Below are 54,732 nucleotides of genomic sequence, written 5' to 3' on the forward strand. Positions count from 1 at the left end.
CTGCGCGATCTCGTAGCGAATCCCCTTGGCGATCGACGCCTGCGCGCCCAGCGCATCGGGCACGCCCGACACGATGGTGTGCTTGGCGCGATCGCCGAACGCATTCATCAACCGCACCGCCCGCGCCTCCTTCCCGCCGAGATCGAACGAGGAGTGGAGATGCAGGATGTTGACGGGTGCGGCCATGCCGACGCGATGCCGATTTCTCGCCGGGGTTTCAAGGGAGCAGGCGCGCCGGATCGCTGTCAGCTTCCGCCCCCTTGCGGACACTAGAAGCATAATTTCATGCCGTGCTATGATGCCGACAACGGAGGGGGGCGGACGGTGAAAACACTGGATGACTTGATCGAATGGGCGAACGAGGAGCGCAAAGAATCTCTACGACAGGTCGATCTCTTCAGTAACGGCGGAGTGAAGGCACAGCTTGTCATGCCGGATGGCACTACGCAGGATATTACTGCCGGGGTGCTTTCGCATCAGAAAGCGAACGTAGATGCTTTCACCAGTCTTGTGTCCGCCTTGGAGAGGTAAGGTCCGCTTCCCACCAAAATACGCCACGAACCGCATCAGGCGGGCGGGTCGAACGCAGTCTTCGCGATGTGCGTGATCCGGCACGCCAGATCCGCCTCGCCGCTCGCGACCACGTAGAAGTCGCCCGCGTCCGCAATGCCCGTCGTGAAGACGACATTGTCGACGTACATCTGGTCCTTCAGCGGTTCGGTCAGCGCGGGGTTCGCCTCGAGCAGCGGCGCGTGCTGGGTCGCGATCGTGATCGACGGGTCGTCCTTGTCTAGGATCGACCAATAGGTGCGGTAGATGCCGACCACGCCCGACGGCTCGACGCCGTGCCACAGGCTCAGCCAGCCGCGATCGGTCAGGATCGGTGGCGTCCCCCCGCCCATCCGCGCGGTCGAGATCGTGGCGGCGTGCGGGCGGATGCCGGGCTTGTCATGCGGCTTCCAGTGGAGCGCGTCGGGCGAGCGCGACAGGTTGATCGACGGCCCGGCGCGCCATTCGCTGCCCGGCGGATAGGCGAAATACAGGTCGCCGAGTGGCCGCGTCTGCGCCCAATATTGCCCGCCGATCAGCCCTTCGAAGATCAGCATGTCCTTGTTCTGGTGATCGAGCACGATCCCCTCAAGCTGCCAGTCGAGCGCATCGGCGGACGAATAGAGCGTGGTCGAATGCCGTTCCGGGCTGACCGAACAGGTGGTCATCAGATAGCGGTCGCCGACCTTCGAGATGCGGGCATCCTCGACGCCGTAGCATTGATAGGGCGTGCGCGGCGCGATCGCCTTGTCGTAATGGACCGCGACGACCGAACGGCCCTCGGCGTCGAGCTCGACCGGCAGGAGCCAGGACAGCGAGGTCAGCGCCATCACCTTCCATCCGCCGCCGGGGATCAGGAATTTGCGCGGATCCTTGGTGTCGACCATCTGCAACGGCCACGCATCGCGCAGATAGGCGCCGTCCTGCCAGCGGATCGCATGGACGTTGCCGCCCTTGACCGGCTCGCGCAACGCCTCGGCCACGCGCACCATCAGCAGCAGATTGCCGTTCGCCAGCCGCGTCATCCCCGGATTGAACGCGCCGAGCACATAGGTCTCGGCCCCGACCTTGCCCGCCAGCGGCGAGCGCGACAGGTCGATGTCGGCGGGAGTGAAGACGAGCTGATCGAACATGCTATTCTCCTTGAAGTCTTGTCTTGCGGAAGTCCCGCTTCCAACGCCCGCCCCCTCCCCCGTTCGCCCTGAGCGAAGTCGAAGGGCATGCCCCGGGCGGAGGTGCTTCGACTTCGTTCAGCACGAACGGGACGGGTGAGCGGTGTCGCTATTCCCCCTCCAACGCGCGGGGCACGATGACGAGCTGCTGGATCACACTTCGTGTCGGCTGCGTCAGCAGGAACTCGACGCCCGCGGCGATGTCCTCGCCGCGCAGCATCTGCTCCGCTGCGATCATCTGCCGCTGCTTCTCATCGGGCACGTCGGGATATTGCATGTTCGAGCCGACCTTGCCCGGCTCGATCAGCGACACCCGGATCCCCTTGGGGCCCAGTTCGCGGCGCAGCGCCTCGGCGAAACCGGCGATACCCGATTTGATGCCCGCATAGACGGTCGAGCTTGGCCCGAGGATATGCGCGCTGAGCGAACCGATCAGGACCAGGTCGCCGATCGGCGTCATCCGGTGCGCGGCGTGATGCGCGCTGAGCAGATAGGCGGTGAAATTGACCGCGATCGCGTAGCGCAGCGCGTCCTCGTCCATCTGCGTCAGCCCGCCCGCGGCGATCGAGGCGTTGATGACGGTGATGTCGAACCCGCCCAGATACGCCTCGCCCGCATCGAAAAAGGCACGGACCTTGTCGGGATCGGCAAGCTCGGTGACCATCCCGTCGCCTTCGCCGACCTCGCGGATGCAGGCGAGCGCGTCCTCGAGATGACCCGCATCGTGACCGCAGATATAGACTTTGGCGCCCCCCGCCGCGAGCAGCACCGCGATCGCCCGGCCGATCCCTGTCGTCCCCCCCGTGATGATCGCGCGTCGACCCTCGAGGGAGCGATGGTTCGCATGAAGGTCGGCGGGTGCGGTCATAAGCTGTTCCGGTGATCGAGCAGGCGGGACAAGGCGTCGCTGCGACGCCCCGTCCCCGTCCCCTAGGCGCGGACAGCATCCCCCTCAAGCACCTGCGCCAGCAGGTCGTCGATCGGCGCCTGGACGATCGGCTCGCTCAGCGTCGGGGCATGACCGACCCCGGGCACGGTGACGAGCGTCGCGCGGTCGAGCGACGCGACCATCCGATCCGCGATCGCGGCCGACAACAGGTCGGATCGACCACCCCGCACGATCAGCGTCGGGATCTCGCGCAGGCCCGCCAGCGCCTGCCACATGTCCGGCCCGGCCTCGCTGCCCGGCACGCGGAACGGTTCGGCGATCTTCAGGTCGTAATCGAGCACGATCCGGCCCGAGCTGTTCAGCCGGTAGATGCGCTTGGCCATCGCCAGCCAGTCCTCGATCTTCCAGTCGGGATAGACGTCGGCATTGCTCTCCGACACGCAGCGCGCGGCGTGCATCCAGGTCGGAAAGACGCTCGCCTTGCCGACATAGCCGCGGATTCGCGACAGGCCCTGTGCGTCGATCTCGGGTCCGACATCGTTGAGCAAAGCGGCTGCGATTCGCCCGCGCGCCGGCCCCGCCATCAGCATCGTGACGATCCCGCCGAGCGACGTCCCGAACGCGACAAACCGGTCGATGCCGTGTTCGGCAAGCAACGCCTCGACATCCTGGACATAGGTCAGCGGGACATAGGACATCGGATCCTTGGCATAGGCGCTCTCGCCGCGTCCGCGGAGATCGATCGCGATCAGCCGCCAGCGTCCCGCCAGCCGCGCCGCCAGCGCATCGAAATCGCGCGCGTTGCGCGTCAGCCCGGGCAGGCACAGGATCGGCGGGCGACCATCGCCGCCGCCCGGATAGTCGCGTGCGTGCAGCCGCAGCCCGTCCCTGGACCACCAATAGAGGTTTTCGTAAGCGGCCATGGTTGCGTCCTTCGGGTAGCGGCCACCATATCGCCGCATGCCCATCGACCCGCAAGCCTTCCCCGCCTATCGCCCCGAAACCACGTTGCTCGACCTCGGCGACCCGTTCTTCGATCCGGTCGCGGCGGCCGATTTTCCCCGCACCCAGCTCCGCTTCCGCAACGATCGCGCCGCCGCGCAGGTCGGCCTGGCGACGCTCGACGACGACGAATGGACTCGCCATTTCGGCCGGTTCGCGCCGTTGCCGGACACGCTGCCCGGGCCGCTCGCCTTGCGCTATCACGGTCATCAGTTCCGCAACTATAATCCCGATCTGGGTGACGGGCGCGGCTTCACCTTTGCCCAGATGCGCGACGATCGCGGCCGCCTGATGGATCTCGGCACCAAGGGGTCGGGGCAGACGCCGTGGAGCCGCGCGGGTGATGGCCGGCTCACGCTGAAAGGCGGCGTTCGCGAGATCCTCGCGACCGAGATGCTCGAGGCGCTGAACGTCCCGACCTCGCGCACGCTCTCGCTGATCGAAACCGGCGAGGACCTGCAGCGCGGCGACGAGCCGAGCCCGACCCGCTCCGCGGTCATAGTCCGGCTCAGCCACAGCCATGTCCGGATCGGCACGTTCCAGCGCCTCGCCTATCATCGCGACGACGACGCCCTGCGCCGGCTGGTCGGCTATACCTTGCGCAACCTGTTCGACGAGGACGGGAACGGGGAAGGCGGCGGTCCGGTCCGCCTCCTCGCGCTCGTCGTCGCGCGGACCGCGCGGCTCGCGGCGCGCTACATGGCGGCGGGCTTCGTCCACGGCGTGCTCAATTCGGACAATATCAACGTCACCGGCGAAAGCTTCGACTATGGCCCGTGGCGGTTCGCGCCGACCTGGGACCCGGGCTTTACCGCCGCCTATTTTGATCATCAGGGGCTGTACGCCTTTGGTCGCCAGCCCGAGGCGATCCACTGGGACGTGATGCAGCTCGCGGTATCGCTGCGCACGATCGCCGAGAGCGATCCGCTGATCGCCGCGCTCGACGGTTTCGGCCCCGCCTATCAGACCGAAGTGGGCGCGGCGATCCTGTGGCGGCTGGGCGTCCGCCCGCGCGATCCGGACAGTGACCGCGCGCTCGTCCAGGCGACCGAACGCGCGCTGCGGACCAGCGGGACGGGTATCGACCGGTTCTTCTTCGATGCGTTCGGCGGCGAGCTGCCCGCAAGCTACGGTCCCGAATGGGACGAGGTCCGCGCCGCGCTCGGCGGCTATGCCGCGCGCAAGGATCGCACTCATCCCTATTGGTCGGGCACGCCGTGCAGCCTGCTGATCGACGAGGTGGAATCGATCTGGGCGCCGATCGCCGACGCCGACGACTGGAGCCGTCTTACCGCGAAGGTCGCCGCGATCCGGGCGATGGGAGACGCTCTTGCCTGATCGCCGGTGCCGCGGCCGACGGTGCGGCGGGTGGTGGAAACTCTTCTAAAATTGGGGCAAGAGCCCGATATGGCCGATGAGATCCTCTCCTACGAACCCGCAACCGGTACGCTGTTGTGGCGTCACCCGATCGGGGATGTCGATACCGAAGTGGCGACCGCGCGGTCGGGCTGGGCCGGCTGGGCCTCCAAGCCGCTCGCGTTCCGGATCGAGACGATGCGCCGGTTTGCCAATGTCGTCCGCCAGCGCAACGACGCGTTCACCGACCTAATCGCGCGCGAGACGGGCAAGCCGATCTGGGAAGCGCGCGGCGAGGTCGAGACGGTGATCGCCAAGGTCGACATCTCGGTCAGCGCCTATGCCGAACGGACCGCGCAGCGCCGGATGGAGGCGCCGATGAACAGCCGCGTCGCGCTGCGCCACAAGCCGCACGGCGTGCTCGCGGTGCTCGGCCCCTATAACTTCCCGGCACACCTCCCCAATGGCCACATCGTCCCCGCGCTGATCGCCGGCAACGCGGTCGTCTTCAAACCGTCCGAGAAGACCCCCGCATCGGGCGCGTTCCTCGTCGAATGCTACCGTGCCGCCGGAGTACCCGAGGATTGCATCCGGCTGCTCGTCGGCGGCCCCGCGGAGGGCAAGGCGCTCGCCGCGCATCCCGATATCGACGGCCTGCTCTTCACCGGTTCGGCCCAGACCGGCCTCGCGCTCAACCGCGCCTTTGCCGAGAAGCCCGAGAAGATTCTCGCGCTCGAAATGGGCGGCAACAACCCGATCATGGTCTGGGACACGCCCGACCTGCACACCGCGGCGGTGCTCGTCGTCCAGTCCGCCTTCACCACCGCCGGCCAGCGCTGCACCGCCGCGCGCCGGCTGATCGTCCAGGAACGGCTCGCCCAGCCGCTGCTCGACACGATCGAGCGGATGATCGCGCGGATCATCGTCGACGAGCCACATGCGAACCCGGCGCCGTTCATGGGCCCGGTGATCGACAATCAGGCGGCGGACCAGCTGACCGAGAGCTTTCTCGAGCTGCTGATGCGCGGCGGCCGGCCGATCCGGCATCTCGAACGCCCGGTCGATACGCTGCCCTTCCTGCGCCCGGCGATGATCGACGTCACCGACATGGCGGACCGCCCCGATCTCGAGCTGTTCGGCCCGATCCTGCAGGTCTTCCGCACCGATGATTTCGACGCCGCGATCGCCGAGGCGAACAACACCCGCTATGGCCTGTCCGCCGCGCTGATCAGCCAGACGCCCGCGCTCTACGACCGGTTCTGGGCCAATATCCGCGCCGGGATCGTCAACTGGAACAAGCCCACCAACGGCGCCTCGTCGGGCGCGCCGTTCGGTGGCGTCGGCTGGTCGGGCAACCACCGCCCCAGCGCCTATTACGCCGCCGACTATTGCGCCTATCCGGTCGTCAGCAGCGAATCCGAAAGCGCGCGGGCCAGCATCGGCATCGGCCTGCGCGACGGCTGAGGCGGGCAGCGGGCCTAAAGCCGCACTGAAATCCTCCCCCGCCAGGGGGAGGATCATGGGGCTTACTTCGCCCCGCCCAGCCAGTCGTCGATCTTCTTCTCCAGCACCGGCATCGGCAGTGCCCCCGTATCGAGCACCTGCGCATGGAAGGCGCGCGGATCGAACGCGGCGCCCTGCGCCGCCTGCGCCTTGGCCTTCATCCTGAGGATCGTCAGCTGGCCGATCTTGTATGCCAGCGCCTGGCCGGGAATCGAGATGTAGCGCTCGACCTCGGCGGTCGCGTCGGTCCGCCCCATCGGCGAATTGGCGAGCATATAGGCGATCGCCTGGTCGCGGCTCCACCCCTTGGCGTGGATGCCGGTATCGACGACCAGCCGCATCGCGCGCAGCATCTCGTCGTTGAGGCCGCCCATCCGCTGATAGGGATCGCTCTCGACGCCCAGTTCCTTCCACAAGGTCTCGGCATAGAGCGCCCAGCCCTCGACATAGGCAGTATTGCCGCCGAACCGGATGAACGCGGGCAGCGCGACATTCTCCTGCGCCAGGCTGATCTGGTAATGATGCCCCGGCACCGCCTCGTGCAGGTAGAGCGTCTCCATCCCCCACAGGTACCGCGTCGGCAGGTCATAGGTGTTGTAGTAGAAGATCCCCGGCCGCGTGCCGTCGGGGGTCCCCTGCTGATACGACCCCGCCGCATCCGTCTTCGCGCGGAAATCGGGCACTGCACGGATCTCGAGCGGACTTTTGGGTACCAGCGAGAATTGCGTCGCGATCCGCGCGTTGACCCGCTTGCCGATCGCCTCATAGCCCTCGCGCACCGCCGCCGCCGACTTGGGCTGGAAGCGGGGATCGGTGCGCAGATGATCGAAGAAGGCGGCGAGCGTGCCCTTGAACCCGACCGCGGTCTTCTGCGCCTCCATCGCCTGCGTGATCCGCGCGACCTCGGACAGGCCGAGCTGATGCACCGCCTCGGGCTCGAGCGGCAGCGTCGTGCTGTCCTCGATCCGCTGTGCATAGAGCGCGGCCCCGCCCGGCAGCGCCGACAGCCCGACCGTGTCGCGCGCCTTGGCGAGATATTCGTTGGCGAGGAAATCGCGCATCCGGACATGCGCAGGATTGATCACCTCGCGCACCTGCTTGGCATAGGCCGCGGTCAGGCGCGTGCGGTCAGCCGCCGGGATCGACGCGGGGAACATCGTCACCGGCGCGTAGAAGGTCGACTTCTCCACGCCCTCGGCGATCAGATTGTCGAACTGGCCGATCATGTTTCGCACGACCAGCTTGGGCTGGGTCACGCCCTTCGCCATCCCCTCGCGGAACCGCGCGATCGCCCGGTCATAGACCGCGGCATAGCCCGCATTGCGCCGCAGGTTATTCTCGTAATCCGCGACCGTCTTGAACGGCGCGCCGCCCTTGCCCGACGCGAAATCGGGATAGAAGGTCTGGAACCCGCCGAAATGGCTGAGCGGCAGCAGCCGGTCGATCGCGACCAGGTTCGGCGCGAACCCGCGCAGCGCGACCTCGCGGCCGTTGCGGAACACGTCATAGGCGATCTGGTCGACCCGCGTCAGCTTCGCCCGGTCGATCGCGGCGATCGCAGACAGGTCCTGCTCGACGTTGCGCTTGTCCTGCGCGGTGCGCGCATCGGTCAGATATTCGCCGAAGCGATCGGCATAGCGCATGTCGCCGCGGAAGATGGCCTGCAGCGGATCGTTCTTCAGATCGCGCTCGTCGCTGGCATAGAAAAGCTGCTTCAGCTTCGCATCCTCGGGGCCGTCGCCGGCGATCGGCGCGGGCGGCGGCAGCGCCTGGCTCGACACCGGCACCGCGCCGATGAAGGTGGTCGCCAGCAACATGGCGGCAAGGCAGGTCAGGCGCATTATCGAAGTTCCCCATCGCGTCCGGGTTACCCGGTTCGTCGCGCCTTCCTATCGCGCGGATTCCGCCGCCACCAGCCCGTGACCGGGGCCTGCGAACGTTTCCGGCGTTGGCACCCGCGCCGCACGGGAAAGCAGGACTAGCCCCGGGGCAAATAATGCTGGGCTCGCCAATCGCCCGCCCAGAGCCCATCTTCCTGACATGGTAAGCTTGCTAGACCCCGGTGCCCGCGGGCGCGTCATCCTCGTCGGGGCGGGGCCCGGCGATCCCGGTCTGCTGACCGTGCGTGCGGTTGCCGCGCTCGAGATCGCCGACGTCGTCGTCCATGACGGGCTGATTGATCCGCGCGTGCTCGACATTGCGCCGCCTGCCGCCCAGCGCATCTCGGTCGCCAAACAGCGCGCGCGCCACACGCTGCCGCAAGAGGCGATCAACGCGCTGATCATCGCGCATGTGAAGACCGGCGCGATCGTCGTCCGGCTGAAGGGCGGCGATCCGTTCGTGTTCGGTCGCGGCGGCGAGGAGGTCGAGGCGGTACGTGCGGCGGGCCTGCCGGTCGAGGTGATCCCCGGCGTCTCCGCAGCACTGGGTTGCGCGGCCGAGGCGATGCTCCCGCTCACTCACCGCGATCATTCGAGCGCGGTCAGCTTCGTCGCGGGCCAGTGCAAGGGTCTGACCGAACAGGACTGGTCGGGGCTCGCCGGCCAGGGCCGTACGCTCGTCATCTACATGGGGATCGCGACCGCGACCGATATCGCCGACAAGCTGATGGCCGATGGCGTCGCGCCCGACATGCCGGTTGCGGTGCTTGAGCGCGGCACGCTATCGGGCAGCCGTGCGATGCGGACCCTGCTCGCCGATCTCGGCCCGATGGTGCAGCGCGAGGCGGTGAAGAGCCCCGCGATCATCGTCGTCGGCGAGGTCGTCGAACTGTCCGACGCGCAGGACAAGCTCGCCCGCTGGGCACGAATTGCAGAGGCCGCCGCATGAAGCTCCTGACCGGAAACGACCTTCCCACCGGCGACGTGATCTGGTGGACCGGCGACGGCTGGTCGCGTCACATCGAGGATGCGGCCGATGTCGGCGTCGCGGGTGAATCGATCCTCCAGGCGGAGGAGGGCGCACGCCGCGTCAACGTCCCCTATCTGATCGAGGCGACTGCGACCGCAGACGGCCCCCGCCCTGCGCACATCAAGGATCGCATTCGCGCCTTGGGTCCGACTATGCGGCCCGACCTGACGCTCAAGCCGGCCGATCCGGCTGCGGGGAGTTGGGTTATATGATTCACGCGATGGCGCGAAGGCGCGAAGAGAGCAGTGAGAAGGTGGTTCGCGCGGAGGCGCGGAGGCGCGGAGGTGTTGCGCTCGCCGCGCAGCGGCCTTCACAATCACTAGTCGCGACAGGTTCGATACCCGCTAGCGCGGGAGTTCCCTCTCCTTTCTCCTCCGCGTCTCCGCGCCTCCGCGTGAACCCGATCTTCTTCGCGCCATCGCGCCTTCGCGTGAGCCAAATTCTACCGGGAACCCCCCATGTATAAATACGACGAGTACGACCAGGCCATCGTCGACCAGCGCGTCGACGAGTTCCGCGACCAGGTCCGCCGCCGCCTCTCGGGCGAGCTGACCGAGGACCAGTTCAAGCCGCTGCGCCTGATGAACGGCCTGTATCTGCAGTTGCACGCGTACATGCTGCGCGTCGCGGTGCCGTACGGCACGCTCGACGGCCGGCAGATGCGCATGCTCGGCCACATCGCGCGCAAGTACGATCGCGGCTATGGGCATTTCACGACCCGGCAGAACATCCAGTTCAACTGGATCCAGCTCGACCAGACCCCGGACATCCTCCAGGAGCTGTCGACGGTCGAGATGCATGCCATCCAGACGTCGGGCAACTGCATCCGTAACATCAGTTCCGACCAGTTCGCCGGCGCCGCCGCGGACGAGGTCGCCGACCCGCGCCCCTGGGCCGAGCTGATCCGCCAGTGGAGCACGTTCCATCCCGAATTCACCTACCTCCCGCGCAAGTTCAAGATCTGCGTGATCGCGGCGGACGAGGATCGCGCGGCGATGCGGCTGCACGATATCGGCATCGGTCTGCACGTCCGCGACGGTGAACTCGGCGCGAAGATCTATGTCGGCGGCGGCATGGGCCGCACGCCGATGATCAGCCACGAGATCCGCGACTTCGTCCCCGCCGACGACCTGATGAGCTATCTCGAGGCGTGCCTGCGCGTCTACAATCGCTACGGTCGCCGCGACAACATCTACAAGGCGCGGATCAAGATCCTGCTGCACGAGATCGGCCCTGACGAATATCGTCGCCAGGTCGAGGAGGAATTCGCCGCGGTGAAGGGCCTCGGCCTCGATCCGCCGCGCGCGGAGCTCGAGCGGATCACGAGCCATTTCGGTGCGCCCGCGTTCGACGAGGCCGCGTCCACCGAGATCGACCGCAGCGATCCCGACTTCGCGGTCTGGCTCGACCAGAATGTGAAGGCGCACAAGCAGCCCGGCTATGCGATCGTCAACATCAGCCTGAAGCCCGTCGGCGGCATCCCCGGCGACGCGTCGGCGGACCAGATCGACGTGATGGCCGATCTCGGCACGCGCTACAGCTTCGACGAACTGCGCGTGACGCATGCGCAGAACATCGTCCTGCCGCACGTCCGCATGGCCGATCTGCACGCGGTGTGGTCAACGCTAAACGAGGCTGGGCTGGCCGAGGCCAATCTTGACCTGATCAGCGACATCATCGCCTGCCCCGGTCTCGATTATTGCAGCCTCGCCAATGCGCGGTCGATCCCGCTCGCGCAGAAGATCGCGACGCGCTTCGGCGATCTTGGCCGTCAGCGCGAGCTGGGTGAGCTTAAGCTCAAGATCAGCGGCTGCATCAACGCCTGCGGGCATCACCATGCCGGGCACATCGGCATCCTCGGCGTCGACAAGAAGGGCACCGAGAATTACCAACTCTCGCTCGGCGGATCGGGCGCGGAGGATGTGAGCCTCGCCAAGATCACCGGCCCCGGCTTCTCGGAGGATGGCGTCGTCGACGCGATTGAACGCGTCACCGACCGCTATCTTCAGGTCCGCGACCCCGGCGAGCGCTTCCTCGACACCTACCGCCGCGTCGGCTTCGAGACGTTCAAGGAGGCGATCTATGGTTGAGTATCCGGACCAGACGCTGCTCCGCTTCCGCGACGACGAGCCGCATGACGAGCCCGCGGTGACGCTCGATTCGTTCATCGGCCAGAGCAACGCAGCGGCCGTTCGCCTCGAGGCGGGCGACGATGCGCGCGCGCTGTTGCCGCAGATCGACCAGCTCGCGCTGATCGAGGTGAGCTTTCCCGGCTATCGCGACGGGCGCGGCTATTCGGCGGCGCGGATCCTGCGCGAGGCGGGCTATACCGGCGAGCTGCGTGCGGCGGGCGACGTGCTCGTCGACCAGATCCCGCTGATGCGCCGCTGCGGCTTCGACAGCTTCGCGCCCGAGGCCCCGATCGATATCGACGTGCTCCGCGCCAGCCTCGCGCGCTACGACACGCCCTATCAGAAGGCGGCCGACGGCGCCGTGCCGGTCTGGAAGCTGCGCCATGGGTGAAGCGCTCCGCCGGATCGACACGATCGACGTCACCCCCGCCTTCACCAAGGCGGATGCACAGGCGATGCAGGACCGGTTCGCCGGCGTTCCTGCGGCGCAGATGCTGCGCGAGCTGCTGACCGGCGAACTGGCCGGGCGGATCGCGTCGGTCTCGTCCTTCGGTGCCGAATCGGCGGTTCTGCTGCACATGGTCGCGCAGGTTGATGTCGACGTGCCGGTGATCTTCACCAACACGCAGAAGATGTTCGGCGAGACGCTCGCCTATCGCGATGCGCTGGCCGAACGGCTGGGCCTCACCGACCTGCGCGTGTTCAGACCCGATCCGCGGCTGCTCGCGGTCAAGGATCGTGCGGGCGAACGCTGGTCCTACGACCCCGATGGCTGCTGCGACCTGCGCAAGGTCGAGCCGCTGCGCCGAGCGCTCGCGCCGTTCGACGCGTGGATCTCGGGGCGCAAGGGCTTCCAGTCGGGTACGCGCACCGCGCTGCCGCGGTTCGAGGAAGATGAGGGCCGGCTGAAGATCAACCCGCTCGCGGACTGGGACAAGGCGCGGCTCGATGCCTATTTCGGCGAGCATGACCTGCCGCGGCATCCGCTCGAGGCGCAGGGTTATCTCTCGATCGGCTGCGCGCCCTGCACGACCAAGGTCGCCCCCGGCGAGGATCCGCGCGCGGGGCGTTGGCGCAGTTTCGACAAGGTCGAATGCGGCATCCACGCCCCCGGGGGTTACGACCCGATCATCTGATCCGTGTCCCTCCCCCCGTGGGGGAGAGGGACACCAGAGTTTCAATACTCGGCCAGATCCGAGAACTTCGTGATCGTCGGGTCGAACTTCATCCGCACCTTGCCGGTCGCGCCGTGGCGCTGCTTGGCGATGATCAGCTCGGCAAGACCGTAGACCCGCTCCATCTCGGCCGCCCAGGACGCGTGATCCTCGAAGATCTTCGCGCTGTCGCCTTCGGCCGGCCGCTTGGGCTCCTTCGACGCGACGTAATAATCCTCGCGGTACACGAACCAGACCATGTCGGCGTCCTGCTCGATCGACCCCGATTCGCGAAGATCTGAGAGCATCGGCGTCTTGTCCTCGCGGCTTTCGACCGCGCGGCTCAGCTGCGACAGTGCCAGCACCGGCACGTTCAGATCCTTCGCCAGCGTCTTCAGCCCGCGCGAAATCTCCGAGATTTCCTGAACGCGGTTGCCGTCCTTGCTCTTGCCCGACCCCGAGAGAAGCTGGAGATAGTCGACCACCACCAGCCCGATCTCGTTATTGTGGCGACGCTGCAGCCGGCGGACGCGCGTGTGCAGCGCGCCGATCGACAGGCCGCCCGTGTCGTCGATGAACAGCGGCAGGTTCTCCAGCTCGGCCGCCGCGGCCGCCAACTGCGCGAACTCGGTCCGGCTGATCTTGCCCATACGGAGCGATTCGGATGAAATCTGCGACTGCTCGGCGAGAATACGCGTCGCCAGCTGATCCGCGGACATTTCGAGGCTGAAGAACGCGACCTTCGCGCCGACCGAATCCTTCGGGGCGATCCCGTCGGCCATGTCGCGCATCCAGCGCCGCGCGGCGTTGAACGCGATGTTGGTGGCGAGCGACGTCTTGCCCATGCCCGGACGCCCAGCGAGGATCATGAGATCGCTGTGATGCATGCCGCCGATCTTGGCGTTGATCGAGTCGATACCCGTCGTCACGCCCGACAGGTTGCCGCCCGAGTTGAGCGCCCGCTCGGCCATCTTGACCGCCGCGGTGGTCGCCTGCGCGAACGTCTTGACCGAGTTCTCCGCCCCGCCATCGGCGGCGACCTTGAACAACTCCTCCTCGGCCAGCTCGATCTGCGCACGCGGATTGACCTCCTCCGAGGTATCCATCGCGCGGTCGACCAGGGTGCGGCCGACCGAGACGAGCGCGCGCAGCATCGCCAGGTCGTAGATCTGCTGCGCGAACTGGCGCGCACCGATCAGCCCTGCGCCGCTGCCCGTGAGGCCGGCCAGATAGGCGGGGCCGCCCAGCTCGCGCATGCCCTCGTCCGCGTCGAACATCGGCCGCAGCGTGACCGGCGTCACCAGCATGTCGTTGCCGCGCAGCGTCTTGATCGCGGCGAAGATGCGCCCGTGCACGGGTTCGAAGAAATGCGTGGGTTCGAGCTTGTCTACCAGATCGTCGGCGAGCCGGTTGTCGATCATCATCGCGCCGAGCATCGCGGCTTCGGCCTCGACGTTGCGGGGAAGCTGCTGTGGTTCGGCCACGGCGGGGACGGGGAATGCGAGGGTTGCCATACTGCGTTCTACGCACTGCGCGCGATCGCTCCAAGCCAACTGCGCCAGAATGATGGGGATAAGTCGACCAGCCAGCCGCGATCGGCGGCCGCCGGTGCAGGCGACAAGTGACACGCGTTACGACCATCGCTATCGCACATGGCATGGCCGACCCGCGGATCATCGACATACAGCTCGACGAGCGCACGATTGCGTGGCGTTCCGCGGATATCGAGCAGGAACGCCGGATCGCGATCTTCGACCTGATCGAGGGCAATTATTTCGCGCCGCAGCGCCAGCATGCCGATGGCTATGCCGGCCCGTACCGCATCAGGCTCGAGACGGAGGAAGGCCGTCTCGGCATTCACATCCATCGTGAGGACGACACGCATCTTGAGACACTGGTGCTCGCGCTCGGCCGTTTCCGCCGACCGATCAAGGACTATTTCGCGATCTGCGACAGCTATTACCAGGCGATTCGCCAGTCCTCGCCCGCGCAGATCGAAACCGTCGACATGGCCCGGCGCGGCGTCCACAACGAGGCCGCCGAGCTGCTCAAGGACCGGCTGTCGGGCAAGATCGAGGTCGATTTCGACACCGCCCGCCGGTTGTTCACGCTCATCTGCGTCCTTCATCTACGTGGCTGAGCAGCGCTGATGGCCACGACATTGCTGAAGCTTGCGACCGTGCTGTTCGGCACGGGCGGCATCGCGATTGGCGGCTGGGCCTATGCGACGCAGTGGCATCCCGCGACCGAGACCTATCCGCTGCAAGGCGTCGACCTGGGTGAAAATCCCGCGCCGGTCGAATGGGGAACGGTGCGCGCGCGCGGCGTCGATTTCGCCTATATCGTCGCGACCTCGGGCAAGGATCGCCGCGATCCCGCGTTCGAGGCGAACTGGGCGGCGCTTCCCGAAGCCGGGCTGCGCCGCGGCGCGGTGCATATCTATTCGCTGTGCCAGCCTGCGGTCGAACAGGCGAACGCGTTCAATACCTTCGTGCCCGCCGCCGCCGATGCGTTGCCCGTCGCCGTCGATGTGCAGTTCCGGGATGATTGCGTCGCCCGCCCCGAAAAGGCCGCGCTGGTCGCCGATCTGACGCGCTTCGTGACGATGGTCGAGACGCATACCGGCAAGCCCGTCCTGCTGCGCATCGGCAAGTCGGTCGAGGGCCGCTATGCGTTGTCGGCGGCACTGCCGCGGCCGGTCTGGGCGATGGCCAATCTGCTCAAGCCCGATTATGCGGCACGGCCGTGGCGAATGTGGCGCGCGAGCAATTTTCGGCGCGTCGAGGGAATCGAGGGACCGGTGAACTGGGACGTGGTGGCAGGATGAACGATGGTTTCGATACCGATCAGGCAACCCGCCTGATCATCGCGGCGCGCGACGCCGCGCGTCACGCGCATGCGCCCTATTCGCGATTCGCGGTCGGCGCCGCGGTGCTGCTCGACGACGGCAGCGTGATCACCGGCGCCAATTTCGAGAATGCGAGTTACGGCCTGTCGCTCTGCGCCGAAACCGTCGCGCTGGCGACCGCAAGCGCGCAGGGCCGCCTGCGTGACGTCGTTGCGATCGGCGTGATCGGCGGCGCGATGGATACCGAAGGTCGCGCGACCGGCACCGCCCCCGTGAGCCCGTGCGGACGGTGCCGCCAGGTGATCAACGAGGCGGCGCAGATGGGCGGGCGCGATCTCCCCGTGCATTGCGGCGCGGCGCAGGGCGAGGCTGTCCGCAGCTACCGCCTGTCGGAACTTCTACCCAACGCGTTCGGCCCGGCGGATCTCGGGATCGGCTGATCCGCGGTCAGTAGTTGAACTGCAACTGCGTGCGGATCAGATCGCCCTCCGCCCGGCCCTCGCGGCGTTCGTCGGCCTCGCGCCGTGTCATCCGCGCATAGGCGACGGTCAGCTCGATCGGCGGGGTCGGCTGGAACTCGATCCCCAGCTCGAACTCGTCGGTCTCGAGCCGCGGCGCATTGGGCAGCGCCTTCGACCCGCCGCGATAATATTGCCGGCGCGCATAGGGCATGAACGGGCCGAGCGGCGACGACCGCACGCGCGCCATCGCCTGGACATAGCCGCCGTTGAGCCGCTTGGTCGTAATCGACTGCGATGCATCGTCATATTCGGGGCCGCGGCCCCAGTTCCACTCTGCCTGGAACCCGAAGGGCTGCGGATAGAGGATCGCGTGGACGCCGAACCGCTCGTCGGCAAAGCTCGTGTCGCTGACCCCGCCGCTGCGCAATTCGGGCTGGACGCGATTGCGGAACGCCGCCGCGCCGGCTTCGAACACCTGTCCGGTGAACGCCCTGCCAAGCCCGTCGAGCGCGAACGGCCAGGTCGCCATCGCCACCGTCATCGCGCCGTCATTGGTCTCGGCACGGCTGATCCCCTGGCCGTTATACACGCCGAGCGCGAACGCGCCGTAATTGCCGAACAGTTTCTGGCCGTCCTCCTCGAGGCGATCCCAGATCCGTTGCACGCCGGCGGGGGTGTAATAGGCGACGATGCCCAGATCGCGCTCCCCGGGGACCGCGCTGTTGATCCCGTCGCTGCGATCGATCGTGATGCGATTCGACGAGGACTGCATATTCTCCCACCCGAAGGGCACCTTCGACTGCCCAAACCGCAGCCGGAAGCGGCGATCCGCGTCGAGGAACGTGTCGACATAGGCGTCGCGCAGCTGGGCAAAGCCCTCGCGTCGCTCGCCGCCCGACTGGTTGCTGACGTTCACCGCGAAGTCGGGCTGGAGATAGAAGGACACACGGTCGGTCAGATCGCCCTGCAGGACCAGCCGGACGCGCCGGAGCGAGAAGCCGGTATTGTCGCCGATGCTGCCGTCATGCACCGACCGCAACCGCGACTGGCCCTCCGGCGCGGTGCGATCGCCCGACACGATTTCGTTGAACCGCATCTGCGTATAGCCGCGGATCGCGATGCGATCATACCAGGCGCGCTTCGGCTCAGGCGTCGCCGCGGCCAATTGCGTCGCGGGGGCGGCCGCTGGTGCCGGCTTGGGAGCGGGTGCAGGCGTTGCCGCAACCGCGACCGGCGCGGTAACGGCCGCGGGGACTGGTGCCGTTTGGGCAATCGGTCCGTTCTGCGCGGCCTTGAGCTCGGCGATCGTCGCCTTCAGTTCGTCGATCTGGCGTTGCAGGTCCTGCACCGACTGCGCCTGCGCCGCGCCGCCCGACAGCGCGATCGATCCGGCCAGCGCGATCCGCACATAGCGGCTGGCGCGGCGCGCGCGGATCGCGGCGCGGTCCCGCTCGTCATCATGGTCCGGAAGCTGTGGCTCGACGGACGTACCGCGCGGAAAAGGCTGCCGAATCTGGTTCATGCCGCGCCCCATGACGGCCCGGCACGCCGGCTGCAACGGCAAAATCGCTCTCCCCGCGCGCGCGCTCTTGCCGCCATCGACCATCCGCGCGAAAGCAGCGGCGAAAAGGGGAATGTCTCATGTCCGTCATGTCCGACCGCTGGATCCGCGAACGCGCGCTGGGCGATGCGATGATCGAGCCATTTCACGAGGCGCAGCGCCGCGATGGCTGTATCAGCTACGGGCTGTCCTCCTATGGCTATGACGCGCGCGTCGCCGACGAGTTCAAGATCTTCACCAATGTCGACAGCGCGATCGTCGATCCGAAGAATTTCGATGCGAACAGCTTCGTCGACCGCAAGACGGATGTCTGCATCATTCCGCCGAACAGCTTTGCGCTAGCGCGGACGGTCGAATATTTCCGCATTCCGCGCGACACGCTGGTGATCTGTCTGGGTAAATCGACCTATGCGCGCTGCGGGATCATCGTCAACGTCACCCCGCTCGAACCCGAATGGGAGGGGCATGTGACGCTCGAATTCTCGAACACCACGCCGCTGCCCGCGAAGATCTACGCGAACGAGGGCGCCTGCCAGTTCCTGTTCCTGCGCGGTAACGAGCCGTGCGAGATCAGCTATGCCGACCGCGCGGGCAAATATATGGGCCAGCGCGGGGTCACCCTGCCCCGGCTCTGACCGCCTCAGGCGTCGACCGCGCGAGGTCGACGCCTCTGCGTCACTACCGGAACCACAGGACCGGCGCCGGACGAGCTCGTCGGCCCTGGTTTAGCGCGTGGCGATCTGTACCGGGGCCACGCCGAGCGCGCGTCGTGCCAGATCATGCGACGAGGCCACCGCACCCGAGGGAAGGTCCATCGCGATGTCGCGGCGTTCGAGCACGCGCTTGTACAGCGTCCGTGCGTCCGCCTCGCGGCCGGTCCGCCGGTAAACCGCGGCAAGGTTGAGCATCAGTTCGGGGCGACCCGGATAGACCGCCTGTTCCGCCAGGATATGGCGTTCGGCCGCGGCAAGATCGCCCGACACGATCGCCTGATAGCCATTCTGATCCGCCGCGAGCGCCGGTGCTGCCGCGCCGACAAGGGCAAGAACTACAAAGCCGAATTTGCGCATCATCCCGTCTCCATCGCCCTTCTGAGTCGAAAGGTTTCACTTTTGTGACACTGTTGTGTCACTTCGATGACTGTGGCGCAATATGGGATTTTTACGGATATTGCCCTGGTAAGGCCGTGAGGTGCGCGCGCGGCATGCCGTCGCTCTTTCCGCCCCCGGTGTCATGGACGTCGGACATGCAAAAGGGGCGGCCCTTGCGGACCGCCCCTGGCATCGTATCGATCGTGTCGCGTGACTTAGAAGTCGTTGCGATACTGCTCGTTACCGATGAAGCCGAGCTTCGTGATCGAAGACCGCTTCACGACGGCAAGCGTGCGATCGACGACTTCGTACCGTGCCTGCGGGTCCGGCTGGAAGTGAAGTTCCGGCTCGGGGTTCATGCCCGCGGTCTGGTCCAGATACTGGCGCAGCGTCACCTCGTCGACCGGCGACCCGTTCCAGGCCACCGTGCCCGATGCGTCGATCGAGATCTTGTTCTTCTCGGGGTCGATCGGATTCTGCGGCGGGTTCTTGCTGTTGACCGGAAGGTCGACTTTCACCGCGTGCGTCTGGATCGGGATCGTGATGATGAACATGATGAGGAGAACGAGCAGGACGTCGATCAACGGCGTCATGTTCATTTCCATCATCGGCCCGTCATCTTCTTTGCCGCCGCCCATTGCCATTCTATACTACTCCTAAATACGTCCGAGCGATCGTCAGCGTTCGGTGGTGCCGCCGGGAGGCGGCTCGGAGATGAAGCCGACGCGGGCGAAGCCGGCGCGCTGCATCGTGTAGATCGTGCCGCCGATGCACTTGTACGGCGTGTTCACGTCGCCGCGAATATGCGCCTCGGGCAGCTCAAGACCTGCGGCATTCACGCCACCCTGACGGTCGATCTCGGTCTTCAGCTTGGCGACCGCACGATCGAGCAGCTCGGTCGAGGTGACCGGGGTCATGTTCCAATACACTGCACAGCTGCCATCGCCATTTGTCGTCACCGACAGCGAGACATTTTCGGGCTTGGTCGTGGTCGGATCAAATTTGACCTCGGGGAGCTTCAGCTGCACCGCCTGGACCGCGACGGTCGTCGTCACCAGAAAGATGATCAGGAGCACGAGCATGACGTCGACCAGCGGCGTCGTATTGATGTCCGATATCGATTTCTCGGTGGAATCGCCACCAACACTCATCGCCATGTGCGAACTATCCTATTCTTTTATCGCCACCGGCACCGCCGGCGGGAAGGAAGCGGAGCTGCCGCGAACGGCAGCCCCGCCTTTCTCGCGTCTTAGTTAGCGCGCGGCACGCCACCGGTCTGACCGGCAGTCGTGGTCGCCGTGGCAGGCTTGGCCACAACCGGCTTGACGCCCGAAGCGGTGATCGGACGCACGGCACCGTTCGATGCCAGGAAGCCGAGCACGTCGTTCGAGAAGGCCGACAGATCCTCTGCGATCGACTTGTTGCGACGCTGCAGCCAGTTGTACGACAGGACGGCAGGAACCGCGACGACGAGACCCAGTGCGGTCATGATCAGTGCTTCACCGACCGGCCCTGCGACCTTGTCGATCGATGCCTGACCCGATGCACCGATCTTCACGAGTGCGCGGTAGATGCCGATAACCGTACCGAACAGACCGATGAACGGCGAAACCGAACCGACCGTTGCGAGGAAGGCGAGACCGCCACCCAGCTTCGAGTTGATCGCAGCTTCCGAACGCGCGAGCGAACCGTGCAGCCAGTCATGCGCCTCGACCGGATCGGTCAGCTTCGAATGCTGCTCCTGAGCGGCCAGGCCGTCGTCGACGATCTGCTTGTAGGCCGAGTTCTTCTCGAGCTTGGCCGAACCTTCGCGAAGGCTGTTCGACGACCAGAAGGCCTGACGGACGCGCTTGCCCTGACCGATGATCTTCTGCTGCTCGAACAGCTTGGAGAACAGGATGTAGAACGAAACCACCGACATCAGCACCAGAATGCCGAACACGGTCTGGGAGATGAGACCGCCTTCGCGAAGTGCCGCTTCGAGGCCGTACGGGTTGGCTTCGGCTGCTGCGGGCGCCGCCGCGGCAAGGATAGTGGTGAACATGGTCGGATGATCCTCTTAAGATTCGTTGGTCTAAGTGCGCCGAGACGCAGATTAATTTTCCGGCAACGTCCACCGGATACGCTGCGTCGCACTCGAACGCATCGGGTTCCCGGCCTGATCGAGCGCCGGCGAGTAGCGACCGCGTCGCGTCATCGCAGCACAGGCTGCCCGATCGAGAGCAGGCGAACCGCTCGACGACGTCACGGTGCAGTTCTCGACACGACCCTGGGCATTAATGTCCCAGCGCATCGCGACCGCACCCTGTTCGCCGGCACGGATCGCGCTCGGCGGATAGTCGTCCTGGCTCACCCATGTCGCCGGATTACCCTTGGCGCCCGCGGCCTTGCTGACCGTCGGTGCTGCTGGCGGGGCCGGCGGCGCTGGCGGCGCGGGAGGCGCCGGCGGTGCCGTTGGCTGGCTCAGCGGGATGATGTTCGACGTCGTGATCGCCGGAGCGGGCGACGGCGTAACAACGACCGGCGGCGGCACGACGACGGTGGTCGGCGGCGGCGGCAGGTTGGGCTGGTCAGGCGGCGGCGGCGGGGGCTCGTCGGGCGGAGGCGGCGGTGGCGGCGGCTCCACGTCGAACGTGTTTAACTTTTCGGTGGCCTTTTTCACGTATTGAAACGCGAGGCCGGTGACGAAAGCATAGCCCAAGGCAGCATGAATCAGCGCGACGATGACGATCGCGACGATTTTGCCTGAGGACATCTTCTGGTCAACATAGGCCATTCAGCAACGACACTCCCTTATTCTGTCTGCCTTCACGCAGTCGCGCATGGGGGCAGGCGCAACGCAAACGTGTGCCGTGAAGCAAAAATTCCACGCGGCAGTGCGCAATGTCTATCGCCACGCCATGCGACACGCAAACGCTTTGTCGGACGCAACAAACGTACAAGCGTATGATGGCAATTTTATTTCTGTAACGTTCATGCGCCATCGCGTAGCCCATGGCGATGATATCCCCACGTTCCATCCCACCGCTCATGACCCTCTTCGCCGTCATCGCCGCGGCCCCGATCGTTGCGCAAACGGCCCCCCCGCCGCAATCCGTGCCGACCGCGCCGCAGCAAAACAGCGCCGGCGACTCGACGACGCTGACCCCCGAACAGCTTGATCGGCAATGGGAAGGCGCGCGCGATGCAGCGCCCGCTGGAGCGGCTGGCGCGGAGCCGGCCCAGCCCGCGGCCGTCGACCAGGGTGCCGGCTATGCGGACCTTGCGGATCTCGTTCTCGCAGCGCCGGTGATCGCCGACGCGACGATTCGCTCGACCGCGCGCATCAAGGGCGCAGAGGCGGCGGATGTCGCACCCGGGCTCGTCCGGTTCTATGTCGAGGTCGACGTAACCGCGCTGATTCGCGGCAGTGGTGGTGTGGCCCCAAGACTCGGCTATCTGCTTGATGTTGCACCGGATTCGAACGGTCGCCTACCAAAGCTGAAAAAGGCGCGCGTGCTGCTGTTTGCACGTACCGCCGGAACATCGACCGCCCAGATCCAGCTCGTCGCGCGCGGCGCGCAACGCGACTGGACGCCGGCCCTTGACGCGCAGGTCCGCCGCATCGCCCGCGAGGTTCTCGCCGCCGACGCGCCGCCCGTCATCACCGGGATCGGCAACGCCTTTCACGTGCCGGGCGCCCTGCCCGGCGAAGGCGAAACGCAGATCTTCCTGACCACTTCGGATCAGCGTCCCGTCTCGCTGTCGATCCTGCGGCGGCCCGGCGAGCAACCCCGCTGGGCGGTCGCGCTGAGCGAGATCGTCGACGAGGCCGCGGCCCCTCCGCCGCGTGGTTCGCTGTTGTGGTACCGGCTGGCCTGCGCGCTTCCCGCCGCGATGCCGGATCGCAGCGTCGCGTCGATGGCCGCCACCGACGCGGTGATCGCGCGTGAGGATTATCAATTCGTTCTGCGTGCGCTCGGCCCCTGCGGACGCAGCCCGCGGCGCTGACCGGACCGCCGAGCGAGGGTCCGCTCAGCGGATCTCGAGGATCTGCCCGGTCGTCGACAGGGCGGTTTCGAGATAGCCGATCGCCGCTTCGACATCGGCAGCCCGCGCCCCATTATGGGACAGGACGGCGTTGATTCGCGTCACCGGCGCCGCCTCGATCGCGAGCGGCGCGATCGCGGCGCGGGCCTGGGCGGCAAAAAGCGAATCGCTGCTTTCGCGAATCACCACGACCAGGCTGTCGTCGGTGCCCAGTCTCGCGCGCGCGTCGCGCACGCACGCTGCGATGTCGTCACGCTCGCTCACGATCAGCCGCACGATCTCACCGACGATGTCGCACGAGCGTCACGCCGATCGCCTCGCCCGCTTCGGCGATCGCCAGCTTGACGATCTTCACCGCGACCCGCTGAACACGCGCGTCCTGCAGGAACAGCGTCTCGCAGATATGATCGGCGACCGCCTCGATCAGCGTGAAATGCACGCCCGCAGGTAACGCCGTGGTCGCAGCATGTTTCAGATCGAGATAGTTTTTCGACGCCGACAAGGGCGTGTCGGGATCGAACCGGCTCGGGCAGGTGAGATCGACGGTGAGCGAAATCCGCAGCGGCTGGGGCAGATGCGTCTCCTCCGAATAGATTCCGGTGAGCACCTGCACTTCCATGTCGTGCACTTCGAGCTGAAGACTGTCTTGCATCGCCGCGCTCTAGCAGAGCCGCGACCGTAGGGAAGGCCCGGGGCGGACGCGCCGCTGCGCCGGTTCCGCTTGCGTTCGGCGACGTGCTGCGTAAAGCGCGCGGCCCCGGACGTTCCTGCGCCGGCGCTGGAGAAGCCGGTGTTCGAACTCGTCCCCTTGAACGCCGTCCCGGATGCCGAGGTCGAGGCGCTGCTCGACCGCGCGTTCGGGCAGGACCGTCATGGCCGGTCCGCCTATATGATCCGCGGCGATGGAATCGCGATCCCGACGCTCAGCTTTGCCGCAGTGTCGGGCGACATGCTGCTGGGCTCGATCCAGTGCTGGCCGATCGCGCTCATGACCGCAAATGCGGCGTTGCCGCTGGTGATGGTCGGCCCGGTCGCGGTCGCGCCGGGCCATCAGGGCGACGGCATCGGCCGGGCGCTGGTGGCGCGCGCACTCGAGGTCGCTGCGGCGAGCGATCTGGGCGACGCGCTGATGCTGATCGGCGATCCGGACTATTATGGCCGGTTCTTCGGCTTTTCCGCCGAGCGCACAGCCGCGTGGGAGGCACCGGGTCCGGTCGAACGTCACCGGCTTCTTGCACTAGGGGGGGCCGTACCCGACGACGCTGGAATGCTCGGCCCGCGCCCAGGCGCAGCCGGCTGACGACGCCGCAGCGCGGCTTGGCGCTTCGCCTGCCGCGAGACTTTACGAGAGGCCATGCGCACCCTACCTCGCGCTCATGCCTATGGACCCCCTCCCCGATCTTGCCTCGCTGAGCCTCGCCGAAATCGCCCGGCTCGCCGACGAGCAGAAACTGCCGCCGGTCGACAAATGGAATCCGTCGCATTGTGGCGACAGCGAAATGCGGATCGCGCGCGACGGGACCTGGTATCATCAGGGCACGCCGATCGGTCGCGAGGCGATGGTCCGGCTCTTCTCGACGATCCTCAGGCGCGAGCCATCGGGCGGCTATGTCCTGGTTACCCCGGTCGAGAAGCTCGACATCGTCGTCGAGGACGTGCCGTTCGTCGCGGTCGAGGTGAAGATCGATGGCGAGGGTCCGGCGACCAGGCTGACCTTCCGGCTCAACACCGGCGACCTCGTCACCGCGGGCGCCGCGCACCCGATCCGCTTCGTCGAGGATGAGGACGGCCCGCGGCCCTATCTGATGGTTCGCGGCGGGATGGAGGCGGTGGTCGCACGGCCGGTCTATTACGAGCTCGCCGACCGCGCGATTGCCGGCGGCGAGTCGCCGGTCGGACTATGGAGCGACGGCCAGTTCTTCCCGCTCGAACCCGCGATGCCGTCGCCCGAAGACATCGCCGCGTGACGCTCGCTGATCGGCTGCGCAGCGCGCTGTCGCGGGGTGTCGAGCCGGGCATGATCCTGCTTACCGGCGACCGTGACGATATCGATCTGCCGCCCGGCGATACGCTGCTGCCCGCGGCGGTTCTGATCGCGGTGACCGATCGTGCCGAACCCGGGGTGATCCTGACCCAGCGTACCGAGACGATGCGCAAGCATGCGGGCCAGATCGCCTTTCCCGGCGGCCGGATCGATCCCGGCGAGGATATCGTCACCGCCGCGCTGCGCGAGGCCGAGGAGGAGATCGCGTTGCCGCGAGACCGCGTGACCGTCATCGGCCAGGCCGATACCTATCGCACCGTCACCGGCTTTCAGGTGACACCGGTGATCGGCGTCATCCCCCCCGACCTCGTGCTCCACCCGAGCGAGGCGGAGGTTGCGAACGTGTTCGAGGTTCCGCTCGAATTTCTGCTCGATTCTGGCAATCATGTCGAAGCCAGCGTCGAGTGGCAGGGTCATGAGCGGCATTATTACGAGATCATCTGGAACGACCGCCGCATCTGGGGCGCGACCGCGGCGATGATCGTCAATCTGAGGCGACGACTGCAATGGGCATGAGCCTTCCCGATGCCGCCTGGCGGACGCGCCCCGGCCTCGGCGCGCTGACCGCCGTGCTGGGCGGCGCGTCGGCACAGTCTCGCTTCGTCGGCGGGGCGGTGCGCGACACCCTGCTCGGCCTGACGCCTGCCGATACCGGCGCGATCGACATCGACATCGCGACGAGCTTTCCTCCGCAGGAGGTGCTCGAACGGCTCGAGGATGCGCGGATCCGCGCCGTGCCGACCGGGCTCGCGCATGGCACGATCACCGCGGTGACCGAGGGGGGAACCGTTGAGATCACGACGCTACGCCGCGATGTCGCGACCGATGGGCGGCATGCGACGATCGCTTATACCGATGACTGGCGCGAGGATGCGGCGCGCCGCGATTTCACGATCAACGCGCTCTATGCCGATCCCGTCAGCGGTGAGATCTTCGACTATTTCGGTGGCCTGGACGATCTGTCCGCAGGGCGCGTGCGCTTCATCGGTGATCCCCTGCAGCGGATTGCGGAGGATCATCTGCGGATTCTGCGCTTCTTCCGCTTTCACGCCCGGTTCGGCATCGAGATCGACGCCGCCGGGCTGGAGGCGTGCACGGCCCGCGCGAACGACCTGATGGCGCTGTCCCGCGAGCGGATCGCTGCCGAACTGCTCAAGCTTCTCGTCGCGGCGCGCGCCGTTGCGGTGATCGCACTGATGGTCGAGCGCGGCATCTGGCGTGCGGTGCTGCCCGAGATCGACGCCGACGGGGTCGCACGGCTGGCCGCGCTGGTCGATCACGAACATGCCGCCGGCATTGCGCCCGATCCGATCCGCCGTCTGGCCGCATTGATCCCCGCCCGCGACGGCGATGTGGTCGCTGCACGGCTGAAACTGTCGAACACCAATCGCAAACGCGTCGTCGCGGCGACGCAGGGGATTGGGGACGAAGGCCCGCGCGCACTCGCCTATCGCCACGGCGTGGCTGGCGCGATCGACCGGTTGCTGATCGCAGGCGCGGACGTCGCGCCGATTGCCGACTGGTCGCCGCCGGCATTTCCGATCAGCGGCGGCGCGCTGGTCGAACGCGGCCTGCGCAAGGGCCCCGACGTCGCGGCGATGCGCCGGCGGATCGAGACTCAGTGGATCGCGGAGGGCTTTCCCGATCAGGCCCGGGTCGATGCGATCGCCGACAAGGCGGTCACCGAAACGCTCGCCTGAGCCTTCAGGCCAGGATCGGGACCCGGTTGAAGATCGAGTCGAACGCCTGAGCCGCCTCAAGCGGCCGCGCGAAGACATAGCCCTGGCCATAGGTGCATCCGAGCGCCGCGAGCGTCTGGGCCAAGTCGCCCGTCTCGATCCCCTCCGCGGTCGTCTGCATGTTGAGCGCCTGCGCGAGACTGAGGATCGCGCGGACGATCGAGACCTTGTCGCGGTCCGCCAGCATCCCCGTCACAAAGCTCCGGTCGATCTTCAGCACGTCGATCGGCAGTTTCTGGAGATAGGCGAGATTGGAATAGCCGGTCCCGAAATCGTCCATGGCGAGCGTCGTGCCGAGATCCTTCAGCGCGTGCATCGCCTGCGCGATCCGGTCCGGGTCGGACACGATCGCGCTTTCGGTCAATTCGAGGGTGAACCGATCGCCGCCGAGTCGCGAGCGGGACAGCGCCGACTCAACCACCGGCGCGATTGCATCGCGCTGCAGCTGGATCGCGGACAGGTTCACAGCGACGCGAACGCCGCAATGCCCGCCGGCACGTACGTCCCACGCCGCCAGCGTCCGCGCCGCCGCATCGATCGCCCAGCGCCCCAGTGGAACGATCAGCCCCGATTCCTCGGCGACCGGAATGAACTGTGTCGGCGGGATCTCGCGACCATCCTCGTCGGTCCACCGCGCCAGCGCCTCGAACGAGACGATACGCCCGGTCGCAAGATCGCAGATCGGCTGATAGGCAAGCCGCAGCCGGTCATTCTCGATCGCGCGACGCAGCGCGGTCTCCATGCCGAACTGTTCGCGGGCGATCACGAATTCCTGGCGCTGATAGCATTCGGTCCGACCCGTCGCCTTGCCGCGCTTCACCGCGAACTGCGCGTGGCGGATCATCTCGGCGGTGTCGCCGGTCTCGTCCCGGCCATAGGCGATGCCGATCGAGCATTCGACCCGGATCTCGTAATCGGTCAGGCGAAACGGCGCGATCAGCGCGCGCTGGATCCGGTCGGCGAGACGCAGTGCCTCTGCGGGATCCTCGTCGATCGTCATCAGTACCGCGAACTGCCCGCCGCCGACCCGCGCCAGCGTATCGCGCACCCGCAGCGCGCCCTTGATCCGCCGCGCGACGGTAATCAGCATCTCGTCGCCGACCAGCGAACCCAGACACGCGTTCAGCCGCCCGAACCGGTCGATATCGATCGCCAGGACCGCGCGCGCGGCGTGATCCTCGACCGCCTCGACCAGATCCTCGAACCCTTCGCGGTTGAGCAGCCCGGTCAGGCTGTCGGTCGTCATCTCGCGTCGCATGCTGCGTTCGGTATGGATCTGCGAGGTCCGGTCGACGAAGCTTAGCGTGCACCGGTCGTGGATCGCTGCGCTGCTCCGCGCGATCGTCACGCGGTAATGCCGGCAATCGATCGTGTCACCAAAGGCCCAGTCGAAGTCGAGTCGGGTCTGCGACGTCAGCAGAAAGGCGATGATCCGATCGCCCAGATCGGCGATCATCGGCGACCGCGTCGCGACGACGCCCAGCCCGGCGAGGCGATAGGCCCGGTTCATCGCGAACAGCTCTAGCCCACCGTTCTCGAGCGTCAGGTGGACCATCGGAATCGGGCTCAGCTCGAGGCCGCGCGCGACGAGTTCAGCCGAGACGGTTGCCGGTTGTTCGGCCTCGTGAAGAACCCATTCCATAGTCCTGCCTAACCCGGCTTCGTTAAGGCCGCGTGAAATTTACAAAAGACCCAAAACGAGTACGATTATTTCAACGCCGGTTCAGACAGCCCGGCACCAGTCCGCAACGACCCGGCCGCTGGCCCCCGATTTTCCTGGAGCCAGATCGCGATGGTCAGCACGCATCGCCTTAGCATAGACGAATTTCAGCCGAATCGGTTGTCGCGGGGAAAACCTGTGGGGGGCATCCGCCCGGCCGCGCCGCGCGCCGTACGCCACGGCCCCAGATCCGCCTCGGTCCGCGTGCGTTTGGTTTCGCCGCCCATCGCCCAGCTCAAGCCGTTGGCGAAGACGAAGGTGATTGCATCCGCCAGCCCGCCGTCGCGGTAACGCTGGAGCTGCACCCCCTGCCCGCGATTCATCTCGACCAGCTCGTTGATCGGGAACACCAGCAGCTTGCGGTTGTCGCCGATCGCCGCGACATAATCATCCTCGGGGTCGACCGGACGGACCAGCTTCACCTTCTCGCCGATCCGCGGCGTCATCACCGTCTTGCCCTTGCGGGTCTCCGCGATCACGTCCGCCGCCGTCGCGATGAACGCGCGGCCATCGGTTGCCGCGACCATCAGCTTGGCCTGCCGCGCCGCGGGCAAGAGCGCGACGATCCCGACGCTGCCGTCGAGGTCGATCATCGCGCGCACCGGCTCGCCAAAGCCGCGCCCACCCGGCAACTTATCCGCCGCCAGTGTGAAAAATCGCCCATTCTCCGCCGCCAGCAACAGCTTGTCCGTCGTCTGCGCGTGGAAGGCGAAGGCGGGGCCGTCGCCCTCCTTGAACTTCAGCGCCTCGGGACTCGCGAGGTCGTTATGCCCGCGCATCGCCCGGATCCAGCCGCGCTGCGACAGGATGACGGTGATCGGCTCGCGCTCGATCATCGCCTCGAGCGGGATGTCGCGGGTCGGCGCGGCCTCCTCGATCGTCGTGCGCCGCTTGCCGAGCAGCGTCTCCGCGCCATAGCGGTCGCGGATCTTGCGCAGGTCCGCCTTCATCCGCTTTTTCTGCAGCTTGGGATCGGCGAGCAACGCGGTCAGCGTCGCCTGTTCCTTGTCGAGCTTGTCGCGCTCGGTCTTGATCTCGAACTCTTCGAGCCGGCGAAGCGACCGCAGTCGCATGTTCAGGATCGCCTCCGCCTGACGATCGGTCAGGTTGAACTCGGCGATCATCACCTTTTTCGGCTCGTCCTCGGTGCGGATGATTTCGATCACGCGGTCGAGGTTGAGATAGGCGATCAGATAGCCGTCGAGCAGCTCGATCCGGTCCGCGATCTTTTCCAGCCGGTGCTGCGTGCGCCGCGTCAGCACCACGAACTGATGCTCGACCCAGGCCGCCAGCGCCTCGCGCAGCGACATCACGCGCGGCGTGCGATCCTTGTCGAGCACGTTAAGGTTGAGGCTGACCCGCGTCTCGAGATCGGTCAGCCGGAACAGGCCGTCCATCAGCACCTGCGGATCGACCGTCCGGCTCCGCGGCTCCAGCACGATGCGGATTTCGGCGTCCGATTCGTCGCGCACGTCCGCCAGGATCGGCAGGCGCTTGGCGTTGATCAGGTCGGCGATCTGCTCGATCAGCTTGCCCTTCTGGACGCCGTACGGGATCTCGGACACGATCAGCGTCCACATCCCGCCCTTTTCGCGCTCGATCTCCCAACGCGCGCGCACCCGGAACCCGCCGCGTCCGGTGGCATAGGACTCACGGATCACAGCTGGCGGATCGACGACCAGCCCGCCGGTCGGAAAGTCCGGCCCCGTCACATGCGCCAGAATCGCATCATTGTCGGCATCGGGCTGATCGACCAGCAGGATCGCCGCCTCGATCAACTCGGCGGCGTTGTGCGGCGGGATGCTCGTCGCCATCCCGACCGCGATCCCGCTCGCGCCATTGGCGAGCAGGTTGGGGAACATGCCGGGGAACAGCTCGGGCTCCTCGTCCTCGCCATTGTAGGTCGGGCGAAGATTGGCCGCATCCTCGTCGAGCCCGTCCATAAGGTCGACCGCGACCTGCGTCAGACGCGCCTCGGTATAGCGGTACGCGGCGGCATTATCCCCGTCGATATTGCCGAAATTGCCCTGCCCGTCGACCAGCGGATAGCGCAGCGAGAAGGTCTGCGCGAGACGGACCATCGCGTCATAGACCGACTGGTCGCCATGCGGATGATATTTGCCGATCACGTCGCCGACGACGCGCGCGCATTTCTTGTAGCCCTGGCTCGGATCGAGCTTCAGCAGACGCATCGCCCAGAGCAGCCGCCGGTGCACCGGCTTCATCCCGTCGCGCACATCGGGCAACGACCGCGCGGTGATCGTCGAGAGCGCATAGACGAGGTACCGCTCGCTCAGCGCGCTGTCGAACGGAGCGTCGACGATGGAATCGAAGGGATCTTTGAAATCGGTGACCATAGTTGCCTTGTGGATAGCAAGCGCGGCCCAAAGGTTCCACTGTTGTTCTCAACACCCCGACCAGGCCTCCCTGTCCTTACCCGCCTCCCCGTCATCCTGACGAACGTCAGGATCCAGAGCCAAGCCCTCAACCGATATTGCGCCAACCTGCAACGTCCGCCACCGTCACGCCACGACCGCTCCCGCGTCCCTCACCCACTCCCCGAAAGGCCACGCAACCCCATGATCCGCCTTGCCTTTCTCGCGCTGGCCGCCATCTCCACACCGGTGATCGCCGAACCGCCCGCACCCAAGCTCCTGACCTGGCCCGACCTCGTCAAACGCCCGAAGCCCAGCCCCGACGCGACCATCGCCTACGGCCCCGACCAGATGCAGAAGGTCGATGTCTGGCGGCCGAAGGGCAAAGGCCCCTTCCCGGTCGTCGTGATGGTCCATGGCGGCTGCTGGACGACGAGCATCGCCGATCGCAGCCTGATGAACTGGGTCGCGGACGATCTTCGCAAGGACGGCATTGCGGTCTGGAACATGGATTATCGCGGCGTCGACCGCGCCGGCGGAGGTTATCCGGGGAGCTTCGAGGACGCGGCGAAGGCGACCGACGCGCTCACTGCGAACGCGGCGACCTTCATTCTCGACACGCGCCGCATCGTCGCGATCGGCCATTCCGCCGGTGGCCATCTCGCGCTCTGGCTCGCCGCCCGCGCGAAGCTTCCTGCTGCCAGCCCGCTTCACAGCAGCGCGCCGCTGCACATCGACCATGTCATCAGCCTCGGCGGGTTGCCCGATCTTGAGGCGACGGCGGCCACCCCCGCCAATGGCTGCGGCACGGACGTCGTCGCCAAGCTCGTCGGCATGCCCAGCGCGGCCCGCGCGGATGTGTACGCCGACACCTCGGTGCCGCGCCTTCTCCCGCTCGGCATAGTGCAGGACCTCGTCAACGGTCGCGAGGACCGGATCATCCCCTTCCCCTTCGCCACCGATTATGTCGCCAGGGCGAAAGCCGCAGGCGACACCGCCGTCCTCCACACCATCCCGGCGACCGGCCATGTCGAACTCGTCGCACCCGAGACGCCCGCCTGGGCGGAGGCGAAACGGCTGATCGCGGCTGCCCTGAAATGACCCTGAACCCGCCCGCATCTACAAAGGCCCGACCATGACCCTCGACGAAGCCCGCGCGCTCGACGCCGCCGATCCTCTGGCAGCGTACCAAGCGCAGTTCGCGCTGCCCGAAGGCGTGATCTATCTCGACGGCAATTCACTCGGCGCGCTTCCCAAAGCGACGCCCGCCGCGCTCGCCGACGTCGCGACCCGCCAATGGGGCGACCGGCTGATCCGCAGCTGGGACGAAGGGTGGATCGACGCGCCGCAGCGGATCGGCGCGAAGATCGCCCCGCTGATCGGCGCCGCCGCCGACGAGGTGATCATCGGCGACACGACCTCGACGCATCTGTTCAAGGCGCTCGTCGCGGCGTTGCGCGCCAATCCCGACCGCCACACGGTGCTGAGCGAGGCCGGCAATTTCCCGACCGACCTCCACATCGCCGAGGGCGCGGTCGCCTGCGTCCCCGGCGCCCGGCTGAAGGTGGTCGCGCGCGCGGATCTCGCAGAGGCGCTGGACGAGGACACCGCGGTGCTGCTGCTCACCCATGTCCACTACAAGACCGGCGAGCGCTTCGACATGACCGCGTGGACCGCCCGCGCACATGCGACGGGCGCGCTCATACTCTGGGATCTCAGCCACAGCGTCGGCGCGGTGCCGATCGACCTGAACGGCGCCGACGCCGATCTGGCGGTCGGCTGCACGTATAAATATCTCAACGGCGGCCCCGGCGCGCCCGCCTTTATCTACGTCGCCAGGCGCTGGCAGGACAGGCTCGCCAGCCCGCTGTCCGGCTGGATGGGCCACGCCGCGCCCTTCGCGTTCGAGGACGCCTATCGCCCCGCGCCGGGGATGAAGCGCTGGCTCGCGGGCACCCCCGCGATGCTGTCGACCGCCGCGCTCGAAACCGCGCTCGATCTCTGGGCCGACATCGACCAGCACGCCGTTGCCGCAAAAAGCGCCCGTCTGTTCGACATCCTCGCCGCCGCCGGCGACGCGCTCGGCCTCGACTGCGTCAGCCCGCGTGATCCCGCCCAGCGCGGCAGCCATATCAGCTTCCGCCACCCCCATGCGTATGCGATCACACAGGCGCTCATCGCGCAGGGCGTCATCGGCGACTTCCGCGACCCCGACATCCTCCGCCTCGGCCTGACCCCGCTCTATCTCAGTCATGAAGACGTCTGGTGCGCGGGCGAGATGCTGAAAAAGATCGTCGAAACCGGAGAATGGCAGAATCCGCAGTATTCGGAACGACTTGCCGTTACCTGAGAACAGCATCCTTCGCTAACGGCCAAGAGTTGTAAAATAACGCGGCTTCACGTCCGACGAACCAGCCCTGACTTTCACTGTACGATCTGTTAGCCGATAGGCGCGGCGCATGGGGAGCGTCGCGCCGCGGGGGCGTAACAGTGACAATCAAACAGTCGGGTCATGTCGAATTATACGGCGTACAGATGCTGCGCGCGATCGCGGCGCTGGCCGTCGTCGTCCATCACGCGCTGGAGGAGTCGGGGGGTGCGATCGGAAAGTTCAGCCCCGACTGGCTGACGACATCGGGCGCATCGGGCGTCGACATATTCTTCGTCATCAGCGGCTTCATCATGTTCCACGTCACGTTCAGGGATCGCCGCGGCCCGCCGACACCCGGGACCTTCCTGTTTCGCCGCGCCACCCGCATCTACCCCTTCTACTGGTTGTGCTGCCTCGCCGTCCTGACGATCTCGGCGATGGGATTCCTTGCTTCCAACCATTATCCCGCACGGACGATCGCCGGCGCGCTGATCCTGCTGCCGGGCCATGCGCTGCTCGGAACCGCGTGGACGCTCGTCTTTGAAATGTATTTCTACCTTCTCTTCGCGGCCACGCTCTGGGCGCGCTCGGCGACGCTATCTGTGATCGCGACGATCGCGGCGATACTGTGCCTGCAGGTCGCGGGCTCGCTGATGCCTGCGACCGCCACCGCCAAGTTTCTAGCGAGCCCGCTATCGCTCGAATTCTGCTTCGGCCTCGTCCTTGGATATGGCTATGCCGCCTGGACACGCCGCGACCGGGCCTGGCCCGTGCCGCCCGTCATGGCACTTGTCGCAATGGCGGTCATGGCCGTCGTGCCGCTGTTCGTCGCGCACGACGCCACCACCAGCCTGCCCGAACTGCCGCGCATCGCGGCCTGGGGCCTTCCCGCAGTCGTCGTCGTCGCCAGCGTCTTGACGATCGGTGCACCACGCAACGCGGTGGCGCGGTTCCTCGTGCTGCTGGGTGATGCCTCCTATGCACTGTATCTCACCCATGCCTTCGTGATGATGGGCTATGGATGGCTGGTGAAGATCCCCGCGGTCAGCCGACTGCCGCAGCAACCCGTCGTGGTCCTGATCGTCATCATCGCGATCATCATCGGCCTGCTCGCCCATCTGCTGGTCGAGAAACCGCTCCTCGGTCTCGTTCGCCGACTGACCCCGGCCCGCCCCGCCCGGGCGGCGCCGGTGGACCAGCCGCTTCCCGAAGTCGCCGGATAGCATCGACAGCCCTGCATTCCGTTCACACCGGCACGCCGATCCGATTGCACCGCCCGCGCCCTTCGCCTATAGGCGCGGCCTATTCCGGCCTCGGCTCCGCGAAGATTATCGTGGGGGTCGGGGCCGCTCAATTTTCAGGGGACCGCGCATGGCTCGCCGCCGCCAGATCTACGAAGGCAAGGCCAAGATCCTCTACGAGGGTCCCGAACCCGGCACGCTGATCCAGTATTTCAAGGACGACGCGACCGCGTTCAATGCCCAGAAAAAGGGCACGATCAACGGCAAGGGCGTGCTGAACAACCGGATTTCCGAGCACATCTTCACGCTGCTCGATCATATCGGCGTGCCGACGCACTTCATCCGCCGGCTCAACATGCGCGAGCAGCTGATCCGCCAGGTCGAGATCGTCCCGATCGAAGTCGTCGTGCGCAACGTCGCCGCGGGCTCGATCTCGAAGCGCCTTGGGATCGAGGAGGGCACCAAGCTGCCCCGCACGATCATCGAATATTACTACAAGGACGATGCACTCGGCGATCCGATGATCTCCGACGAGCATATCGCCGCGTTCGGCTGGGCGAGCCAGGAGGAGATGCACGACATCGCCGACCTCGCGATCCGCGTGAACGATTTCCTGTGCGGGCTGTTTGCCGGCGTCGGCATCCGCCTCGTCGACTTCAAGCTCGAATTCGGCCGCATCTTCGACAACGACTATGGCCGCATCATCCTCGCGGACGAGATCAGCCCCGATGGCTGCCGTCTGTGGGACATGGAAACCAATGAGAAGATGGACAAGGACCGCTTCCGCCGCGATCTCGGCGGCGAAGTCGAGGCCTATCAGGAGGTTGCACGCCGTCTTGGCCTGTTGCCCGAAGGCGGCGACAATTCGGTGCTCGACCTCGAAAAGCATCGCAAGAACCGGGGCAAGTAAATGAAACTCAAGGTTTTCGTGACACTCAAGCCCGGCGTGCTCGACCCGCAGGGCCGCGCCATCCACCACGCACTCGGCAGCCTCGGCTTCGAGGGCGTGCAGGACGTCCGCCAGGGCAAGCTGATCGAGCTGGAGGTCGCCGACGATACCGACGACGCGACGATCGACGGCATGTGCCGCAAGCTGCTCGCCAACACGGTGATCGAGAATTACCGGGTCGAGAAGGCATGAAGGTGGTAAAATCATGAAGACTGCGGTCATCGTCTTTCCCGGCTCCAACTGCGACCGCGACATCGCCGTCGCGCTGGAAACGGTGACCGGCCTCAAGCCGACCATGGTCTGGCACGGTGACGCCGACCTGCCGGGCGATGTCGGGCTGGTCGCGGTGCCAGGGGGCTTTTCCTACGGCGACTACCTGCGCTCGGGCGCGATCGCCGCACGCTCGCCGATCATGCGCGCGGTCGTCGAGCAGGCGGGCAAGGGCCTGCCCGTGCTCGGCATCTGCAACGGCTTCCAGGTCCTGACAGAAGCGGGGCTGCTGCCCGGCGCGCTGATGCGCAACCAGGGGCTGAACTTCGTCTGCCGCGACGTCGCGCTGACCGTCGAGACGTCCTCGAGCCGCTTCACGTCTGGCTATAGCGCTGGCGAACGCGTCTCCTTCCCGGTCGCGCATCACGACGGCAATTACTTCGCCGACACCGAGACGCTCGACCGCCTCGAGGGCGAAGGCCGCGTCGCCTTCCGCTATGCCGAGAGCGTCAACGGATCGGCGCGCAACATCGCTGGCCTGCTCAACGACAGGGGCAACGTACTCGGCATGATGCCGCACCCCGAACGCCGGATCGAAGCGGCGCATGGCGGCACGGATGGCCGGCGGCTGTTCGAAGGCCTGATGGAAGCCGTCAGCGCTTAATCGGGTTCGTCCCCTCACCTCATCCCACCCCATCCGTTCGCCCTGAGCGAAGTCGAAGGGCCTGAGACTCATGTGCTTCGACTTCGCTCAGCACGAACGGGGGAGGATGTGTGTCACACACGCGTCCGGAACGGCGAGAAGTCCGTCCCCTCGTCATACACATCGACGCCCTCGCGCCGCTTGAGCCACCCCACCGCGACATAGGTCAGCGGCGTGAGCAGCACCTCCCACGACACCTTCAGCGCGAACTGGCTGACCATCACCATCAGCATCGCCTCGACCGGCCAGTCGGGCGCGCCGTAAAAGGCCAGCGGATAGAAGATCAGACTGTCGAACGCCTGCCCTACCACCGTGCTGCCGATCGTCCGCGTCCACAGCATGCGCCCCTTGGTCCAGATCTTCATCCGCGCGAGCACGAAGCTGTTGGCGAACTCGCCCACCCAGAACGCGCAGATCGAGGCCAGAACGATCCGCGGCACTTGTCCAAACACCGACTCATACGCCGCCTGCCCCGTCCACCCCGCGTCCGGCGGCAGCGCGACGACGACGGTCGACATGAACACCATGAAGAGCATCGCGCCGAACCCGGCCCAGATACAGCGGCGCGCGCGCGCATAGCCGTAGACTTCGGTCAGCACGTCGCCGATCACATAGCTGACGGGAAAGAACAGGATCCCCGCGCCGAACGGCCAGGCACCGATGAACGGCAGGTCGATCACCGCCCGCTTGCCCGCGCCGATGACGTTGGACAGCAGCAGGATGGTGACGAATGCCGCCATCACGAAATCGAAATAGCGGAACTGTTCGCTGCGCATGGCAGTGGCTGCCACGGGTTCGGGCGCGTCGTGATCCACGATATTCATCACGTCGTTATGATGACGGTTCCAAGCTCGTGCAATGCACGCTAATCGGAAGCCGTGCGCGCCCGTAGCTCAGTTGGATAGAGCAAGGAGCTTCTACCTCCTCGGTCGGGGGTTCGACTCCCTCCGGGCGCGCCAATCGCTTGTCCCTGTGCGTAAAGACTGCGCCGATTTTTCATAACGTGAACCGATACGCCCGTGGCTTCGAGTTGGTTAATGGTAGGCACCTGCGCTCATGGATCTTGCGGCGAGAACGGCTACCGAGCCACTGGCGCCTTCGGGGTTTTTCTCATGTTTCCAGTTTACAATCCTCACGCGTCTTGGACCACGAGCAACACATCTGAGCGCAAAGCTGGGAACATGATCAGCTCCCGGCCGCTATCTGCACACATCAATATATCCAGGATCACCGCAATGCAGACACGGAAACTCGGCTCGCAAGGTCTCGAAGTATCCGCTCTCGGCCTCGGCTGCATGGTCATGTCTGAATTTTACGGTCGTCGAGACGACGTCGAGTCGGTCGCAACGATCAACCGGGCAATCGACCTCGGCATCAGAACGGGATAGGGTAGACGCGGACGCCGGGCGACACTCAGTAGAGGTACCGCCGCCGCAAGCATCAAAAGTATCGTCTCGAACGCTATCATTGCGGAACCCTCCCAGCGGCCGATTCAGAGGCATAGGCCATCGTGGACCGAACGGAAAAGCGGCTCAGGGACGCCAAGCTCGACCTGGAGTGGCGATCCAGCACTTCGGCTCAGGAATCGGGAACGATTTGCACGGGACGTTGCGACGCGACCCCGCAATCCACGCAGAAGAGCCGTATCGAATCCGCGTTCCAGCCGAGCTGAACCTTGCGGAACCCCTCGGGTGGCCGCCAGGATACCATTTCCTCGTTGTCGTTTGACAATGAGCCGGCCTGATCACTCTCGATCTCGCCAAGCCGGCGGCATTTCGGGCAGATGATCCTCATGCGGGATCCGCTCCGTACAACCAATGCGGTTCGCCGCCTCCATTCTTAGCGGGCCCCGCGCACGACCGGGGGCGAGTCAGGAAAGGGAATCGGTTTCGCCGAGCGGAATCTGAAAAGTGCATCTGAAGCCCGTGGCTCACGAGCTCAGCGGCCGTTACTCCGATCCTATGGGATCCTTGCCGTATCCTATATCTAAAGCGTGAGGGTGCCATCCTTGAATTGCGACGACATGACCGTATGGTCCGGCAGTCTCAGCACGAGCAGCCGCCGACTTGACGCTTGCCGACGCTCTCGTTCAATCGATCTTATTCCCCGGTCTGCCGGGGCCGTAGCGCAAGAGGTTTGATGGACGTCGTCGGAGAAAACGAATGAACGGCATTTCTGACGAAACCCGCCTGGCGTTTTCCATGGCGGAGAATCCGGGAGTCTATGCGCTGGTGCTTGGATCCGGCATCTCCCGATCCGCAGGCATTCCCACAGGGTGGGAGATCACGATCGATCTCGTCAGGCGCGTGGCAGCGGCAGAGGGCATCGTCGACGAGGCGGACTGGGCCGGCTGGCACAGGACACGCTTCGGTATCGAGCCTGGCTATTCGGATCTGCTCGACCGACTGACGACCGTCCCGGCCGAGCGCCGCTCGATCGTGCAGGGCTACATCGAACCGCCCGTTGACGACTTGGATGCGGCATCGCGACGTCCGACGCCTGCGCATCGGGCCATTGCGGGACTGGTGCGTGATGGATGGGTCCGCGTCATCGTGACGACGAACTTCGACCGCCTCCTGGAGACCGCCCTGACCGACGCCGGGATCCAGCCCGTCGTGATCCGCTCGGTGGACGACCTGGCGGGTGCTCCGCCCCTCCAGCACGCGCGCTGTCTCGTGCTCAAGCTGCACGGCGACTATCTGGACGACCGCATTCTCAACACCGACGCGGAACTCGCGGGCTACCCGGCGGAGTACGATCGGCTGCTCGACCGCGTCCTGGATGAATACGGCCTGGTCGTGGCCGGGTGGTCGGGCGACTGGGATCCTGCCCTCCGGGCCGCCATCGCCAGAGCACCCAACCGGCGCTATCCGCAATACTGGGCGATGCGGGGCGCTCCATCCCGCGTGGCGGCCGAGCTGATTGCGAACCGCGGCGCTTCGGTCGTTCCCATCGTCGATGCCGACGCCTTCTTCACTGATATCGCGGCATCGGTGACGGCGCTGACTGCCGCACGGCGCTCGTCGCCGGACACGATACAGCTGCTGATCGCCAGGACGAAGCGCGATCTGTCGGGACGCGAGGGCAGGATCGATGTGGCCGACGCCTTCGCCGAACGCACGCAGCGGCTTATCGAGCGCATTGCCGGTCCGGAGTTCCCCGTGCAGGGAGGCTCGACCGGCAACGATGCCGTACTCGCGCGATGGCGGTCGATTGAGGGTCTGAGTGAGCCTCTGGCGCGAATGATCGGAGTGGCGGGCCGATGGGGTGACGGAACCGACGCCGCTATCGCTCGGGATGTCGTGCGATCGATCATGACCTCGCGCGCGTCGTCCGGATCGGTGGTACTGATCGGACTGTCGACCTATCCGGCCTATCTCTGCACGCTGACCTACGCGCTCGGTCTTGCGAAGGCCGAACGCTGGGCAGACCTGCTTTCGTGGTTTCGCACGGAAATCCCCCTGCCCCACCGCGTGCCGTCCCGCATCGTCGACAAGCTCTTCATGCAGTTCTGGAGCGAGGTCAAACCCGACGCCTGGAACTTGTGGACAGGCTCGGACAGAAACCAGGCGCCGTGGGCCGATCACCTTGCGGATTCCGTCGTGCCCTGGTCTCAGGACCTCGGGATGACCTCCGCCGCGGCGATGGACAACTTCCACCTCGTCGAGCTGCTCGGCGGCCTCGTCTACCTGGAATCGAGCGAGACGGAATATCTCGCCGCGCTCTCTCGCGCCAACTACATGCCGTTCGGTCAGACGGGATGGATGGCCGCCGAGGATCCCAACCTCTACTCGCGGCTGGGTCTCGAACGCCTCAAGCCGGAACTGCTACGGACTGGCTTCTGCAAGGGCTCCGAACCGCACTGGGTCGCCTCGATGCACAATCTGAAGCTGATCGCGGCGCACCTGGGCTGGTGAACTCTGCCTTCTGTCCGCCGCCCGGCTTCGGGCCGCCGGGGATGCCCCCTGGTCAACGGGCTACGCGGTCTGCGAGCAGGTCCCCATCGTCGAGGCACGTACGCCGAGCGTAGCAATCCGTCGCAAGAGCGATGTGGCTATCGGTCCGATCCGCTATGAGCGGCGGTGAAGGGGAAACGATCATGAAACGTCGCGTGACGGTAGCGGGGGAACACGTACTGGTCGAAGTCCTCGAGAGCGCGGTTGGCGATTGGACGGCATCCGGCGTCGTTGCCGGACGCGTCCTCGCGGTCACCGGGCCGACGGCGAACCGCGCCGCATCGGACTGGTCCGTCGCCGCCGACCGAGATCGAACCTCCGCCATGACAGGCTGAGCGTCGAGGCGCTTCCGACGCCATTCTGGTCACGGAGCGCGCCTAGGCGTCGCGGCCATCGGTTTTCGATCCGGCGCCGTCAAATCCTTCGGCAGCCGGTCTGCATCGCCAGGGTCGCCCTCGATCGCCCACCGCAATGGTCGCCCGCCCGCCGCGTTCTTCCGATCGAGCCTCATGCAGCACTTCCTATCGCCACGCCCCCGACGACCTTCGCCGTCTCGTCGAAGGGCGATCGCGCATGTCGTCCAGGCGACGGCAATCGAACGTGCCCCGCTGGGAGCGAAGCCGCTTGATCGTGGAGGGACTGTCGGGCGGCCCGAAGATGATCCGGAGATCGGAGGTCCAGTGTCGATGCAGTGCGATGGCGATCGACTTGTCGCCGTTCTCGACCCCGAACTGGTCCATGAGCAGGCACTGCGCAAGGCGCTTGCGAGCGCGGAACTCGTCGTAGCTGGTCTGCGCGGCGATGTGCTTGTCCTCGGCGACGGCCTTGGCGAACGCCGGAATTGCTGGAACGGGATTGGGTTCGGACGGAACGCTGACGTTGTCGACCGTCACGTCGTGAGAGACGTCACCGATCGAGATCGTGATCAGAAGCTGCAGCTTTCGCGGCTCGGCGCTCATGCGGTCATACCCCGCGCAGCTTCGGTCGGGCAGGAACATCCGGACGACATAGGCGAGCCACTCGTCGGCAGCGCTCGACCGCGATGGACGTCGGCGCTCGAAAACAAGACGCTGTGACTTCCCAGACGGTGATATCCTCGCGCCACTGCCGCCACGGTATGCGCGAAGCCGGCCGCTCCGCCGCCGAAAAGTCGCACGAAGTCGCCGACTTGGGGATAACGCAGGTCGCGAAGGATCGCGAGGAGCGATCCTAGGTAATCCGGACGGATTTTGAAGTGCTGATATCGCGCGACGGTCGCGAGTGTCCTGAACCGGTTCGATGCACACTCCAGCAACGTGGACGTCATCAGGCGCCATTCGTACCGGAGCCGCGCCGCGGCGGTTTCCAGCGGCACGGTCGAGACGCCGCGGCGCGCGTCTGCGTCCACGAAGCTGACGAGCCACGTCGTCCCGCCGCAGCTCACTTCCGCGTGCACGAGTTGCGCGCAAGCGTGACCATCGACGTTCCCGTGGACCTCCCGGCCATTGTATCTCGCGGCGAGTACGTCGGAGCAGCGCCGGACGACGGTCTCGAGCCTCCCGACTGCGGTCGTTCCGTCGCTGGTCCCCGACAGAGGGCCGGCCCCGGCCGCGATCAGCTCGAAGAAGGGGCGCCGGATCAGCCGTTCCGGCCGGCCTTCGGTCTTCGGGTCGCGACTGGTCGTGGCGTTCGTATTGCGCATGGGATCGGTTCCTTCGGCGGGCACGCGTCGTCGACTGTCGACGGAGCCCACCGCTGACAGGATGGAAGCTCGTCGCTGACGGCCCCGCCATTTCGTGCGGTGAAGTGTCGCTGACCGGCGGCTCGTTCGTCGGTTCGCGGTCAGGCCATGGAGGGCGGATCGTGACCGGACCTTGCGGCTTTCTTCAGATCGGTCTCGCCGACATCGCGATGAGAGGCGATGGCGCGATCCGACGACGCCATCGACGAGCATCTCGAGCCGGCCCGAACAGTCGATCGTGCGGAACGAGCGCGCCGATCGGCATGGTTTTCAGGAACGAACATCATGACTCCTCAGGGTTCATCAGCGAGCGACCAGTTTCATTTAGTCGTGACCAACGCGCTATGCAAGCTTGGTCTCTCGCTGATGAACTTTTTGGTCGACGGTCCTGACGCACGCTGCTAGCGCAGCACGATGGACGGGACGCGCTCGAAGGCCGGTGACGCAGACGAAGAGGTGGATCTAGATTACCTTCCCGTCGATCGTCGGCTGAGACTGCTCATCGGCGACCCCGTGCCCGCCTCCGAGAAGAAGCTGTGGCTCGCCATGTCCACGGATCAACGCGACTCCGCGATGCGTCGCATGAAGGCCATGGCGCGCTGGCACGCGGGCAGACCGCCCGTCCCCTCCGATGCCGCCAAGGGCGCTGGTCTTACCTTGAACCGCTTCTACGAGATGGCGAAGGCCTGGAGGACGAAGCGATCGATAGCCTCGGTCGAGACGATGGCGATCGCCCCGAGGGCCCGGTCCAGCGACTACGACACCATCCTTTCCAAGCATGTACAGACCGTCGTAGCCACGGTGCCGGAGGGCGCGAAGGTCACCCTCAAGGAGCTCATCGAAAAGCTCGGCGCTGCGGCGGCGGCCGAACTCGATGTCCAACCTAGCTTCGCGACGCTGCGGCGAAGGGTCCAGGAGGAGATGAGACGGCGGGAGAGGCGCGTACGGCCTGGAGGCGAGGTGCAGTTCGACTGCTGCGCCATTACGATGTCGACTATGGACACGCCACAGCGCGTGCTGTTCGTAATTCTGGACAGGCGGACCCAGCTCGTCCTGGGAGCCGCGCTTGGCGACGCGCGGCGTGGAAGGGTCGGATACGCCCATGCCGCCGCGGACGCGCTGCGCCGCGTGACGAGCGGTTCGCTGCGAGCGGTCGCCTGGACCGGGCGGCTGGAAAAGATGGAGCTGGTCGTCGGTCTGGACGAGGCGGACCTGTCGCGGGTGGCGGTTGAATTCGTACGCGCAGGAATTCGCTCGGTCATGCAGCCGTCCAACGCTCCCAGACGATTCGGCCGCTATTTGCGAAAGGCCGTCGGCGATCGCATGGGCCGCATCCTTCTGCTGTCCAGCGACGACGTCGCCACGTCGGCTTCCGCCACGACCTCCGATCTCGACGGAACGAGCGACGACGCGGTTCGAGTCCAGGTCGAGATCGAGGTCCACGACGCCACGATCCTGGCGGACCTGGAGCGCGACGACGCGAGCGAGCCTCCCGCGGACCTGCTCACGACGCTTCGACTGCTCGCCGACTGGCGGGATCGGGAACCGTCAGCTCAGCCTGAAGCCGGCTGAGCCGGACCGACCGGCGTTGTGGACCCCGATCGCCTCCTCGATAACGGTTTTGGCGTCGCGTGGACTTAGCGGTCTGTCATCCTTCGTCGTAAGGAGCTTCTCAGGGTCCGTCCTACTCAAGTTGTACCGCAGCCGAAGCCGCCCGAACGCCTTGCCGATCGCACGCGCGAGGATCCTGCGTGCGACACCGGGTGTCAGGTGAAGCAGACTTTCGCGCGGATCGCCGAAGCCGTCGGCATATGTCCGGTCGATCGAGACCACGTCGGCATGCCTACGCGCCCTGATCGCACCGCCGATCCGCCGAACGTCCTGCCTGGCGTCGCGTAGGAGCGTCGCCGCGACGATCAGACCGTCGGAGGTCCGCGCCGCGACGAGCAGACTCGGCATCGAGATCTCTCCGTCCGACAGTACGGGAAGCTGCGCGCGGCATTCGACGACGATGACGTCGCCCGCACCGGAAACGTGGCCGCGCACCTGCCTGAGCGCCATCAGGCGTCGCCACACGGTGACTCTCGAAGGCGTATGCAGGCCCTGCTCCGCCATCGCCGCGGCGACGGCTTCGACCGCAGCGTTAGGCTTCACGTCCGGCCCGAGCCGTTCGAGCGCCTCGGACATGATCCGCTCGGTGGTCTCCGGCAGTCGGCGCCAGTCGGTTGGCCTTGTCTTTCCCCGCGGCGTGGCGCCGGCCAGAGCCTTCGCGGTGCAAAGTGCCTTCCATGCTCGCACGAGCTTGAGGAACTGGGCCCGTCGCCGTCCCAGGCGAGCCGCATGCCGCAGCCGGTCGGTCTCGGTAGGGCAGACTATCGAAAGAAACGATCGGACGGTTTCGACACGGGCGCTGATCTCCGTACGGCGCAAGGGGTCCACCCCCGAGAGGTCGAGGTTCCTCATCTTCAGTCTCCATCCGGTTCATCGCGCCTGAGCAATCGGCCACGAAGAAAAAGGGGCCGGTCTCGCAACCGGCCCCTCGGGATTGATGGTTGTTTCAGACTGGACGCGCTGGGTCGAAGAGCTCGACGGACGCCGACTTTAGCCTGGCTCAAAGCGTTATCGACCTAGCTCCTGACCGCATCGTCCGGCCCGGCGGAAGGCTGACGCTCCTCGTTGAGGAGATGGTTTCCATCGACCGCGAAGGCCGCGAAGTGTTCGCCTTCGAGATCGGCATAGAAGCCGCAGAGGCGCTTCCAGCGGACGACGGCGAGTGCCGCCGCGAGCGCGTTGAGATCGGCGACCTGGACGTTGGTGGAATATGCGTCGTCGGCGCCGGCGGTATCTAGCGGTATCCGCCCTCTGTCCCAGACGTGCTCGCGAAGCTGCGGCGTGCTGGTCGTCACTCTTACCAGCCCCGAGAGGCCGCACTCGCCGAACGTCAGCCCCATGCCCACGTCGATGAACCGCAGATCGCGATCCTCGAGGCGCTCGACGAGCTCCCGCTTGCCCTCGGTGCCGTCCATGCAGAGGAAGACGAAGTCGAGGTGATCGAGCATCGAATATGTGCCCGGCAGCCCTGCGCGCGAGGACCATGACGTGCGGCGAAGTAGCGAATGTCCTAGGTCATGGAACGGCTCAGGTCGTGGCCCTGCGCCGTCGCGGTGTTTTCCGCACGATCGGAGCCGCAAGGGGCCCGCACATGGTCCCACTGTTCGATCGCAACGAGGTGATGCTTCTGGAACGTGACGTGCGCCGTCGGCGAGACCTCGATCAGGCTAACGCTGTCCTAGGATTGCCCTATTACGCCATCGAGCAACTCAGTGCGCTGGGTCGTATCCCGTTGCTCAGCCACCCCTTCTTTACTGCGCGCTACACTGCACCGCAGACGACCTCGGACGCGCTGGACGAACTGATCGACCTGCTGACCACGGCTCGATCGGACGGCCAGACTGGCTGGATCCGGTTACGCGACGCGATGCACATGGTCGGTGGCCGCCTCAAGCCTTGGGATGCCGTGATCGAGGCTATGTTATGTGGTGACCTGCCCTATTCTCTCCAGGCCGGCACAACCGGCGTCTTCGAACGCGTGAGGGTCGATCGGAATCGCCTCCGCGCCCACCTCGCGACGCCCATTACGCGAAATGGGGCCATCACCCCGCTGACATGCCGGATCGATCCGACATTCCCGTATCTCAACTTGATGTCGAAGGTCGGCGCGGCGGAAGTCCTCAACCTTGCCGTGCGCCAAGCGACGAACTTGCTTTCAGCATTTCCTACGACCAACCAACCAATCGTACCGATCGACGAGGTCGAACGCATAGCTCGTTCTCATGTCACGAACGTCGAGATAGCCAGCTTGTTGGGTGTCCCGCATCAGACAGTCCGAGGCGCAGCCCGCGCACTCGGGATCAGGCAGTCATCCGACGCGGGTTATGACCGAGTTTACGAGAGTGAAATCGTCGCGGCAGTAGAGTTGAGGTCGGCGAATGCGACGCGTACGAAACGCTGACCACGGCATCCCCGGGGGCCAAGGCGACAGCGGCAGCAATCCAACACACCGATAGCGGCATTCCGCCCGTCCAGTTCGCGAATGGGCGAATCGTCCCGCGGACTCGAACAGACTGCGCTGTACAAGATTAAGTTGCGCACGTTTCAAGACGCGACCGGGAGGACGCAATTGGTCGAGAGGCAGCAGCAGGGCCGTACCGCTGACTTGAAGACGATCCCGGCCACCTGGACGCGCGGCGGCGCCTACCGTGTGCCCGCCAAGCTCATCAGCGGGCGCCTCTGCCTCACCTCGTTCCGCGTTTGGATAACCCCCTCCCAGTGTAGATAGTGAAGCTGACCACCAGCAGGATCAGGCCGCACATCACCTCGTAGACGGTCATCATTTGCGGCAGCCAGTGTTTCGCTACGAACCCTCCGCCGCCGCTCGTGGTGATCGTCAACGCGCTGTAGGTCAGCAGGTCGGCGAAGGACGACGGACGCTGCGTACCACATTGCCACATGTAGGCCGGAAGCATAGCGTATAGCACCGAAAAGTTCAGGATAAGCTCGACGTAGCTGTTCAGTGCCAGTCGGACGCGAGTGGACCACGCAACTGCACTCGACGGCTGCCGATTGATCCGCAGCTTGTCGAACGCGTCGAGGTAGAACGCCAAGAATATCTCGTTGCATCGGCCCTGCAGATACCAAGCGATGGGGGTCAGCGCCGGCCACCATTTGTCCCAACGTGGATCTCCGGTTCCTCGCCAGGTCAGCGCAAACGTCACTAGGGCAAGCACCATGCCGATGATAAGGTAGAGACAATTCCTCTGCTTTATGAACTGCGCCCTGCCGGTACGACTCAAGGCGCGCTTCTGGTAAGTCGCAAGGCCGAACGTCGGGGATACGGCAGCCAGCGTGATGGTCGAAATCTTCACCGGCCCATCTAGACCTGGTTGGACCTTGCGCGCCACTGGCGGCCACCGTGAAAACTAAGCTGTGGGAGCCGCGGGCGGCGCGATGACGATCGGCGAAGGTGCGGACGGCGCTGCATTCCCAATTACGCGATCGTGTAGGCCCCCAACGTAGCAGCGGTATTTCCCTTCGAAACCGATCGCTGTAAGCAGAATGCGCGTTATAAGCTCACGTACGAGTATGATCATCGGCCATGCATCCACATCATCGGGGATATGGCCTCTGTGGACGATGTCATTCCTGAGCTTGACCAGCGACCCGATCGCGTTGCCACCAAAGTCGTCGCGCGACAATCCGTAATGGTCGAACAAGCCGTCAATCTTCTCGGCGAACGATTTCCGGTTCATGCCGGCTAGACGTTGGCGGAAGATATTACGCTCGACATCCGACAACGCCGACGCGGCAACGACCTTGTCTAGCTCCGCCCGCATCGCCTTGAAGTCCGACTTCGGTACCGTCGTTCCCTTTTTCGCAGGAAGCTCAGTCTCAATGATAGTTTCGAGCGCCGTCATCGCCGTAAGGTATCGCAGTTCGTCGAAAGTGGTATCGGACTGCATCCAACCAAGCGCCGTCCAGAGCACCTCGGGCAATGGTCCGTGGTCGAAATAGCGATCGACGAGCGTTTGAAGGATCGGGCCGTGGTTCAATTGATGCTGAACCGGGAACTCCGAACGGAAGGGCTCGCCGGCGTAGAACGTCGTACAGCTCTCGTCCTTGGCGATGTAGTCGAGGCGAGGGACTTGGAGACGGCCGCCGTGCGCGAAGGCGATGCCGCGCTGCATATGCAACAGAAATGCGTCGGCGCGCTGCCGCCAGTCGTCCGGCACTGCACCGGCGGGCGCTTGAACCGCAACGTAGCCCGACGTCACGTCCTTGTTCGGTACCTTCGCGTCACCGTGTACAACCACCCTGCCGAGCGGAGTTTCGAAGACCGGATTGCGGAACGACTTGAACGAGCGGAACCACTCCCTGAGGATCGGCTGATCCTGCGGTTCGTTCAAGGGCACGACCAAGGTGGCCTCGCCAGCCTCGATCCCGATCGTGTGCCCCTGGCCGCTATGACCGTGAGCAATGATCGATACGGAGTCGCTAGTGATGGTGTTACCCGCGGCGCTGCGCCCCCGCAGGGCATACTCCGGCATTTCAAGCCCCGGAGTAGCGCCGACACCAAAACCCATCCTGCCCAGATCACGTCCCCCCGGCTCGACATCGAACACCAGTCGGCAATCCTCACCCGCGCTGACCACGAACGCGATCGGCACGGACGCTGCACCGTTCGACAGGCTTCCCTCGAAGCGCTCGCTCGGAAAAATGTCTGCCACCCCGCGCCTCGTCAGGACTGAAGGTCGGTGGTGCCAAAGGCTGCGCGATTGTCACGCGACGAATGCGTGACATGAAGTCCATCCAGTTCAACATCCAACGGACCGGTCAGGAAATCACGGACTTGAGTAGCAGTTTGAATGTGGAGCCGAACAAGCCATGTCGAAGTCGATAGGTGCTTCTCCACTGGCCTCATCGACTCAATGATTTCGATCAACGCGCTACGTCGCTGAGCATCCGTTCCCTTGTTTGCACTTGGCTCGATCCCAATCCGACAGTTGATGAGGAAATACCTCGGCGAAAGTTTCTCTCCTCCCTGCACGACCTGCTTGGCCGCGGCTTCGGCGAACGAGAGCGCGCTGATCCATGCATCTATCCGCTTGCGGCGAATGGTTTTGGCCGGCTTCGCCTCGATGATCTCAATGTTTCTCATGCGCACCTTTCCGACTGCATAGCGTCGAATGTGGAGCCTGCCATCGGGGCGATCAATCTTCCGTGTTCAATCAGATCGGTGCAGGCTTATGAAAAACCCCCCTTGTGAAAAATTCGACTGCCCTTAGTGGAGCGGCGCAGGCTTACCGGTGAAGGACATCGCTTCACCGTCCACTGCGATAGGTCGCGAGATAGGCGATCACGTCGGCGCGCTGCTGCGCATCGGACAGACCGGCAAAGCGCATCGTCGTCCCCGGCACCAAGCCCTGCGGTGCTCGAAGCCACGCATCGAGCCGCGCTGCATCCCAGCGCCCGCCCATTGCCTGCAACGCCGCGGTATAGGCAAATCGCGGCCGGCGTTGCGCGACCGGGCCGTCGACCACGTCATAAAGATTGGGGCCATCGGTATCGACTGCGTCCGCACCGATCGTGTGGCAGGCCTTGCACTGAACGAACACGCGCGCACCCGCCACGGGGTCGCCCGTCAGCGTCCCGACCACCACCCGGCGTTCCACAGCGGCGGCATCCCGGCCATCGCCCGTCTGCTGGCATGCGCCGACGAGCATCAGCCCCAGTGTTGCCCCGATCCTCCGCATGCCTTCGCTCCGATACCACCGGCCCGTCCGAACGGCCGCGCCCCCCGCCTAGCGCAGATTTTCGGGCGAAACGAGGCAGCGGCGTGACGAGCGGTGCTGTCAAGTTTCGCCGCCAATGCTAGCTTGTCGTCAGCGACGCAGTGCCGAAACGGCATCGCGTCCTCGGCGCCCCGCCCGGATACGAGAGTGTCGCACGGACGGGCGGGGCGCCCCGTTCATTTTCAATTCACGACTGCTTGGCATAAGCCATGGGCAGAGGCGTTGCCGAGTATCGCGTAACCTTCAGCGCCCCGCCAGTTTTCAGTCACACGGGCCGGCGGGGCGCGCAGCACCATCCCTCCCCGCTTTGTCGGCATCGTTCGGTGCAGACCACACACAGCGCAATCGGGATCGCCGAATCGCAACTCGATCTCCAGGTCTGTCCCGCAATCGGTCAGCACACCTTCCTTTCAAAAGTCTTGATACATCGCGGCATTCCGCCCATATCCGATCTGTCCGACGCGCTTCCCCAAGACAGCAGCGTCGGCGCTGGACTGCGGCCCGCACGAGTTATCCCCTTTTCTCGAGCGGGCCGATTCCTTCAGAGAGCGACAGAAGACACGGACGCACGAACTATGCGCGTGAGCGCCGCGCGGCGCGCCTCAGTGCAGTTCGGGACCTGCTACCACGGCGTCGGCGGCCCCTTGTACCGCATCCAGCCGAGCCTTGAGCGGATCCACGCCGTTGATCGCGCTCGCATCGGCTTGCAGCAGCTGCACGGCGCCCCGGCGTGCGTCGAAGGCCGGCCAGCGCGGTAGTCCCGGCGCGTTAGGATCGCCCTTCCGCACGAAATTGACGACATAGCGGTTGGCGAGCTGCGCGGCGCGGGCATCCTGCGGGGTCAGCGCCGCGCCGTATTTCGCGGCAACCGTGTCGAAGAAATACGGGATGTCCGTGGCATGCGGCGCGCCCGACCAGTCCTTGCGCATCGATTGCGCGACATAACCGAAGCGATAGAGATAGGCGGGCTGCCCCGCGCGCTGCGTCTCCTGCGCGACGAGCCGCGCGGGTTCGTGCATCAGGCGGTCGCGTCCTACCTCGGGACCGATCGCGGCAAGCTCCTGCGTGCCCGCGGGATCATAGGCGGCGCGGGCGGCGTCGGCCTGCGCACCGAAGCTGGCGAACAGCCCCTCCTTGGAGGTCTCGCCAAAGCCCGCGATATCCGCATCGGTGGTCCCGACCATCATCGGCACCGCCATCGCGGTCCCCCGCCGCATCGCCCCGTCGGTCGTGCCGACCACGACGCGGCCATCGACGATCGGTCCGCCCACATAGGTCGGCACATCCACCGGGCCCCGATAGGCAAGGTTCAACTCGCCGCGCACCTGATCGGCGGGCAAGGCGCGAAGCGCCGCGAGCGTTTCCGCATCAGACCGTCCCGCAATGCCCTGGGTCGTCGCAAAGTTGACGCCGATCGTCTCGGCCGAAGGCCTGCCGCCCGCCTCGGCGCGAAGCGGCACGCCACCGATCAATGTGCGCCCGCCGCCCGACATCACGATCGCCCGCGCGAACAGGCCCTTTGCCATCGGCGATGCCATCAGGTTCAACACCGAGGCGCCCCCTGCCGATTCACCCATCAGCGTGACCTGCGCCGGATCGCCCCCGAATTTCGCGATGTTCGCCCGCACCCATTGCAATGCCGCGATCTGGTCGAGCAGCGCATAGTTGCCGAGCGGTCCCTCGTTCGCCGCGCTCAGCGCGGGGTGCGCGAAAAAGCCGAACCGTCCGAGCCGGTAGTTGAAGCTGACGAACACGACGTCCTGCCGTGCGAACGCCGACCCGTCATAGACCGCAGGTGACGATCCGCCATTCACGAACCCGCCGCCATAGATCCAGACCAGCACGGGTTTCGGCGCCGGTGACGCCGCCGGACGCCAGACGTTGAGGACGAGACAATCCTCCGCCGGCGTCGTGCCAAGCGGCGCCGCATCGCTCGGAAAGGGAAGTTGCATGCAGTCATGCCCGAAACGGTCCGCGGCGCGCACGCCCGACCATTTCTGCACCGGCTGCGGCGCCCGCCAGCGCAAGGGGCCGACCGGCGGCGCTGCAAAGGCTATGCCCTTGAAGACCGCGACGCCTGCGCCCGTCGTGCCGGTCACCGACCCGCCCTCGACCTTGACCGGGGGCGTCACGCCCTGCGCCGCGCCTGTGCCCGGGACCATTGCGGCAACACACGTCATCGCGATCGCCAGCGCCTTCGACGCCCTCTGCATGCTCATCACCGCTCTCCCCCGGTCCTGCTTGTCTACGAAGGAATGGAACACCCGCGCCCATCCCGCAATCGGGGAAACCGCTCAGGCGAAGAGGCGCACGCCGCCCATGGGGCTCACTCCCACTCGATCGTGCCGGGCGGCTTCGACGTATAGTCGTAGGTGACGCGGTTGATGCCCTTGACCTCGTTGATGATCCGGGTCGCCACGCGCGGCAGGAAGTCGCCGGGGAACTGGAACGCCTGCGCGGTCATCCCGTCGGTCGACGTCACCGCGCGCAGGGCAAGGACATTGTCGTAGGTTCGACCGTCGCCCATCACGCCGACACTGCGCACGGGGAGCAGCACCGCGAACGCCTGCCAGATCGTGTCGTAGAGCCCCGCATTACGGATCTCCTCAAGATAGATCGCATCCGCCTTGCGCAGGATGTCGCAGCGTTCCTTGGTGACTTCGCCGGGGATGCGGATCGCGAGGCCGGGTCCCGGGAACGGGTGACGGCCGACGAAGATCTCGGGCAGACCCAGCTCGCGCCCCAGCGCGCGGACCTCGTCCTTGAACAGTTCGCGGAGCGGCTCGACGAGCTTCATGTTCATCCGCTCGGGCAGACCACCGACATTGTGGTGGCTCTTGATCGTCACCGATGGCCCGCCCGTAAAGCTGACGCTCTCGATCACGTCGGGATAGAGCGTTCCCTGAGCCAGGAACTCCGCCCCGCCCAGCTTCTTGGCCTCGGCATCGAACACGTCGATGAAGGTCTTGCCGATGAACTTGCGCTTCAGCTCGGGGTCGGTGATCCCGGCGAGACCGCTCAGGAACAGCTCCTCGACGTTCACATGGATGAGCGGGATGTTGTAGGCCCCGCGGAACAGGCTGACGACCTGCTCGCTCTCGCCCGCGCGCATCAGCCCGTGGTCGACATAGACGCAGGTGAGCTGCTCGCCGATCGCCTCATGGATCAGCACCGCCGCCACCGCCGAATCGACGCCGCCCGACAGGCCGCAGATGACGCGGCCCGTGCCGACCTGCGCGCGGATCTCGGCGATCTTGGTCTCGCGGAACTCGGCCATCGTCCAGTCGCCGCTGAGCCCGCAGACGTGCCGCGCGAAGTTCGCGATCAGCTTGCCGCCGTCGGGCGTGTGGACGACCTCGGGATGGAACTGCACACCGTAGAAGCGCCGCGCCTCGTCGGCGACGATCGCATAGGGGGCACCGGTCGACACCGCGACGGGGGTGAAGCCCGGCGGGATCGCGTCGACCTTGTCGCCATGGCTCATCCACACCTGGTGCCGCTCGCCCTCGGCCCACAGCCCGTCGAACAGCGCGCAAGGCGACTTCACCTCGACGAAGGCGCTGCCGAACTCGCCGCCGTCACCCGACACGATCACGTTGCCGCCGAGCTGTGCGGACATGACCTGCTGGCCGTAGCAGATGCCGAGGATCGGGATCCCCGCCTCGAAGAAATGCTGCGGCACCCGGGGGCTGTTCTCGGTCGTGACCGAGGCGGGGCCACCCGACAGGATGATCCCCTTTGGCTGCATCCGCTCGAACGCGGCCGCGGCGGACTGGAAGGGGGCGATCTCGCTATAGACGCCCGCCTCGCGCACGCGGCGGGCGATCAGCTGGGTTACCTGGCTGCCGAAATCGACGATGAGAATGCTGTCTGGGTGCTCCATGTCGGGCGCATAGCCGGATGGGACCCGTAACGAAAGAGGCCGCGCCTCCCGGATGGGAAACGCGGCCTGCAATTCGACTAACGAGAGGCGGGGATTATGCCGCTTCGTTGTAATCCTCGTCCGACATCACCGGACCCGAATCCTGGCCCTTCGCCGAGACGTCGCGGTCGACGAACTCGATGACCGCCATCGGCGAGGCGTCCGACATGCGGATGCCGGCCTTGATGACGCGGGTATAGCCGCCGTTGCGATCCGCATAGCGGGTCGCCAGAACGTCGAACAGCTTCACCAGCTGGGCATCGTCGAGCAGCTTGCCGTGCGCGAGACGACGGTTGGACAGGCCACCCTTCTTCGCGAGCGTGATCAGCTTCTCGATGTAGGGACGCAGTTCCTTCGCCTTGGCGACGGTGGTGGTGATCTGCTCGTGCTTGATGAGCGCGGCGCTCATGTTGCGGAACAGAGCAAGACGGTGGGCCGAGGTCCGCTGAAGCTTACGGCCGCCTACGCGATGGCGCATGTTTAATACCTTTTCGTTCGTTCAGGGGCCGTATGAGGTACCCGGGAGCTGGTCGCCGTTAAGGCCGGCGACCGTTGCCTTCGTAAAGACGGCAAGAACGGGTTTCGTCAATCACGAAACCCGCACCTGGCCCACTTTGTCTTCAGCCGTGTGGCGACCCGGCAAAGCCGTGTCGTCGAACGGGTCGGTCGAAACCGACCCGCCGGCCGGGCTGTCTGGTCTCCGGTGCAGCATGGCTGCCCCGGTGCCAGATCAGCCCATGATTTCCTGCTCGAGCTTCTTGGCCATCTCTTCGATGTTCTCAGGCGGCCAGCCCGGGATTTCCATGCCCAGGCGAAGACCCATCGACGACAGCACTTCCTTGATCTCGTTCAAGGACTTGCGGCCGAAGTTAGGCGTGCGCAGCATCTCGGCTTCGGTCTTGCCGACCAGATCGCCGATATAGATGATGTTGTCGTTCTTGAGGCAGTTCGCCGAACGCACCGACAGCTCAAGCTCGTCGACCTTCTTGAGAAGGTAACGGTTGATCTGCTGCGTGTCGCCTGCGGGCTCCGCACCACCGGCAGCGGGTGCTGCCTGGCCGATCGGCGCCGACGAACGCGTGACCGACGAATCGTCGAAGTGGACGAACAGCGCGAGCTGGTCCTGAAGGATGCGACCGGCATAGCCGACTGCGTCTTCCGGGGTGATCGTGCCGTCGGTTTCGATCGTCAGCGTCAGCTTGTCGTAATCCAGGTCCTGACCGACGCGGGTCGGGTCGACCTTGTACGACACCTGACGTACCGGCGAGTAGAGCGCATCGACCGGGATCAGACCGATCGGCGCGTCGGCCGGGCGGTTTGCGGTAGCGGGCACGTAACCCTTACCGATGTCGGCGGTCAGCTCCATGTTGAGCGTCGCACCCTCATCGAGGTGGCAGATCACGAGATCCTTGTTCATGATCTCGATGTCGCCCGAGACGGCGATGTCGCCGGCCTTGACTTCACCCGGACCCGTTGCCGAGAGCTGGAGGCGCTTGGGCCCCTCGCCCTGCATGCGGATCGCGATCTGCTTCACGTTGAGGACGATGTCGGTCACGTCCTCGCGGACGCCGGCCAGAGACGAGAACTCATGCAGCACGTTCTCGATCTTGATCGAGGTCACGGCCGCGCCCTGCAGCGACGAAAGCAACACGCGACGCAGCGCGTTGCCGAGCGTCAGGCCGAAGCCACGCTCGAGCGGCTCGGCGATGAAGGTCGCCTTGCGCTTGGTGTCGCCACCGGCCTTTTTCTCCAGGCCGCTGGGCTTCTTGAGTTCCT

At 65.8% G+C, this 54,732-nt stretch carries 56 protein-coding genes and 1 tRNA gene (2 of these 57 running past the window's edge); 28 read left to right on the forward strand and 29 right to left on the reverse strand.

Annotated elements, in window-relative coordinates:
* A protein-coding gene (locus tag FHY04_RS09545; RefSeq protein WP_183936263.1) for a glycosyltransferase family 4 protein crosses the window boundary here: on the reverse strand, positions 1–186 show its beginning. It extends 951 nt beyond the left edge of the window; the window shows 186 of its 1,137 coding nt (coding positions 1–186); its start codon is at positions 184–186; the stop codon falls past the left edge of the window.
* A 138-nt stretch (positions 187–324) separates the two neighbouring features.
* Between FHY04_RS09545 and FHY04_RS09550 the strand changes: the two genes are divergently transcribed.
* Positions 325–531 (forward strand): hypothetical protein, encoded by a 207-nt coding sequence (locus FHY04_RS09550; RefSeq protein WP_183936264.1) that lies wholly within the window; start codon positions 325–327, stop codon positions 529–531.
* 35 nt (positions 532–566) lie between these two features.
* Here FHY04_RS09550 and FHY04_RS09555 read toward each other — a convergent pair whose 3' ends face one another.
* From FHY04_RS09555 to FHY04_RS09565, 3 genes are all read right to left on the reverse strand, one after another.
* Positions 567–1,682, reverse strand: a complete 1,116-nt coding sequence (locus tag FHY04_RS09555; RefSeq protein ID WP_183936265.1) for a glycosidase — start codon at positions 1,680–1,682, stop codon at positions 567–569.
* A 148-nt stretch (positions 1,683–1,830) separates the two neighbouring features.
* Positions 1,831–2,589, reverse strand: coding sequence for an SDR family oxidoreductase (locus tag FHY04_RS09560; protein ID WP_183936266.1), 759 nt, complete (start codon positions 2,587–2,589; stop codon positions 1,831–1,833).
* A gap of 62 nt (positions 2,590–2,651) precedes the next feature.
* Entirely contained in the window at positions 2,652–3,533 is an 882-nt protein-coding gene (locus tag FHY04_RS09565; RefSeq protein WP_183936267.1) for an alpha/beta fold hydrolase, read from the reverse strand.
* 37 nt (positions 3,534–3,570) lie between these two features.
* Here FHY04_RS09565 and FHY04_RS09570 point away from each other — a divergent pair, with 37 nt between their 5' ends.
* Both FHY04_RS09570 and astD read left to right on the forward strand, forming a co-directional pair.
* Positions 3,571–4,950, forward strand: coding sequence for a protein adenylyltransferase SelO family protein (locus FHY04_RS09570; RefSeq protein ID WP_183936268.1), 1,380 nt, complete (start codon positions 3,571–3,573; stop codon positions 4,948–4,950).
* A gap of 69 nt (positions 4,951–5,019) precedes the next feature.
* Positions 5,020–6,432, forward strand: coding sequence for a succinylglutamate-semialdehyde dehydrogenase (astD, locus tag FHY04_RS09575; RefSeq protein ID WP_183936269.1), 1,413 nt, complete (start codon positions 5,020–5,022; stop codon positions 6,430–6,432).
* Positions 6,433–6,494: 62 nt separating this feature from the next.
* Here the strand turns inward: astD and FHY04_RS09580 are convergent, their stop codons facing one another.
* Positions 6,495–8,312: a DUF885 family protein gene (locus tag FHY04_RS09580; RefSeq protein WP_183936270.1), complete on the reverse strand. Its 1,818-nt coding sequence runs from the start codon at positions 8,310–8,312 to the stop codon at positions 6,495–6,497.
* Between the two features lie 199 nt (positions 8,313–8,511).
* Between FHY04_RS09580 and cobA the strand changes: the two genes are divergently transcribed.
* From cobA to FHY04_RS09605, 5 genes are all read left to right on the forward strand, one after another.
* On the forward strand, positions 8,512–9,300 hold the full coding sequence (gene cobA, locus FHY04_RS09585) for a uroporphyrinogen-III C-methyltransferase (RefSeq protein WP_031441363.1): 789 nt from the start codon (positions 8,512–8,514) through the stop codon (positions 9,298–9,300).
* On the forward strand, positions 9,297–9,593 hold the full coding sequence (locus FHY04_RS09590; RefSeq protein WP_031395828.1) for a DUF2849 domain-containing protein: 297 nt from the start codon (positions 9,297–9,299) through the stop codon (positions 9,591–9,593). Before cobA ends, FHY04_RS09590 begins: the two co-directional genes overlap by 4 nt.
* Before the next feature lie 246 nt (positions 9,594–9,839).
* A complete protein-coding gene (locus FHY04_RS09595) occupies positions 9,840–11,471 on the forward strand; it encodes a nitrite/sulfite reductase (RefSeq protein WP_183936271.1) in 1,632 nt (543 codons plus the stop codon).
* Positions 11,464–11,904 carry a DUF934 domain-containing protein gene (locus FHY04_RS09600; RefSeq protein ID WP_031395826.1) on the forward strand — a complete coding sequence of 147 codons (441 nt, stop codon included), beginning with the start codon at positions 11,464–11,466 and terminating at the stop codon, positions 11,902–11,904. The genes FHY04_RS09595 and FHY04_RS09600 overlap by 8 nt, the downstream gene beginning before the upstream one ends.
* Positions 11,897–12,649: a phosphoadenylyl-sulfate reductase gene (locus FHY04_RS09605; RefSeq protein ID WP_183936272.1), complete on the forward strand. Its 753-nt coding sequence runs from the start codon at positions 11,897–11,899 to the stop codon at positions 12,647–12,649. Before FHY04_RS09600 ends, FHY04_RS09605 begins: the two co-directional genes overlap by 8 nt.
* Before the next feature lie 41 nt (positions 12,650–12,690).
* Here FHY04_RS09605 and FHY04_RS09610 read toward each other — a convergent pair whose 3' ends face one another.
* Positions 12,691–14,181: a replicative DNA helicase gene (locus FHY04_RS09610; protein WP_031395824.1), complete on the reverse strand. Its 1,491-nt coding sequence runs from the start codon at positions 14,179–14,181 to the stop codon at positions 12,691–12,693.
* 143 nt (positions 14,182–14,324) lie between these two features.
* On the opposite strand from FHY04_RS09610, the gene FHY04_RS09615 reads away from it, so the two are divergent.
* Genes FHY04_RS09615 through FHY04_RS09625 form a run of 3 tightly spaced genes read left to right on the forward strand, consistent with a single transcriptional unit; the run spans position 14,325 to position 15,955 of the window.
* Complete coding sequence (locus FHY04_RS09615; RefSeq protein WP_031395823.1) at positions 14,325–14,807, forward strand: UPF0262 family protein; 483 nt, start codon at positions 14,325–14,327, stop codon at positions 14,805–14,807.
* 9 nt (positions 14,808–14,816) lie between these two features.
* A complete protein-coding gene (locus tag FHY04_RS09620) occupies positions 14,817–15,494 on the forward strand; it encodes a GH25 family lysozyme (protein ID WP_183936273.1) in 678 nt (225 codons plus the stop codon).
* A complete protein-coding gene (locus FHY04_RS09625) occupies positions 15,491–15,955 on the forward strand; it encodes a cytidine deaminase (protein WP_183936274.1) in 465 nt (154 codons plus the stop codon). The genes FHY04_RS09620 and FHY04_RS09625 overlap by 4 nt, the downstream gene beginning before the upstream one ends.
* Positions 15,956–15,962: 7 nt before the next feature.
* On the opposite strand, the gene FHY04_RS09630 is transcribed toward FHY04_RS09625, so the two are convergent.
* A complete protein-coding gene (locus tag FHY04_RS09630; RefSeq protein ID WP_183936275.1) occupies positions 15,963–17,498 on the reverse strand; it encodes a porin in 1,536 nt (511 codons plus the stop codon).
* 119 nt (positions 17,499–17,617) lie between these two features.
* Here FHY04_RS09630 and dcd point away from each other — a divergent pair, with 119 nt between their 5' ends.
* Positions 17,618–18,172 carry a dCTP deaminase gene (dcd, locus tag FHY04_RS09635; protein ID WP_031395819.1) on the forward strand — a complete coding sequence of 185 codons (555 nt, stop codon included), beginning with the start codon at positions 17,618–17,620 and terminating at the stop codon, positions 18,170–18,172.
* Positions 18,173–18,262: 90 nt separating this feature from the next.
* On the opposite strand, the gene FHY04_RS09640 is transcribed toward dcd, so the two are convergent.
* From FHY04_RS09640 to FHY04_RS09660, 5 genes are all read right to left on the reverse strand, one after another.
* On the reverse strand, positions 18,263–18,610 hold the full coding sequence (locus FHY04_RS09640) for a tetratricopeptide repeat protein (protein ID WP_260171434.1): 348 nt from the start codon (positions 18,608–18,610) through the stop codon (positions 18,263–18,265).
* A gap of 233 nt (positions 18,611–18,843) precedes the next feature.
* The gene (locus FHY04_RS09645) at positions 18,844–19,272 is read right to left on the reverse strand and encodes a biopolymer transporter ExbD (RefSeq protein ID WP_031395817.1); all 429 of its coding nucleotides are present in this window, start codon (positions 19,270–19,272) and stop codon (positions 18,844–18,846) included.
* Between the two features lie 33 nt (positions 19,273–19,305).
* The gene (locus FHY04_RS09650; RefSeq protein WP_031395816.1) at positions 19,306–19,785 is read right to left on the reverse strand and encodes a biopolymer transporter ExbD; all 480 of its coding nucleotides are present in this window, start codon (positions 19,783–19,785) and stop codon (positions 19,306–19,308) included.
* A 92-nt stretch (positions 19,786–19,877) separates the two neighbouring features.
* The gene (locus FHY04_RS09655) at positions 19,878–20,672 is read right to left on the reverse strand and encodes a MotA/TolQ/ExbB proton channel family protein (RefSeq protein ID WP_031395815.1); all 795 of its coding nucleotides are present in this window, start codon (positions 20,670–20,672) and stop codon (positions 19,878–19,880) included.
* 51 nt (positions 20,673–20,723) lie between these two features.
* Positions 20,724–21,404, reverse strand: a complete 681-nt coding sequence (locus tag FHY04_RS09660) for an energy transducer TonB (protein ID WP_056406249.1) — start codon at positions 21,402–21,404, stop codon at positions 20,724–20,726.
* A 254-nt stretch (positions 21,405–21,658) separates the two neighbouring features.
* On the opposite strand from FHY04_RS09660, the gene FHY04_RS09665 reads away from it, so the two are divergent.
* The gene (locus FHY04_RS09665; protein ID WP_260171435.1) at positions 21,659–22,618 is read left to right on the forward strand and encodes a hypothetical protein; all 960 of its coding nucleotides are present in this window, start codon (positions 21,659–21,661) and stop codon (positions 22,616–22,618) included.
* A 24-nt stretch (positions 22,619–22,642) separates the two neighbouring features.
* Here the strand turns inward: FHY04_RS09665 and FHY04_RS09670 are convergent, their stop codons facing one another.
* Complete coding sequence (locus FHY04_RS09670) at positions 22,643–22,933, reverse strand: Rossmann fold domain-containing protein (protein ID WP_183936276.1); 291 nt, start codon at positions 22,931–22,933, stop codon at positions 22,643–22,645.
* Between the two features lie 4 nt (positions 22,934–22,937).
* Positions 22,938–23,309: a dihydroneopterin aldolase gene (locus FHY04_RS09675; RefSeq protein ID WP_166745972.1), complete on the reverse strand. Its 372-nt coding sequence runs from the start codon at positions 23,307–23,309 to the stop codon at positions 22,938–22,940.
* A 138-nt stretch (positions 23,310–23,447) separates the two neighbouring features.
* On the opposite strand from FHY04_RS09675, the gene FHY04_RS09680 reads away from it, so the two are divergent.
* From FHY04_RS09680 to FHY04_RS09695, 4 genes are all read left to right on the forward strand, one after another.
* Entirely contained in the window at positions 23,448–23,957 is a 510-nt protein-coding gene (locus FHY04_RS09680) for a GNAT family N-acetyltransferase (protein WP_183936277.1), read from the forward strand.
* A gap of 76 nt (positions 23,958–24,033) precedes the next feature.
* Positions 24,034–24,624, forward strand: coding sequence for a DUF1285 domain-containing protein (locus FHY04_RS09685; protein ID WP_081877670.1), 591 nt, complete (start codon positions 24,034–24,036; stop codon positions 24,622–24,624).
* Complete coding sequence (locus FHY04_RS09690) at positions 24,621–25,217, forward strand: CoA pyrophosphatase (protein WP_031395196.1); 597 nt, start codon at positions 24,621–24,623, stop codon at positions 25,215–25,217. Before FHY04_RS09685 ends, FHY04_RS09690 begins: the two co-directional genes overlap by 4 nt.
* On the forward strand, positions 25,208–26,401 hold the full coding sequence (locus FHY04_RS09695; protein ID WP_183936278.1) for a CCA tRNA nucleotidyltransferase: 1,194 nt from the start codon (positions 25,208–25,210) through the stop codon (positions 26,399–26,401). Before FHY04_RS09690 ends, FHY04_RS09695 begins: the two co-directional genes overlap by 10 nt.
* Positions 26,402–26,405: 4 nt before the next feature.
* Here the strand turns inward: FHY04_RS09695 and FHY04_RS09700 are convergent, their stop codons facing one another.
* Positions 26,406–28,082, reverse strand: a complete 1,677-nt coding sequence (locus FHY04_RS09700; protein ID WP_183936279.1) for a bifunctional diguanylate cyclase/phosphodiesterase — start codon at positions 28,080–28,082, stop codon at positions 26,406–26,408.
* Positions 28,083–28,267: 185 nt separating this feature from the next.
* Entirely contained in the window at positions 28,268–30,517 is a 2,250-nt protein-coding gene (gene parC / locus FHY04_RS09705) for a DNA topoisomerase IV subunit A (RefSeq protein WP_183936280.1), read from the reverse strand.
* A 222-nt stretch (positions 30,518–30,739) separates the two neighbouring features.
* Between parC and FHY04_RS09710 the strand changes: the two genes are divergently transcribed.
* The 6 genes from FHY04_RS09710 to purQ all read left to right on the forward strand — a co-directional run bounded on the left by FHY04_RS09710 (position 30,740) and on the right by purQ (position 35,970).
* The gene (locus FHY04_RS09710; protein WP_183936281.1) at positions 30,740–31,636 is read left to right on the forward strand and encodes an alpha/beta hydrolase; all 897 of its coding nucleotides are present in this window, start codon (positions 30,740–30,742) and stop codon (positions 31,634–31,636) included.
* A gap of 34 nt (positions 31,637–31,670) precedes the next feature.
* A complete protein-coding gene (gene kynU, locus FHY04_RS09715) occupies positions 31,671–32,885 on the forward strand; it encodes a kynureninase (RefSeq protein ID WP_183936282.1) in 1,215 nt (404 codons plus the stop codon).
* Positions 32,886–33,025: 140 nt separating this feature from the next.
* Positions 33,026–34,129 carry an acyltransferase gene (locus tag FHY04_RS09720; RefSeq protein WP_183936283.1) on the forward strand — a complete coding sequence of 368 codons (1,104 nt, stop codon included), beginning with the start codon at positions 33,026–33,028 and terminating at the stop codon, positions 34,127–34,129.
* A 148-nt stretch (positions 34,130–34,277) separates the two neighbouring features.
* Positions 34,278–35,057, forward strand: a complete 780-nt coding sequence (gene purC / locus FHY04_RS09725; RefSeq protein WP_031396310.1) for a phosphoribosylaminoimidazolesuccinocarboxamide synthase — start codon at positions 34,278–34,280, stop codon at positions 35,055–35,057.
* Positions 35,058–35,288: a phosphoribosylformylglycinamidine synthase subunit PurS gene (purS, locus tag FHY04_RS09730; RefSeq protein ID WP_107929648.1), complete on the forward strand. Its 231-nt coding sequence runs from the start codon at positions 35,058–35,060 to the stop codon at positions 35,286–35,288.
* Between the two features lie 13 nt (positions 35,289–35,301).
* On the forward strand, positions 35,302–35,970 hold the full coding sequence (purQ, locus tag FHY04_RS09735) for a phosphoribosylformylglycinamidine synthase subunit PurQ (RefSeq protein WP_183936284.1): 669 nt from the start codon (positions 35,302–35,304) through the stop codon (positions 35,968–35,970).
* Positions 35,971–36,083: 113 nt separating this feature from the next.
* Here the strand turns inward: purQ and FHY04_RS09740 are convergent, their stop codons facing one another.
* Positions 36,084–36,785 (reverse strand): queuosine precursor transporter, encoded by a 702-nt coding sequence (locus tag FHY04_RS09740; RefSeq protein WP_051916672.1) that lies wholly within the window; start codon positions 36,783–36,785, stop codon positions 36,084–36,086.
* A 106-nt stretch (positions 36,786–36,891) separates the two neighbouring features.
* Between FHY04_RS09740 and FHY04_RS09745 the strand changes: the two genes are divergently transcribed.
* The 3 genes from FHY04_RS09745 to FHY04_RS09755 all read left to right on the forward strand — a co-directional run bounded on the left by FHY04_RS09745 (position 36,892) and on the right by FHY04_RS09755 (position 40,300).
* Positions 36,892–36,968 (forward strand) — tRNA-Arg (locus tag FHY04_RS09745).
* A 1,203-nt stretch (positions 36,969–38,171) separates the two neighbouring features.
* Positions 38,172–39,926 (forward strand): SIR2 family protein, encoded by a 1,755-nt coding sequence (locus tag FHY04_RS09750; protein ID WP_183936285.1) that lies wholly within the window; start codon positions 38,172–38,174, stop codon positions 39,924–39,926.
* Positions 39,927–40,108: 182 nt separating this feature from the next.
* Positions 40,109–40,300, forward strand: coding sequence for a hypothetical protein (locus tag FHY04_RS09755; protein WP_183936286.1), 192 nt, complete (start codon positions 40,109–40,111; stop codon positions 40,298–40,300).
* A gap of 186 nt (positions 40,301–40,486) precedes the next feature.
* Here FHY04_RS09755 and FHY04_RS09760 read toward each other — a convergent pair whose 3' ends face one another.
* Together FHY04_RS09760 and FHY04_RS09765 are read right to left on the reverse strand one after the other, a co-directional pair.
* Entirely contained in the window at positions 40,487–40,924 is a 438-nt protein-coding gene (locus FHY04_RS09760; RefSeq protein ID WP_183936287.1) for a hypothetical protein, read from the reverse strand.
* Positions 40,921–41,646 (reverse strand): hypothetical protein, encoded by a 726-nt coding sequence (locus FHY04_RS09765; protein ID WP_183936288.1) that lies wholly within the window; start codon positions 41,644–41,646, stop codon positions 40,921–40,923. The genes FHY04_RS09760 and FHY04_RS09765 overlap by 4 nt, the downstream gene beginning before the upstream one ends.
* Positions 41,647–42,099: 453 nt before the next feature.
* On the opposite strand from FHY04_RS09765, the gene FHY04_RS09775 reads away from it, so the two are divergent.
* Entirely contained in the window at positions 42,100–43,257 is a 1,158-nt protein-coding gene (locus FHY04_RS09775; RefSeq protein ID WP_183936290.1) for a hypothetical protein, read from the forward strand.
* Here the strand turns inward: FHY04_RS09775 and FHY04_RS09780 are convergent.
* Both FHY04_RS09780 and FHY04_RS09785 read right to left on the reverse strand, forming a co-directional pair.
* Complete coding sequence (locus FHY04_RS09780) at positions 43,234–44,148, reverse strand: hypothetical protein (RefSeq protein ID WP_183936291.1); 915 nt, start codon at positions 44,146–44,148, stop codon at positions 43,234–43,236. The two genes, FHY04_RS09775 and FHY04_RS09780, sit on opposite strands and share 24 nt — an antisense overlap.
* Before the next feature lie 164 nt (positions 44,149–44,312).
* Positions 44,313–44,744, reverse strand: coding sequence for a hypothetical protein (locus tag FHY04_RS09785; protein WP_183936292.1), 432 nt, complete (start codon positions 44,742–44,744; stop codon positions 44,313–44,315).
* Positions 44,745–44,887: 143 nt separating this feature from the next.
* On the opposite strand from FHY04_RS09785, the gene FHY04_RS09790 reads away from it, so the two are divergent.
* A complete protein-coding gene (locus FHY04_RS09790) occupies positions 44,888–45,697 on the forward strand; it encodes a hypothetical protein (protein WP_183936293.1) in 810 nt (269 codons plus the stop codon).
* A 283-nt stretch (positions 45,698–45,980) separates the two neighbouring features.
* Here the strand turns inward: FHY04_RS09790 and FHY04_RS09795 are convergent, their stop codons facing one another.
* The 8 genes from FHY04_RS09795 to FHY04_RS09830 form a co-directional block, all read right to left on the reverse strand.
* Positions 45,981–46,646 carry a hypothetical protein gene (locus FHY04_RS09795; RefSeq protein ID WP_183936294.1) on the reverse strand — a complete coding sequence of 222 codons (666 nt, stop codon included), beginning with the start codon at positions 46,644–46,646 and terminating at the stop codon, positions 45,981–45,983.
* 18 nt (positions 46,647–46,664) lie between these two features.
* Positions 46,665–47,969, reverse strand: coding sequence for a hypothetical protein (locus tag FHY04_RS09800; RefSeq protein WP_183936295.1), 1,305 nt, complete (start codon positions 47,967–47,969; stop codon positions 46,665–46,667).
* An 11-nt stretch (positions 47,970–47,980) separates the two neighbouring features.
* Positions 47,981–48,400: a hypothetical protein gene (locus FHY04_RS09805; RefSeq protein ID WP_183936296.1), complete on the reverse strand. Its 420-nt coding sequence runs from the start codon at positions 48,398–48,400 to the stop codon at positions 47,981–47,983.
* Between the two features lie 163 nt (positions 48,401–48,563).
* The gene (locus FHY04_RS09810) at positions 48,564–48,995 is read right to left on the reverse strand and encodes a cytochrome c family protein (RefSeq protein WP_183936297.1); all 432 of its coding nucleotides are present in this window, start codon (positions 48,993–48,995) and stop codon (positions 48,564–48,566) included.
* Between the two features lie 641 nt (positions 48,996–49,636).
* Positions 49,637–51,253, reverse strand: a complete 1,617-nt coding sequence (locus FHY04_RS09815) for a carboxylesterase/lipase family protein (protein ID WP_183936298.1) — start codon at positions 51,251–51,253, stop codon at positions 49,637–49,639.
* Positions 51,254–51,360: 107 nt separating this feature from the next.
* Positions 51,361–52,917, reverse strand: coding sequence for a glutamine-hydrolyzing GMP synthase (guaA, locus tag FHY04_RS09820; protein WP_183936299.1), 1,557 nt, complete (start codon positions 52,915–52,917; stop codon positions 51,361–51,363).
* A 94-nt stretch (positions 52,918–53,011) separates the two neighbouring features.
* Positions 53,012–53,434 carry a 50S ribosomal protein L17 gene (gene rplQ / locus FHY04_RS09825; protein ID WP_031395235.1) on the reverse strand — a complete coding sequence of 141 codons (423 nt, stop codon included), beginning with the start codon at positions 53,432–53,434 and terminating at the stop codon, positions 53,012–53,014.
* Between the two features lie 252 nt (positions 53,435–53,686).
* Positions 53,687–54,732, reverse strand: partial view of a DNA-directed RNA polymerase subunit alpha gene (locus FHY04_RS09830; RefSeq protein ID WP_031395236.1) — the 3' portion only. 25 nt of this gene lie beyond the right edge of the window; 1,046 of the gene's 1,071 nt are visible here — the last part of the coding sequence; its start codon lies beyond the right edge, outside the window — the gene reads right to left on this strand; its stop codon occupies positions 53,687–53,689.

The sequence above is a fragment of the Sphingomonas sp. BK481 genome (assembly GCF_014194875.1).
In the GTDB taxonomy this organism is placed as follows: Bacteria; Pseudomonadota; Alphaproteobacteria; order Sphingomonadales; family Sphingomonadaceae; genus Sphingomonas; species Sphingomonas aerolata.

What these genes read in the sequence shown, in the direction of transcription:
- purS (WP_107929648.1), top strand. Translation starts at nt 35,058, where the DNA reads ATGAAACTCAAGGTTTTCGTGACACTCAAGCCCGGCGTGCTCGACCCG.
- FHY04_RS09700 (WP_183936279.1), bottom strand. Translation starts at nt 28,082, where the DNA reads ATGGAATGGGTTCTTCACGAGGCCGAACAACCGGCAACCGTCTCGGCT.
- FHY04_RS09815 (WP_183936298.1), bottom strand. Translation starts at nt 51,253, where the DNA reads ATGAGCATGCAGAGGGCGTCGAAGGCGCTGGCGATCGCGATGACGTGT.
- FHY04_RS09665 (WP_260171435.1), top strand. Translation starts at nt 21,659, where the DNA reads ATGACCCTCTTCGCCGTCATCGCCGCGGCCCCGATCGTTGCGCAAACG.
- FHY04_RS09650 (WP_031395816.1), bottom strand. Translation starts at nt 19,785, where the DNA reads ATGGCGATGAGTGTTGGTGGCGATTCCACCGAGAAATCGATATCGGAC.
- FHY04_RS09640 (WP_260171434.1), bottom strand. Translation starts at nt 18,610, where the DNA reads ATGATGCGCAAATTCGGCTTTGTAGTTCTTGCCCTTGTCGGCGCGGCA.
- purQ (WP_183936284.1), top strand. Translation starts at nt 35,302, where the DNA reads ATGAAGACTGCGGTCATCGTCTTTCCCGGCTCCAACTGCGACCGCGAC.
- FHY04_RS09625 (WP_183936274.1), top strand. Translation starts at nt 15,491, where the DNA reads ATGAACGATGGTTTCGATACCGATCAGGCAACCCGCCTGATCATCGCG.
- FHY04_RS09630 (WP_183936275.1), bottom strand. Translation starts at nt 17,498, where the DNA reads ATGAACCAGATTCGGCAGCCTTTTCCGCGCGGTACGTCCGTCGAGCCA.
- FHY04_RS09765 (WP_183936288.1), bottom strand. Translation starts at nt 41,646, where the DNA reads ATGCGCAATACGAACGCCACGACCAGTCGCGACCCGAAGACCGAAGGC.
- FHY04_RS09750 (WP_183936285.1), top strand. Translation starts at nt 38,172, where the DNA reads ATGAACGGCATTTCTGACGAAACCCGCCTGGCGTTTTCCATGGCGGAG.
- FHY04_RS09695 (WP_183936278.1), top strand. Translation starts at nt 25,208, where the DNA reads ATGGGCATGAGCCTTCCCGATGCCGCCTGGCGGACGCGCCCCGGCCTC.
- FHY04_RS09595 (WP_183936271.1), top strand. Translation starts at nt 9,840, where the DNA reads ATGTATAAATACGACGAGTACGACCAGGCCATCGTCGACCAGCGCGTC.
- FHY04_RS09785 (WP_183936292.1), bottom strand. Translation starts at nt 44,744, where the DNA reads ATGCTCGATCACCTCGACTTCGTCTTCCTCTGCATGGACGGCACCGAG.
- FHY04_RS09780 (WP_183936291.1), bottom strand. Translation starts at nt 44,148, where the DNA reads ATGAGGAACCTCGACCTCTCGGGGGTGGACCCCTTGCGCCGTACGGAG.
- FHY04_RS09775 (WP_183936290.1), top strand. Translation starts at nt 42,100, where the DNA reads ATGGACGGGACGCGCTCGAAGGCCGGTGACGCAGACGAAGAGGTGGAT.
- rplQ (WP_031395235.1), bottom strand. Translation starts at nt 53,434, where the DNA reads ATGCGCCATCGCGTAGGCGGCCGTAAGCTTCAGCGGACCTCGGCCCAC.
- FHY04_RS09760 (WP_183936287.1), bottom strand. Translation starts at nt 40,924, where the DNA reads ATGAGCGCCGAGCCGCGAAAGCTGCAGCTTCTGATCACGATCTCGATC.
- cobA (WP_031441363.1), top strand. Translation starts at nt 8,512, where the DNA reads ATGGTAAGCTTGCTAGACCCCGGTGCCCGCGGGCGCGTCATCCTCGTC.
- FHY04_RS09570 (WP_183936268.1), top strand. Translation starts at nt 3,571, where the DNA reads ATGCCCATCGACCCGCAAGCCTTCCCCGCCTATCGCCCCGAAACCACG.
- dcd (WP_031395819.1), top strand. Translation starts at nt 17,618, where the DNA reads ATGTCCGTCATGTCCGACCGCTGGATCCGCGAACGCGCGCTGGGCGAT.
- FHY04_RS09610 (WP_031395824.1), bottom strand. Translation starts at nt 14,181, where the DNA reads ATGGCAACCCTCGCATTCCCCGTCCCCGCCGTGGCCGAACCACAGCAG.
- FHY04_RS09710 (WP_183936281.1), top strand. Translation starts at nt 30,740, where the DNA reads ATGATCCGCCTTGCCTTTCTCGCGCTGGCCGCCATCTCCACACCGGTG.
- FHY04_RS09740 (WP_051916672.1), bottom strand. Translation starts at nt 36,785, where the DNA reads ATGCGCAGCGAACAGTTCCGCTATTTCGATTTCGTGATGGCGGCATTC.
- FHY04_RS09565 (WP_183936267.1), bottom strand. Translation starts at nt 3,533, where the DNA reads ATGGCCGCTTACGAAAACCTCTATTGGTGGTCCAGGGACGGGCTGCGG.
- astD (WP_183936269.1), top strand. Translation starts at nt 5,020, where the DNA reads ATGGCCGATGAGATCCTCTCCTACGAACCCGCAACCGGTACGCTGTTG.
- FHY04_RS09605 (WP_183936272.1), top strand. Translation starts at nt 11,897, where the DNA reads ATGGGTGAAGCGCTCCGCCGGATCGACACGATCGACGTCACCCCCGCC.
- FHY04_RS09660 (WP_056406249.1), bottom strand. Translation starts at nt 21,404, where the DNA reads ATGGCCTATGTTGACCAGAAGATGTCCTCAGGCAAAATCGTCGCGATC.
- guaA (WP_183936299.1), bottom strand. Translation starts at nt 52,917, where the DNA reads ATGGAGCACCCAGACAGCATTCTCATCGTCGATTTCGGCAGCCAGGTA.
- FHY04_RS09555 (WP_183936265.1), bottom strand. Translation starts at nt 1,682, where the DNA reads ATGTTCGATCAGCTCGTCTTCACTCCCGCCGACATCGACCTGTCGCGC.
- FHY04_RS09755 (WP_183936286.1), top strand. Translation starts at nt 40,109, where the DNA reads ATGAAACGTCGCGTGACGGTAGCGGGGGAACACGTACTGGTCGAAGTC.
- FHY04_RS09685 (WP_081877670.1), top strand. Translation starts at nt 24,034, where the DNA reads ATGCCTATGGACCCCCTCCCCGATCTTGCCTCGCTGAGCCTCGCCGAA.
- FHY04_RS09560 (WP_183936266.1), bottom strand. Translation starts at nt 2,589, where the DNA reads ATGACCGCACCCGCCGACCTTCATGCGAACCATCGCTCCCTCGAGGGT.
- FHY04_RS09810 (WP_183936297.1), bottom strand. Translation starts at nt 48,995, where the DNA reads ATGCGGAGGATCGGGGCAACACTGGGGCTGATGCTCGTCGGCGCATGC.
- FHY04_RS09675 (WP_166745972.1), bottom strand. Translation starts at nt 23,309, where the DNA reads ATGCAAGACAGTCTTCAGCTCGAAGTGCACGACATGGAAGTGCAGGTG.
- FHY04_RS09805 (WP_183936296.1), bottom strand. Translation starts at nt 48,400, where the DNA reads ATGAGAAACATTGAGATCATCGAGGCGAAGCCGGCCAAAACCATTCGC.
- purC (WP_031396310.1), top strand. Translation starts at nt 34,278, where the DNA reads ATGGCTCGCCGCCGCCAGATCTACGAAGGCAAGGCCAAGATCCTCTAC.
- parC (WP_183936280.1), bottom strand. Translation starts at nt 30,517, where the DNA reads ATGGTCACCGATTTCAAAGATCCCTTCGATTCCATCGTCGACGCTCCG.
- FHY04_RS09600 (WP_031395826.1), top strand. Translation starts at nt 11,464, where the DNA reads ATGGTTGAGTATCCGGACCAGACGCTGCTCCGCTTCCGCGACGACGAG.
- FHY04_RS09620 (WP_183936273.1), top strand. Translation starts at nt 14,817, where the DNA reads ATGGCCACGACATTGCTGAAGCTTGCGACCGTGCTGTTCGGCACGGGC.
- FHY04_RS09615 (WP_031395823.1), top strand. Translation starts at nt 14,325, where the DNA reads ATGGCCGACCCGCGGATCATCGACATACAGCTCGACGAGCGCACGATT.
- FHY04_RS09645 (WP_031395817.1), bottom strand. Translation starts at nt 19,272, where the DNA reads ATGGCAATGGGCGGCGGCAAAGAAGATGACGGGCCGATGATGGAAATG.
- FHY04_RS09655 (WP_031395815.1), bottom strand. Translation starts at nt 20,672, where the DNA reads ATGTTCACCACTATCCTTGCCGCGGCGGCGCCCGCAGCAGCCGAAGCC.
- FHY04_RS09790 (WP_183936293.1), top strand. Translation starts at nt 44,888, where the DNA reads ATGGTCCCACTGTTCGATCGCAACGAGGTGATGCTTCTGGAACGTGAC.
- FHY04_RS09580 (WP_183936270.1), bottom strand. Translation starts at nt 8,312, where the DNA reads ATGCGCCTGACCTGCCTTGCCGCCATGTTGCTGGCGACCACCTTCATC.
- FHY04_RS09590 (WP_031395828.1), top strand. Translation starts at nt 9,297, where the DNA reads ATGAAGCTCCTGACCGGAAACGACCTTCCCACCGGCGACGTGATCTGG.
- kynU (WP_183936282.1), top strand. Translation starts at nt 31,671, where the DNA reads ATGACCCTCGACGAAGCCCGCGCGCTCGACGCCGCCGATCCTCTGGCA.